General features: G+C 55.8%; 52 protein-coding genes and 1 tRNA gene (2 of these 53 running past the window's edge). 27 read left to right on the top strand and 26 right to left on the bottom strand.

The genetic code is table 11. The annotated features are described in order from the left end of the window. The 3 genes from ahcY to ACJJIF_RS14205 all read left to right on the top strand — a co-directional run. Positions 1-724: the 3' portion of an adenosylhomocysteinase gene (gene ahcY / locus ACJJIF_RS14215; RefSeq protein WP_444928998.1), read on the top strand. It extends 653 nt beyond the left edge of the window; the window shows 724 of its 1,377 coding nt (coding positions 654-1,377); its start codon lies beyond the left edge, outside the window; it ends in the stop codon at positions 722-724. Positions 725-788: 64 nt separating this feature from the next. After that, positions 789-1,619, top strand: coding sequence for a methylenetetrahydrofolate reductase [NAD(P)H] (gene metF, locus ACJJIF_RS14210; protein ID WP_444928997.1), 831 nt, complete (start codon positions 789-791; stop codon positions 1,617-1,619). 151 nt (positions 1,620-1,770) lie between these two features. After that, positions 1,771-2,436 (top strand): RluA family pseudouridine synthase, encoded by a 666-nt coding sequence (locus ACJJIF_RS14205; protein WP_444928996.1) that lies wholly within the window; start codon positions 1,771-1,773, stop codon positions 2,434-2,436. Positions 2,437-2,498: 62 nt separating this feature from the next. Here the strand turns inward: ACJJIF_RS14205 and ACJJIF_RS14200 are convergent, their stop codons facing one another. Beyond that, positions 2,499-4,853 (bottom strand): Tex family protein, encoded by a 2,355-nt coding sequence (locus tag ACJJIF_RS14200; RefSeq protein WP_444928995.1) that lies wholly within the window; start codon positions 4,851-4,853, stop codon positions 2,499-2,501. Positions 4,854-5,147: 294 nt separating this feature from the next. Between ACJJIF_RS14200 and ACJJIF_RS14195 the strand changes: the two genes are divergently transcribed. The 6 genes from ACJJIF_RS14195 to ACJJIF_RS14170 all read left to right on the top strand — a co-directional run bounded on the left by ACJJIF_RS14195 (position 5,148) and on the right by ACJJIF_RS14170 (position 12,147). Then, positions 5,148-6,395, top strand: coding sequence for an efflux RND transporter periplasmic adaptor subunit (locus ACJJIF_RS14195; protein ID WP_444928994.1), 1,248 nt, complete (start codon positions 5,148-5,150; stop codon positions 6,393-6,395). After that, the gene (locus ACJJIF_RS14190) at positions 6,395-9,526 is read left to right on the top strand and encodes an efflux RND transporter permease subunit (protein WP_444928993.1); all 3,132 of its coding nucleotides are present in this window, start codon (positions 6,395-6,397) and stop codon (positions 9,524-9,526) included. Before ACJJIF_RS14195 ends, ACJJIF_RS14190 begins: the two co-directional genes overlap by 1 nt. A gap of 131 nt (positions 9,527-9,657) precedes the next feature. After that, positions 9,658-10,404 (top strand): 16S rRNA (uracil(1498)-N(3))-methyltransferase, encoded by a 747-nt coding sequence (locus ACJJIF_RS14185; protein WP_444928992.1) that lies wholly within the window; start codon positions 9,658-9,660, stop codon positions 10,402-10,404. A gap of 44 nt (positions 10,405-10,448) precedes the next feature. Continuing rightward, a complete protein-coding gene (locus ACJJIF_RS14180; RefSeq protein WP_444928991.1) occupies positions 10,449-10,814 on the top strand; it encodes a hypothetical protein in 366 nt (121 codons plus the stop codon). Positions 10,815-10,828: 14 nt separating this feature from the next. Further along, on the top strand, positions 10,829-11,476 hold the full coding sequence (locus ACJJIF_RS14175; protein ID WP_444928990.1) for an HAD family hydrolase: 648 nt from the start codon (positions 10,829-10,831) through the stop codon (positions 11,474-11,476). A 50-nt stretch (positions 11,477-11,526) separates the two neighbouring features. Then, positions 11,527-12,147, top strand: a complete 621-nt coding sequence (locus ACJJIF_RS14170; RefSeq protein WP_444928989.1) for an OmpA family protein — start codon at positions 11,527-11,529, stop codon at positions 12,145-12,147. A gap of 38 nt (positions 12,148-12,185) precedes the next feature. On the opposite strand, the gene ACJJIF_RS14165 is transcribed toward ACJJIF_RS14170, so the two are convergent. Then, complete coding sequence (locus ACJJIF_RS14165) at positions 12,186-13,889, bottom strand: phytoene desaturase family protein (protein ID WP_444928988.1); 1,704 nt, start codon at positions 13,887-13,889, stop codon at positions 12,186-12,188. A gap of 152 nt (positions 13,890-14,041) precedes the next feature. On the opposite strand from ACJJIF_RS14165, the gene ACJJIF_RS14160 reads away from it, so the two are divergent. Both ACJJIF_RS14160 and map read left to right on the top strand, forming a co-directional pair. Then, complete coding sequence (locus tag ACJJIF_RS14160) at positions 14,042-14,248, top strand: ParD-like family protein (RefSeq protein ID WP_444928987.1); 207 nt, start codon at positions 14,042-14,044, stop codon at positions 14,246-14,248. Continuing rightward, complete coding sequence (map, locus tag ACJJIF_RS14155) at positions 14,241-15,038, top strand: type I methionyl aminopeptidase (RefSeq protein WP_444928986.1); 798 nt, start codon at positions 14,241-14,243, stop codon at positions 15,036-15,038. The genes ACJJIF_RS14160 and map overlap by 8 nt, the downstream gene beginning before the upstream one ends. Here the strand turns inward: map and ACJJIF_RS14150 are convergent. The 4 genes from ACJJIF_RS14150 to ACJJIF_RS14135 form a co-directional block, all read right to left on the bottom strand. Next, positions 14,975-15,661 carry a DUF6058 family natural product biosynthesis protein gene (locus ACJJIF_RS14150; protein WP_444932354.1) on the bottom strand — a complete coding sequence of 229 codons (687 nt, stop codon included), beginning with the start codon at positions 15,659-15,661 and terminating at the stop codon, positions 14,975-14,977. The two genes, map and ACJJIF_RS14150, sit on opposite strands and share 64 nt — an antisense overlap. Before the next feature lie 110 nt (positions 15,662-15,771). Beyond that, positions 15,772-16,569: a prolyl hydroxylase family protein gene (locus ACJJIF_RS14145; protein WP_444928985.1), complete on the bottom strand. Its 798-nt coding sequence runs from the start codon at positions 16,567-16,569 to the stop codon at positions 15,772-15,774. Between the two features lie 34 nt (positions 16,570-16,603). Continuing rightward, the gene (locus ACJJIF_RS14140) at positions 16,604-17,935 is read right to left on the bottom strand and encodes an aldehyde dehydrogenase family protein (protein ID WP_444928984.1); all 1,332 of its coding nucleotides are present in this window, start codon (positions 17,933-17,935) and stop codon (positions 16,604-16,606) included. A gap of 65 nt (positions 17,936-18,000) precedes the next feature. Continuing rightward, positions 18,001-18,915 carry a CmcJ/NvfI family oxidoreductase gene (locus ACJJIF_RS14135; RefSeq protein WP_444928983.1) on the bottom strand — a complete coding sequence of 305 codons (915 nt, stop codon included), beginning with the start codon at positions 18,913-18,915 and terminating at the stop codon, positions 18,001-18,003. Positions 18,916-19,068: 153 nt separating this feature from the next. Between ACJJIF_RS14135 and ACJJIF_RS14130 the strand changes: the two genes are divergently transcribed. From ACJJIF_RS14130 to ACJJIF_RS14120, 3 genes are all read left to right on the top strand, one after another. Next, a complete protein-coding gene (locus tag ACJJIF_RS14130; protein WP_444928982.1) occupies positions 19,069-19,950 on the top strand; it encodes a LysR family transcriptional regulator in 882 nt (293 codons plus the stop codon). A 56-nt stretch (positions 19,951-20,006) separates the two neighbouring features. After that, entirely contained in the window at positions 20,007-20,981 is a 975-nt protein-coding gene (locus ACJJIF_RS14125; protein ID WP_444928981.1) for a YHYH protein, read from the top strand. Positions 20,982-21,182: 201 nt separating this feature from the next. Continuing rightward, positions 21,183-22,520 carry a dicarboxylate/amino acid:cation symporter gene (locus tag ACJJIF_RS14120; RefSeq protein ID WP_444928980.1) on the top strand — a complete coding sequence of 446 codons (1,338 nt, stop codon included), beginning with the start codon at positions 21,183-21,185 and terminating at the stop codon, positions 22,518-22,520. On the opposite strand, the gene ACJJIF_RS14115 is transcribed toward ACJJIF_RS14120, so the two are convergent. The 10 genes from ACJJIF_RS14115 to ACJJIF_RS14070 form a co-directional block, all read right to left on the bottom strand. Continuing rightward, entirely contained in the window at positions 22,517-22,954 is a 438-nt protein-coding gene (locus ACJJIF_RS14115) for a DUF1810 domain-containing protein (protein ID WP_444928979.1), read from the bottom strand. The genes ACJJIF_RS14120 and ACJJIF_RS14115 overlap by 4 nt on opposite strands. A 99-nt stretch (positions 22,955-23,053) precedes the next feature. Then, complete coding sequence (locus ACJJIF_RS14110; RefSeq protein ID WP_444928978.1) at positions 23,054-23,818, bottom strand: hypothetical protein; 765 nt, start codon at positions 23,816-23,818, stop codon at positions 23,054-23,056. 1,260 nt (positions 23,819-25,078) lie between these two features. Further along, positions 25,079-27,430: a BACON domain-containing protein gene (locus ACJJIF_RS14105; protein WP_444928977.1), complete on the bottom strand. Its 2,352-nt coding sequence runs from the start codon at positions 27,428-27,430 to the stop codon at positions 25,079-25,081. Between the two features lie 235 nt (positions 27,431-27,665). Beyond that, positions 27,666-27,971: a DUF6881 domain-containing protein gene (locus ACJJIF_RS14100; RefSeq protein WP_444928976.1), complete on the bottom strand. Its 306-nt coding sequence runs from the start codon at positions 27,969-27,971 to the stop codon at positions 27,666-27,668. A gap of 342 nt (positions 27,972-28,313) precedes the next feature. After that, positions 28,314-28,389, bottom strand: a tRNA-Phe gene (locus ACJJIF_RS14095). A 124-nt stretch (positions 28,390-28,513) separates the two neighbouring features. Continuing rightward, positions 28,514-28,789 carry an oxidative damage protection protein gene (locus ACJJIF_RS14090; protein ID WP_444928975.1) on the bottom strand — a complete coding sequence of 92 codons (276 nt, stop codon included), beginning with the start codon at positions 28,787-28,789 and terminating at the stop codon, positions 28,514-28,516. Between the two features lie 14 nt (positions 28,790-28,803). Next, entirely contained in the window at positions 28,804-29,889 is a 1,086-nt protein-coding gene (mutY, locus tag ACJJIF_RS14085) for an A/G-specific adenine glycosylase (protein ID WP_444928974.1), read from the bottom strand. 79 nt (positions 29,890-29,968) lie between these two features. Then, a complete protein-coding gene (locus ACJJIF_RS14080) occupies positions 29,969-32,119 on the bottom strand; it encodes an AsmA family protein (RefSeq protein WP_444928973.1) in 2,151 nt (716 codons plus the stop codon). A gap of 162 nt (positions 32,120-32,281) precedes the next feature. Then, positions 32,282-34,372 (bottom strand): TonB-dependent receptor, encoded by a 2,091-nt coding sequence (locus ACJJIF_RS14075; protein ID WP_444928972.1) that lies wholly within the window; start codon positions 34,370-34,372, stop codon positions 32,282-32,284. 85 nt (positions 34,373-34,457) lie between these two features. Further along, on the bottom strand, positions 34,458-34,757 hold the full coding sequence (locus ACJJIF_RS14070; protein WP_444928971.1) for a hypothetical protein: 300 nt from the start codon (positions 34,755-34,757) through the stop codon (positions 34,458-34,460). Positions 34,758-34,873: 116 nt separating this feature from the next. Here ACJJIF_RS14070 and hisB point away from each other — a divergent pair, with 116 nt between their 5' ends. Genes hisB through hisF form a run of 4 tightly spaced genes read left to right on the top strand, consistent with a single transcriptional unit; the run spans position 34,874 to position 37,655 of the window. Further along, positions 34,874-35,461, top strand: a complete 588-nt coding sequence (hisB, locus tag ACJJIF_RS14065) for an imidazoleglycerol-phosphate dehydratase HisB (protein WP_444928970.1) — start codon at positions 34,874-34,876, stop codon at positions 35,459-35,461. Beyond that, a complete protein-coding gene (gene hisH / locus ACJJIF_RS14060) occupies positions 35,461-36,114 on the top strand; it encodes an imidazole glycerol phosphate synthase subunit HisH (RefSeq protein WP_444928969.1) in 654 nt (217 codons plus the stop codon). Before hisB ends, hisH begins: the two co-directional genes overlap by 1 nt. Positions 36,115-36,162: 48 nt before the next feature. Further along, a complete protein-coding gene (gene hisA / locus ACJJIF_RS14055; RefSeq protein WP_444928968.1) occupies positions 36,163-36,894 on the top strand; it encodes a 1-(5-phosphoribosyl)-5-[(5-phosphoribosylamino)methylideneamino]imidazole-4-carboxamide isomerase in 732 nt (243 codons plus the stop codon). Then, positions 36,894-37,655, top strand: coding sequence for an imidazole glycerol phosphate synthase subunit HisF (hisF, locus tag ACJJIF_RS14050; RefSeq protein ID WP_444928967.1), 762 nt, complete (start codon positions 36,894-36,896; stop codon positions 37,653-37,655). The genes hisA and hisF overlap by 1 nt, the downstream gene beginning before the upstream one ends. Before the next feature lie 48 nt (positions 37,656-37,703). On the opposite strand, the gene ACJJIF_RS14045 is transcribed toward hisF, so the two are convergent. The 3 genes from ACJJIF_RS14045 to gpmI form a co-directional block, all read right to left on the bottom strand. Continuing rightward, positions 37,704-39,059 (bottom strand): S41 family peptidase, encoded by a 1,356-nt coding sequence (locus tag ACJJIF_RS14045; RefSeq protein WP_444928966.1) that lies wholly within the window; start codon positions 39,057-39,059, stop codon positions 37,704-37,706. A gap of 320 nt (positions 39,060-39,379) precedes the next feature. Beyond that, positions 39,380-40,507, bottom strand: a complete 1,128-nt coding sequence (locus ACJJIF_RS14040) for a murein hydrolase activator EnvC family protein (RefSeq protein WP_444928965.1) — start codon at positions 40,505-40,507, stop codon at positions 39,380-39,382. Continuing rightward, positions 40,507-42,054, bottom strand: a complete 1,548-nt coding sequence (gene gpmI / locus ACJJIF_RS14035; protein ID WP_444928964.1) for a 2,3-bisphosphoglycerate-independent phosphoglycerate mutase — start codon at positions 42,052-42,054, stop codon at positions 40,507-40,509. Before gpmI ends, ACJJIF_RS14040 begins: the two co-directional genes overlap by 1 nt. A 215-nt stretch (positions 42,055-42,269) precedes the next feature. Between gpmI and ACJJIF_RS14030 the strand changes: the two genes are divergently transcribed. From ACJJIF_RS14030 to smrA, 6 genes are all read left to right on the top strand, one after another. Beyond that, on the top strand, positions 42,270-42,686 hold the full coding sequence (locus ACJJIF_RS14030) for a rhodanese-like domain-containing protein (protein ID WP_444928963.1): 417 nt from the start codon (positions 42,270-42,272) through the stop codon (positions 42,684-42,686). Between the two features lie 30 nt (positions 42,687-42,716). Then, a complete protein-coding gene (gene grxC / locus ACJJIF_RS14025) occupies positions 42,717-42,977 on the top strand; it encodes a glutaredoxin 3 (protein WP_444928962.1) in 261 nt (86 codons plus the stop codon). A gap of 159 nt (positions 42,978-43,136) precedes the next feature. Further along, complete coding sequence (gene secB / locus ACJJIF_RS14020) at positions 43,137-43,628, top strand: protein-export chaperone SecB (RefSeq protein WP_444928961.1); 492 nt, start codon at positions 43,137-43,139, stop codon at positions 43,626-43,628. 132 nt (positions 43,629-43,760) lie between these two features. Then, positions 43,761-44,213, top strand: coding sequence for an acyl-CoA thioesterase (locus ACJJIF_RS14015; RefSeq protein WP_444928960.1), 453 nt, complete (start codon positions 43,761-43,763; stop codon positions 44,211-44,213). Beyond that, positions 44,206-45,069, top strand: coding sequence for an SDR family oxidoreductase (locus tag ACJJIF_RS14010; protein WP_444928959.1), 864 nt, complete (start codon positions 44,206-44,208; stop codon positions 45,067-45,069). The genes ACJJIF_RS14015 and ACJJIF_RS14010 overlap by 8 nt, the downstream gene beginning before the upstream one ends. An 18-nt stretch (positions 45,070-45,087) precedes the next feature. Next, positions 45,088-45,675 carry a DNA endonuclease SmrA gene (smrA, locus tag ACJJIF_RS14005; RefSeq protein ID WP_444928958.1) on the top strand — a complete coding sequence of 196 codons (588 nt, stop codon included), beginning with the start codon at positions 45,088-45,090 and terminating at the stop codon, positions 45,673-45,675. A 105-nt stretch (positions 45,676-45,780) separates the two neighbouring features. On the opposite strand, the gene ACJJIF_RS14000 is transcribed toward smrA, so the two are convergent. Together ACJJIF_RS14000 and ACJJIF_RS13995 are read right to left on the bottom strand one after the other, a co-directional pair. Beyond that, the gene (locus tag ACJJIF_RS14000) at positions 45,781-46,323 is read right to left on the bottom strand and encodes an META domain-containing protein (protein WP_444928957.1); all 543 of its coding nucleotides are present in this window, start codon (positions 46,321-46,323) and stop codon (positions 45,781-45,783) included. 64 nt (positions 46,324-46,387) lie between these two features. Next, entirely contained in the window at positions 46,388-46,861 is a 474-nt protein-coding gene (locus ACJJIF_RS13995; RefSeq protein ID WP_444928956.1) for an META domain-containing protein, read from the bottom strand. Positions 46,862-47,037: 176 nt separating this feature from the next. Here ACJJIF_RS13995 and pyk point away from each other — a divergent pair, with 176 nt between their 5' ends. Next, entirely contained in the window at positions 47,038-48,474 is a 1,437-nt protein-coding gene (pyk, locus tag ACJJIF_RS13990) for a pyruvate kinase (RefSeq protein WP_444932353.1), read from the top strand. A 632-nt stretch (positions 48,475-49,106) separates the two neighbouring features. Here pyk and ACJJIF_RS13985 read toward each other — a convergent pair. The 5 genes from ACJJIF_RS13985 to hutC all read right to left on the bottom strand — a co-directional run bounded on the left by ACJJIF_RS13985 (position 49,107) and on the right by hutC (position 54,422). Beyond that, complete coding sequence (locus ACJJIF_RS13985; RefSeq protein ID WP_444928955.1) at positions 49,107-49,595, bottom strand: hypothetical protein; 489 nt, start codon at positions 49,593-49,595, stop codon at positions 49,107-49,109. Positions 49,596-49,680: 85 nt separating this feature from the next. Beyond that, positions 49,681-50,013, bottom strand: a complete 333-nt coding sequence (locus tag ACJJIF_RS13980) for a hypothetical protein (RefSeq protein WP_444928954.1) — start codon at positions 50,011-50,013, stop codon at positions 49,681-49,683. Between the two features lie 242 nt (positions 50,014-50,255). Then, positions 50,256-51,806, bottom strand: a complete 1,551-nt coding sequence (gene hutH / locus ACJJIF_RS13975) for a histidine ammonia-lyase (protein WP_444928953.1) — start codon at positions 51,804-51,806, stop codon at positions 50,256-50,258. A gap of 138 nt (positions 51,807-51,944) precedes the next feature. Continuing rightward, on the bottom strand, positions 51,945-53,621 hold the full coding sequence (gene hutU, locus ACJJIF_RS13970) for a urocanate hydratase (protein WP_444928952.1): 1,677 nt from the start codon (positions 53,619-53,621) through the stop codon (positions 51,945-51,947). 90 nt (positions 53,622-53,711) lie between these two features. Continuing rightward, positions 53,712-54,422 carry a histidine utilization transcriptional repressor HutC gene (gene hutC / locus ACJJIF_RS13965; protein WP_444928951.1) on the bottom strand — a complete coding sequence of 237 codons (711 nt, stop codon included), beginning with the start codon at positions 54,420-54,422 and terminating at the stop codon, positions 53,712-53,714. 187 nt (positions 54,423-54,609) lie between these two features. On the opposite strand from hutC, the gene hutI reads away from it, so the two are divergent. Beyond that, positions 54,610-55,839 carry an imidazolonepropionase gene (gene hutI, locus ACJJIF_RS13960; protein ID WP_444928950.1) on the top strand — a complete coding sequence of 410 codons (1,230 nt, stop codon included), beginning with the start codon at positions 54,610-54,612 and terminating at the stop codon, positions 55,837-55,839. After that, positions 55,823-56,642: the 5' portion of a formimidoylglutamase gene (gene hutG, locus ACJJIF_RS13955; protein WP_444928949.1), read on the top strand. The gene runs 143 nt beyond the window's last position; only the first 820 of its 963 coding nucleotides appear in the window; it begins with the start codon at positions 55,823-55,825; the stop codon falls past the right edge of the window. The genes hutI and hutG overlap by 17 nt, the downstream gene beginning before the upstream one ends.

Below are 56,642 nucleotides of genomic sequence, written 5' to 3'. Positions count from 1 at the left end.
AGCGCTGGTAATTGGTTACGGCGACGTAGGTAAAGGTTCCGCAGCATCCCTGCGCCAAGAGGGCATGATCGTGCGGGTTTCCGAAGTGGACCCGATCTGTGCGATGCAGGCTTGTATGGACGGCTTCGAGCTGGTTTCTCCCTATATCGACGGAATTAACACCGGTACCGCTGAGGGTATTAACAAGCAGCTGCTGGCCAATACTGACCTGATCGTTACTACAACTGGCAACGTGAACGTTTGCGATGCCCATATGCTTTCCGCTCTGAAGAGTGGTGCCGTGGTTTGTAATATTGGCCACTTCGATAACGAAATCGACACCGCCTTTATGCGTGAAAACTGGGAGTGGCAGGAAGTTAAGCCGCAGGTACACAAGGTAGTGCGCAACAGCGAAACCAACGATCACCTGTTGCTGCTGTCTGAAGGCCGCCTGGTAAACCTTGGCAACGCCACCGGCCACCCGAGCCGCATTATGGATGGTTCTTTTGCCAACCAGGTTCTCGCCCAGATCCATTTGTTCAAAGAAAAGTTTGCCGATTTGCCTGCAGATCAAAAGGTTTCAGCGCTGTATGTAAAAGTACTGCCCAAGCACCTGGATGAAGAAGTTGCACGCTATATGGTTGAGGGCTTCAGTGGTGTTATTACCCGCATGACTGAGCAGCAAGCTAACTATATCGGTGTTTCAGTTGAAGGTCCGTTCAAACCTGAAAGTTATAAGTATTAATCACCCCTAACGAAAAGGTGCCGGTATCGCCGGCACCTGAATTGTGCGGGGTTGGAGAAATATAATGAAAGACTCCATTCGCATAAGTTTCGAATTTTTCCCTCCTAAAACGCCTGAAGGCCGCGAGAAACTGTATAAAACTCGCGAAGCGTTGCAGGTATTTAACCCTGAATTCTTCTCCGTTACCTATGGTGCCGGTGGTACCACGCGAGAGACAACGTCGAGTATTGTGAGCAATATGCGGCGCGACGGTATTTCCATTGCTCCCCATTTATCCTTTGGTGGTGACAATGAAGAGACAGTACTGGGTTTGCTCAATCAATATAAAGAGGCGGGAGTTAATCGGATAGTCGCGCTGCGCGGTGATATGCCATCGGGCATGGGAGCCGTAGCGCAATTGGTTTATGCGAATGAGTTAGTGGCCTTTATTCGCCGACACACCGGCGATCAATTCCATATTGAAGTTGCGGCGTATCCAGAGATACACCCGGAATCGACTAGCTACGATGACGATATCCGCTACTTGAAAGGTAAGTTTGAGGCCGGCGCCAATAGTGCATTGACCCAGTACTTTTACAATCCCGATTCCTACTTTTACTTTATTGACCAGTGTGAAAAAGCCGGTATTGATGCCCCCATTTACCCCGGCATTATGCCGATAGTCAACTTTAGCAATCTTGTGCGTTTCTCTCGCAATTGCGGTGCGGAGATTCCAAGGTGGTTGATTAAGCGCATGGAAAGTTATCGCGATCCCGAGGATATTCGGAAGCTTGGCTTGGAGGTTGTGACTGATCTCTGCGAGACTTTATTAGAAGGCGGAGCGCCGGGTTTGCATTTTTATACGATGAATCAGGATGCAACCGTTACTAATATTTTGCAGAGCCTCAAGCTTTAACTGAAAGCTCGAAAGCTATTGCTCTCGAATTTTCTGTTTATGAAGCTTTCAGGCAATATTGCATGCTAATTATTTAGGGTTGCTGTCTGGAGATTTAATATTCCTCCTCAGGTAACCTGAAAAATATTTAAATTCCGATAGGTTTGTATAAGTGCGGAATTATAACCCCCCCCTAGAACCGTTTCTTTCTGTATTGTATGAGGATGAAACACTACTGGTTTTAAACAAACCCAGTGGTCTTCTCAGTGTGCCGGGAAGGAGTGATGCTCATAAAGATAGTTTGGCCAGTCGCGCACAATCGCAATATCCTGATGCATTAACTGTCCACCGATTGGATATGGATACTTCGGGGTTGATTGTAATGGCGCGCAGTGCCGAGGTGCACAAGGCGCTGAGTACTCTCTTCCAAAATCGTGCAGTAGATAAAACCTACTATGCGCGGGTATGGGGTGTGCCAGAAAATAGCAGTGGTGAAGTGAATCTCCCCCTTATTTGTGACTGGCCAAATAGACCCCGGCAAAAAGTAGATTTTGATGTGGGGAAACCGTCACTAACCCGCTGGGAAGTAGTTTCTAGTTCGATAAATAGCAGTCTGCTCAAGCTTGAGCCTATAACTGGGCGTTCACACCAGCTTCGGGTGCATATGCAGGCAATAGGGCACCCCATATTGGGAGACCCCTTTTATGCCCATGCCGATGCACTCCAAGGCGCTTCGAGGTTACTGCTACATGCCAGCGAACTTAAATTTGCACACCCTGTAAGCGGAGAAGCGCTGTCTTTCACTAGCGAATTGCCTGAAGAGTTTTTAATTGATTAAGGCGATAAGACCTATTGTTGGGGCGATTTAAAAAGGGCGGTCAAATGACCGCCCTTTTTCGGCTATTTTTTATTCTTCATCGCCGCCATCAAAATATCCCCCATACTGCCACGGCTATTGTCCTGAGCACCTTTCTGGGAGCGGTTGCCCTGCTGCTTGTTGTAGCGCTGGGCCTGGCGGTTTTCGCGCTGGTCGCCCTTCTTAATACCGCCGCTACCCTGCTCACCGGGCTCGTCGGATAGGCGCATGGACAGGCCGATACGCTTGCGGGCAACGTCCACTTCCATCACTTTAACTTTGACGATATCGCCGGCTTTTACCACTTCGTGGGGGTCTTTAACGAACTTTTCGGAAAGCGCAGAGATATGCACCAGGCCATCCTGGTGCACCCCGATATCCACAAAGGCACCGAAGTTGGTGACGTTGGTGACAGTCCCCTCAAGTACCATTGCCGGGCGCAGGTCTTTAATTTCCTCGACGCCCTCTTCAAATTTTGCCGTGCGGAATTCCGGGCGCGGGTCGCGGCCGGGCTTTTCCAGTTCGGCGATAATATCGGTAACGGTGGGGACACCGAATTTTTCGTCGGTATAGTCCGCCGGGTTCAGTCGGCGCAGGAAGGCGGAGTCGCCGATCAGGCTGTTAATCTCGCGGCCATTTTTCTCGGCGATACGCTTAACCACGATATAGGACTCGGGGTGTACGCCGGATTTATCCAGTGGGTTGTCGCCGTTATTAATGCGCAGGAAGCCGGCGGCCTGTTCGAATGCCTTGGGCCCCAAACGGGGAACTTCCATCAGCTGCTTGCGGTTTTTGAACGCACCGTTCTGGTCGCGATAGCTGACAATATTGCTGGCAATAGAGGCGGTCAGGCCGGAAACCCGGGCCAGCAGTGGTGCTGAGGCGGAGTTCAACTCGGCGCCGACACCGTTTACACAGTCTTCGACCACAGCGTCCAGTGAACGGGCCAGCTGGGTTTGGGAGACGTCGTGCTGGTATTGGCCCACACCGATAGACTTGGGTTCGATCTTCACCAGTTCTGCCAGCGGGTCTTGCAGGCGGCGGGCGATGGAGATGGCCCCGCGGATGGTAACGTCCAGATCCGGGAATTCCCGCGCGGCAAATTCAGAGGCGGAGTACACGGAGGCGCCGGCTTCATTGACTACGACTTTTTGGGCCGTCAGCTTGTATTGCTTAATGGTTTCCCCGACAAACTTATCAGTCTCGCGGCTGGCGGTGCCGTTGCCAATGGCGATCAGGCCCACATTGTGCTTATTGCACAGGGCGGCAATTACTGCGGCGGACTCCTGCTGGCGGTTCTGTGGCGGGTTGGGGAAGATGGCGGTGTGGTCGAGTATCTTGCCGGTGGCGTCCACCACGGCGACTTTGACCCCGGTGCGCAGGCCTGGGTCCAGGCCGATGGTGGCTTTTTGCCCCGCCGGGGCTGCCAGCAACAGATCTTTCAGGTTGCGGGAGAAGACCTTGATTGCCTCCTCTTCCGCCTTCTCGCGCAGCTCGCCCATCAGGTCGGTTTCCAGTGCCGTGAGCAGCTTGATTCGCCAGGTCCAGCGCACCACCTCGCCGAGCCACTTGTCTGCGGGGCGCCCTTCATCGGTGATATCCACATGGCGGGCGATCATGGCTTCGCAGGGGTGGCTGGCGCTGGGAGAGCTGCCCTCTTCCTCGGTGAGGCCCACGTTGAGAGCGAGTACACCCTCGTTGCGGCCGCGGAAAATGGCCAGGGCGCGGTGAGAGGGCACTTTGGACCAGTCTTCGGCGTATTCGAAATAGTCGCGGAACTTGGCTCCCTCTTCCTCTTTTCCTTCGAGCAGTTTGGCTTTTACCTGTCCGTCACGCTTGAGGAATTCACGCAGCTTGCCCAGCAGCTCGGCGTCTTCGGCAAAGCGCTCCATCAGAATAAATTTGGCGCCGTCCAGGGCCGCTTTAATATCTTTGACCTGGAGGGAGGCGTCTTCGTTATCGGTGTTGAGGTATTGCTCTGCTTCAACTGCGGGGTCGATGGAGGGGTTGTCGAACAGCGCATCGGCCAGTGGCAATAGGCCCGCTTCGATGGCGATCTGTCCTTTGGTGCGGCGCTTGGGTTTGTAGGGGAGGTAGAGGTCTTCGAGGCGATTCTTGGTGTCGGCGCTGTTAATTTGCTGTGACAGCTCAGGGGTCAGCTTGCCCTGCTCATCGATACTTTTCAGGATGGCAGCGCGGCGCTCTTCCAGTTCGCGCAGATAGCGCAGTCGATCTTCCAGGGTGCGCAGCTGGGTGTCGTCCAGGGCCCCGGTCACCTCTTTCCGGTAGCGTGCGATAAATGGGACTGTGGCTCCTTCATCGAGCAGGGATACTGCGGCGGTAACCTGTTGTGGCCTGACATTGAGTTCTTCGGCGATGCGAGCGTTGATATCCAGCATTTGATGTTTACATCCGTTTTCCGGGAAATTTCGTACCTTTAGGGGCGATGTTGGACCGGTAAGTAGCCTTTTAGTTTGCGTGGTTTTTGGCGGGCAAACGACAGGGCCCTTACAGGGGTAATTTCGGATCGGCATTATGCGTTACCAGGGGCCAGCGAGGAAGGTTTGCGATAAAGCACAAACTCCTGCGGCGACCTGCATCCGGATCGGCTCTTATCCGCGTCGAACTCCAGTAGAATGCGTGCTAATTAAAATTTGACCAGTATCGGTCACAGAATGGGGTAGAGGGTGCCTGTGAAAGTGTCGAGCAAGAACAAGCTTTTATTTGCCGTTTTGGCTATCGGGGCGGCCGCCATTACTGCGGTGGTGGTGTTGAAGCCGAAGCCAGAAGAAAAGCCACCAGAGGCGGTGATACCGCCGGTGGCGGATGTCCTGTACGCGAAGCCTGGGCGCCAGACCCTGTTGGTACCGAGCCAGGGCACTGTGCATGCTCGCCATGAAATTGAGGTGGTGGCCCGTGTCGGTGGTGTGATTGAAGGTGTAGGTGAGGCCTTTGTGCCCGGCGGTTTCTTTGCCGAGGGGGAATCATTGCTGCAGCTCGAGCAAGCCGACTATATCCATAATGTAACACGTGCCGAATCACAGCTGGCCGATGCCAAGTCCGCCCTGGCTCAAGAGCGGGGCCGTGCCAAGCAGGCCAAGCGCGAGTGGCGCAATCTGGGCAGCGAAGCTGCCAACGCCCTGTTCCTGCGCAAGCCACATCTTGAAGCCGCCGAGGCTGCAGTGGCCGCAGCGCGAGCGGATCGCGATCAGGCCAAACTCGATCTGGCGCGCACCGCAGTGAAAACGCCATTTGCTGGGCGTGTCGTGGAGACCTATGTCGATCTGGGCCAGTACATCACCCCGGGCACGCCTCTGGCAAAAATCCACAGCACCGGCATCGCCGAGGTGCGCCTGCCTCTGACCGACCAACAGCTGGCACTGCTCGATCTGCCCCTGGGTAAATCCTTTACGCGTGGCCCCGAGGTACGCCTACGGGCGATGGTAGCTGGGCTTGAGCGCGAGTGGCGTGCCCAGCTGGTGCGTACCGAGGCCAGCATCGACACCAATAGTCGTTTTATTTATGCCGTGGCTCAGGTACAGAACCCTTATGAAGGCGCTGTTCCCCTGATGAATGGCCTGTTTGTGGAGGCCGATATTGCCGGTCGCACTCTGGACGGCATAGTGGTTTTGCCGCGCCAGGCTCTGCACGAGGGCGACCACCTGCTGGTGTTGGATGAAGAGAGCAAGCTGGTGTTCAAAACTGTAGAGCTGTTGCAGAGCATCGACGATCAGGTGTGGTTGCGCGGTGATATCGCCGTTGGTGATCGCGTTGTGGTTTCCAGCCTGGGTTACTCCCGCGAGGGCATGGCGCTTACCGCTAATCCGCTCAATGAAAAGCCCGCCGGTTTGATCGACAGTGTTAAGAGCCATGCCGAAGCCGATTCAAGCACCTCCGGTGAGACCGCAGCCACGAATAGCGCTGCCCACGGAGGCCACTGATGAACGGCATCATTTCCTGGTTCGCACGCAACAGTAAGGCCGCCAACCTGTTGATGATTATGATTATCATCGGCGGCTTCTTCGGAATCAGTGGGATTGATCGCGAGGTATTTCCTGCGATTCAGCCCGGTATTGTCGAGGTAGAAATCTCCTATCCCGGTGCCGGCCCGGCGGAAGTCGAGCAGCAGGTAACCGTGCGTGTGGAGGAGGCTATCTCTGAGGTGAAGGGCATCAAGGAGGTGAACTCCGCCTCTCGCCGCAGCCACTCCTCTATCGAAGTTCAAGCGGTGGATGGCTACGATGAGCTGCGCTTGCTCAACGATATCAAGGTGCAGGTGGATAGTATTAACACCTTCCCCGAGGGTATCGAGCGCCCGGTGATTCGCCTGCAGGAGTGGGATACCCAGCTGATGATGATCGCCATTGGCGGTCCGGTTTCCGAGCGTCAGCTCAAGGAGACCGCGCTGGACCTGCGCGACAAACTCACACTGATTCCCGGTGTGCGCCGTGTGGATATCTGGGGCGAGCGCCCGGATGAGCTGTCCATTGAGGTTTCCGAGCTGGACCTGCGCCGCTACAACCTGAGCTTCAATGACGTAGCCAACGCGGTGCGCCGCTCCTCCCTCGATCTGCCTGCGGGTATGGTGCGTTCGGATCGCGGTGATATCCAGGTGCAGACCCGTGGTCAGGCCTATACCGCCGAAGACTTCGAGCGTATTCCGGTAGTCAGCCGTGCCGATGGCTCTGTACTGCTGCTGCGCGATGTGGCCACGGTGCGCGATGGCTTCGAGGAGTACAACAACGTTATTCTCTTTAACGGCAATCCGGCTATGAACCTGCGTGTGGTTCAGGGGGAGCCGCTGGATGTGGTGGCCACCGCCGAGCGTATCAAGGCGTTTATGGCGGAGGCGCGCACCCAGTTGCCGCCGGGTATGGAATTCGACGTCTGGTTCGACTTCTCCAAAGCTTTTGAAGGCCGCATGAACCTATTGACCAGCAACGCCTTAAGCGGCTTCGCCATGGTCTTTATCATGTTGATGCTGTTCCTGCGCCCGGCGCTGGCGATGTGGGTAACGGTGGGCATTATTGTGGCCTTCCTCGGTGCTTTCTGGTTGCTGCCGATTACCGGGGTCAGCCTGAATATGCTGTCGCTGTTCGCCTTCCTGCTGATTCTCGGCATTGTGGTGGACGATGCGATTATTGTGGGAGAAGCGGTGCATGCGGCCCACGATCGTGGTGTGACCGGTCTGGCCGCCGCAGAAGAGGGTGTGAAGCAGGTCTCCGCGCCGGTGATCTTCGCCGTGACCTCCACCATGGTGTTCTTTATCCCCATGCTGTTCCTGCCCGGATATACCGCGCAGATGATGTTGGCACTGCCGGTGGTGGTGCTCTTGTGCCTGGTGTTCTCCCTGGTGGAATCTCTGTTGATTCTGCCGGCGCACCTGGTGGGCATGAAGCCGGAGCAACCCGCCAAGTCCACCCTGGGCATCAAGTTGCAGAAGCTGCGTGGCCGCTTCGCCGGGGCCATGAAGACCGCCGGTGACAAGTATTACTTGCCGCTGCTTAAGAAGTCCCTTGGCAACAGCCGCACCACGGTGATGGTCTTCTTCATGGCGCTGGTACTTTCCATCAGTGTCTTTACCAGTGGTTATGTGGGTTCTTCCTTCTCGCCGCAGGTACCGTCGGATCTGTTGGAATTGCGTGCCAGCATGGCCGATGGCGAGCCTTTCCATGAGGCCGAGCGCGTGATGAATCAGGTGCTGGAGGCCGCAGATAAGCTCGCTACCGATGAGGAGATGCTGAAGCTCAACGACGGCGAGCCCTTCGTGATGAACTCCATGGTGTTCAACTGGCGCGGCAACATCTTTGTGATCTTGCAGCTCACCGACGGTGAGATGCGCGATGTGACTTCCAAAACCCTGTCGCTGCGCTGGCGCGAGCTGATCGGTGAAATGCCGGCCAGTGTTGAAGACCTGAATATTGATGCCACCATCAACGATGGCGGCAACGGTATGAGTCTGAACCTGAGTACCGCTTCCGGGGACATGGATGAATTGCGCGCGGCCGCTGATGCGGTTAAGAAGAAGATGAACAGCTACGCGGGTGTTTACGATGTGCGTGACAATCTCACCAGTGCGCGTCGCGATATCGAAATCCAGCTGAGGCCCCACGCCACCACCATGGGTATCAATCTGGCGGATGTGGCCAGGCAGGTGCGCCAGGGTTTCTACGGTGAAGAAGTACAGCGTATTCCCCGCGGTCGTGAGGACGTTAGGGTGATGGTGCGCTACCCGCAGGAAGAGCGCGCCAGCGAAGAGCAGATGGATCGCGTGCGTATTCGTACGGCAGAAGGTGAGGTGCCCTTCTCTGCGGTAGCCGAGGCGGTCTATGTGCCCGGTTACACCACCATCCGCCGCAACAATCGCGAGCGCACCGTGCGAGTGTTTGCCGAGCTAACGCCGAACACCTCCACTGCGCAGGAAATTCTCAAAGATATGCGCGAGACCCTGGTGCCCGAGCTGGAGCGCCAGTTCCCCGGCTTCTCCCTCAGAACCGCTGGAGAAATGCAGGAGGAAGAGGAATTTAATGGCGCTATTCTGGCCTTCTTTGTGCTGTCTTTATTCGCTATTTACGCATTGTTGGCGATTGCCTTCCGCTCCTACTCGCAGCCGCTATTGATCCTCACTGCAGTGCCGTTCGGCTTCTTCGGCGCGGTAGTAGGCCACCTGTTGATGGGCCACGATATCAGCATCATGTCCATGCTCGGCTTCCTCGCCGCAGCGGGGGTGGTTGTGAACGACAACCTGGTATTGATGGATCGCATTAATCAACTGCGCGCCCAGGGCATGGCGGTGATGGATGCGGTGGTGCAGGCGGGTCGGGATCGTTTCCGCCCGATTATCCTGACTTCGATCACTACCTTTATCGGTCTGGTACCGATTATGTTCGAGCGCTCAATCCAGGCCCAGTTCCTGATCCCGATGGTGATCAGCCTGGCCTTCGGCGTCCTGTTTGCAACGGCGGTGACTCTGATCCTGGTGCCGAACCTGTACAAAGTGATTGAGAAATTGCGTCCGCAGCGCAAAGCCGCAGCGGAAGAAGATGCCCCGGTCTCACTGGAGGCGGTGTAGCGCCGAGTACCCGGCGCAGTGGCGGATCGCCTCCGCCATTGCGCCTATGGGGTATAAATGCCTAAACTAACTGCCAGCAAAACGCCGACATTCCTGTCGGCTTTTTTATGGTGTTTACATAGGATTCCCCCATGCGCATTCCGCGTATTTTCTCCAAGCAGCCCCTGGCCTCGCAACAGGATGTGGAGCTGGATGAACTGGCCTCCCGTCACTTGGTTAAAGTGCTCCGCCTGAATGTGGGCCACCCCCTGGTTCTCTTTGATGGCAGTGGCGGTGAGTATGCGGCGGAGTTGATCGAGACCGGCAAGCGGGCCCGGGCGCGCACGGCGGAGTACCGGGCAGAGGATCGCCAGTCGCCGCTGGCGCTGACTCTGGCGATCGGCATCTCCCGTGGCGACCGCTTCGACTGGGTGATACAAAAGGCCACGGAATTGGGGGTGGCGACAATTCAGCCACTGTTTACCGAGCGCTGTGAAGTGAAGTTGTCCGGGGAGCGCTTACAAAAAAAGCTGGGCCACTGGCGCCAGATCGCCATCAGTGCCTGCGAGCAGTGCGAGCGCAACCGGGTGCCGGCGATTGCCGAGCCGTTAAAGCTGACGCAATATTTACAGCATGTATCCAGTGAGGACGCAGCCCAGGTCAAGTTGGTGCTGCACCACCGCACCGAACTGGATCTGCGCCAGTGGCAGGCGGAGCGGGGGACACCGCAATCCGCACTGCTCTTAGTGGGCCCCGAGGGTGGCCTGTCGCAGGGAGAAATCGATGCGGCACTGGCGCAGGATTTTATGCCGTTGCGCCTGGGACCGAGGGTCATGCGCACCGAGACGGCTCCAATTGCCGCACTGTCTGTTTTGCAGTTCCAGTGGGGCGACCTGTAAGCCGCTGAAAGATTGGATTTGAGAACATTTAGGGAGGGAATCTTATGATCAAAGTACTTATCTGGCTGTTGGGCGTTGTCATTGTCGTATGGTCGCTGGCGATTGTAATCAGGCCGCAACTGGCGCGCAGCCTCAGCGAACGGCTTAATGAAACCGGCTATGCCTTCTCCGCCTGGGCGCGCATTTTTGTCGGCTTAATGCTGTTGCTGATCGCCGACACGCGCCACTGGTATATCTTGTTCAATGCCCTCGGCGTGCTGGTGCTGTTGAGTGGTGCCTATATGCTGCAAATCGGTTTTGAGCGGGGCAGAGAGTTGGCGATTAAAATTTCCCATGGCAATGAAAATTTTCTGCGCATTAGTGGCGTGACCGGCGTCATTCTCGGTTTGATGCTGCTCTCTGCGCGCTAACGATATAGGTTCCCATGTCTTCTACCGATTTAATTATTTTTGACTGCGATGGCGTCTTGGTAGACAGCGAGAGTATCGTCTGCCGAATTTTGGCGGAGGAGATGAATCGCCTGGGGATACAGACCACGGCGGAAGAGCTGGATGAACAGTTCAGTGGCCGCCCGGCCCGAGATTGCCTGGTGGATATAGAGAAGCGCTTTGGCGGACCCCTGCCGGATAATTATTTCGGCAATACCGAGCGCCGTATCCGCGAGGCATTCCAACAGGAATTGCAGCCGGTTGCGGGTATTGAGGGGCTGCTTGATCAACTACAGCAGATGGGCCTGCGCAGCTGTGTGGCCTCCTCGGGTTCCCACCAGAAAATGCAGCTGACACTGAATAAAACCGGTTTATACGATTATTTCGACGGGCGGATTTTCAGTGCCGACGATGTATCCCGGGGCAAGCCCTGGCCGGAGCTGTTCCTGCACGCGGCGGACTCTATGGGAGTGGCGCCGGAGCGCTGTCTGGTGGTGGAGGACTCTATTGCCGGTGTCTCTGCGGCGGTCTCGGCGGGTATGCGTGTGGTGGGTTACAGTCCCCACCCGGTGCGCGGCCCCCAACTGGAAAAGCAGGGCGCCCGGGTAGTCACTGATATGATGGCGGTTTTGAACTTTATTTAGCGGCCACAGCGGCTGGGGCTTGCGGTTTTTTAAGCGGAACGGCGCCTGCGTTGTTCTACACTGAATTTGACCTCGAGCAACCGGAAGTCGTATCTATGGCGGGTAAATTCTTGTCTGCCCGTTGCCTGATCTTATTGGCCGCAGCCCTGCCGGGCTGCGATCAGCCCAGCTCCCCCAAGCAATATATGCTCGAACCTATCGAGACTATCCAGTCCGGCGACAGCGAGAAAAGCGCGCGGGAAGCGGCCCCTTTTGCCGATGCACTGGTGAGGTTTTTACGGGGCAATAACCGCGCTATCGGCGATACCTTCCGCCTGCGCCTGGAGTTTGATCCCGGCGGTTTTGCCCCGCGTATCGAAACCCTTGCCGACCTGGAGGCCCTGCTGGTCATAATGCGCGATTTTTCAGAGGTGCGCATCGCGATTGAAGGCCATACCGACAGTGCCGGGGACGCGCAGAAAAACCTCAGGCTGTCACAGCGCAGAGCGGACTGGGTGAAGCACTTTCTGGTCGAGCGGGGTGTCTCTGCCGAGCGAATGGAGGCCCAGGGCTACGGCGATACCGATCCGCTTGCCGATAACGGCACGGACAAAGGCAAGCGGGAGAACCGCCGCCTGATGATTCGCGTATTAAATTTTGACCGTATTCCCAGCAAACTACCGAGGCGCTAACCCCGAATAGCTTGCCGGTGAAGAGCTGGCCCAGGGGCTCAGCTCGACGCATTACCCAGTTCTTCGCTGGCGTTTACCGGCGTCTCTGGGGCTTTGTTGGAAAATATTTTCTTCATCAGCTTGCCGGTTTGGCGCAGGCCGATAATGCTCTGCGCGGTGAGCATACCGGAGATCATAGCGCCGGCCACGCCGCAGCTCATCACATCCTGCCCGGTGAGGTAGAGCCCTTTAATTCGGCTCTTGGGTCTCAGCCAGGACTGCTCAAAGCGATTGGGATCGTGATCCAACCCGTAGATTTCCCCGCGCGGATAAAAACAGAAGTAATCCGTAGACAGAGGGGTGGAGAGTTCGTAGTAATCGATTTCCCCACGCAGTTGTGGCAGATGCCGATACAGATGTTCCAGCAGGCGCTGGCTAAACGCCTCCTTCAGATCCTCGTAGTCCTCCCCCCGTTTGCCCCAGGGCTTGTCGTGCCACTGGGCAAACCAGTCGTAGTTGGCCGGTGCCACGATTTCGATGGTGGCGCGGCCTGGGTAGCGCTGGGTAAAGGTGGGATCTTTGGCGGAGGGGAAAGAGATATACACCAGCGGTATTTCTTTCTCCTGATCGTCGATAAAGGCCTGCATATCCTCTTCGTAGCGATCGCTGGAATAGATCCAGTAATTGGTCTTGGGCAGGTTTAATTCTTCCGCTGTTTTTTCCAGGCCGATATACAGACACAGGTGCGACATGGAGCGGTTGACGGTTTCCAGATCGCGGATATAACCCATGCGCTCGCTGGTACTGCGCGGCAACAGCTTCTCAAAGGTGTTAAATACCCCGGCGCCAGAGACCACCAAGGGCGCTTCGATTTCATGTCCGTCGGACATCCTCACCCCGCGCACCTGATCGCCATTCATCAGGATGGTTTCCACCTTGGCGTAGGTAAAAACCTCGCCGCCGCTGGCCTGAATCTGGGGAATAATCGTTTCGGAGATTTTGCTGGCGCCGCCAACAGGATAGTAACCGCCATAGAGGTAATGTTTGGCGATCAGCGCGTGGATAATAAAGCTGCCCTCAGATGGGGTCATACCGTTATCGCCCCACTGCCCGGTCAGCACAGAGATCAACTTTTCATTGCTGGTGATCTCACCGAGCACTTCGCGGGTGGTTTTATTGAGCCAGGCGGGTTCGCGCAGTTTTCGCCACAGGCGCATAAGGGGCCCGCACCAGCTGGGCAGCATTTTTTCCATCGCCAGCCGTTGCATGGCTTTGGCGACTACATTGAGCCGCTGTAGGTACTCCTCGATATTGGCGCGTTCATCGGGGAAGTGGCTGACCAGCTCATCGATAAACTGCTGGCGACCGGCTTTCAGATCGTATTGTTTATCGCCGATACAGATGCGGTCGTAGGTGCTGTCCATCGGCGCCCAGTGCAGCTGATTATTGCTGATAAAGTCAAAAATCTTGCGGGTCAGGGTGGGGTGTTCGCCCACATCGCCGATATAGTGGACGCCCACATCCCACTCATAGCCGTTGCGGTCGTAGGCGTGGGTGTAGCCCCCGGCGGTGTAGTGCTGCTCAAGGACAAGCGCTTTCTTGCCCATGGCACTGAGCATCGCGGCACAGGTCAGGCCGCCAATACCCGAACCAATGATAATGGCGTCGTAGTTGCCCTCCAGGCGACTCGGACGATAGCGCCGGCCAATGCGCAGCCGGCTGGGTTTTGGGGCACTGCGCTTCTTTTCAGGAGTCTCTGTCATGATGGCCTCGCCACTATTATTTTTATGCCTCAACCATAGCGCCCCCTATCGATATATGCAATAAGTTGCATATTGATATTCTGGTTATATCTTGTGCGTTTTTATATGATTCGTATACACTTTGTATATATTACATATTAAGGTGAAATGTGATGGGTATCGTCAAAATATCTGATGAGCTGCACGATGAGATTCGCAAGGCCAGTACCGCGATGGCCCGCTCCATTAATTCCCAGGCGGAGTACTGGATCAAAATTGGCATGCTGGCGGAGCTGAATCCGCAATTAAGTTACAGCGATCTGTGTAAGAAATTACTGCGTCATCAGGCATTAACGCTGGAAGCGCTGACACGTGAGTGACATAAAAATTAAGACCCCCGCTGAACGGGAGTTAATGCGCCAATCGGGTCAATTATTGAGTCGCGTTTTCGCCATGTTGGACTCCCGGGTTCAGCCGGGCGTCTCGACGATGCAGATCAATGATTGGGTTGAAGCCTTTATTGTAAAGGAATTAAACGCGCGCCCCGCCAGCAAGGGGCAGTACGACTATCCCTACGCCCTGAATACTTCGCTCAATGAGGTCGTGTGTCACGGCATGCCGAGTGATAAGCAGCGGCTGGCTGAGGGTGATATCGTCAATGTGGATATTACTCTGGAAAAATCGGGTTATATTGCCGACTCCAGCAAAATGTATACCCTGGGCAAAATAACGCCAATCGCCAAAAAACTGGTTGCCACCTGCTATGACGCCATGTGGGCGGGCATTCATACGGTAAAGCCGGGGGTTACCTTCGGCGATATCGGCCATGCGATCCAGCGCCATACCGAGCGCCAGGGTTTTAGTGTGGTGCGGGAATACTGTGGCCACGGTATTGGCCGGGAAATGCATGAGGCGCCGCAGGTGCTGCATTTTGGCCGCCCGGGAAGCGGGGAGGTCTTGCGGGAGGGCATGATATTTACGATCGAACCCATGATTAATCAGGGCAGCCGCAAGACCAAGGTTAAGAAAGATGGCTGGACCGTAATCACCCGCGATAAAAAACTGTCGGCGCAATGGGAGCATACCGTGCTGGTGACTAAAGATGGCTATGAAGTGTTGACACTCAGGGATGAAGAAATACCTGCGTGCTCTCTGCAAGCCGGCGATTGAGTCTTCAGATCAAACTCTCGGCGCAAGCGATCAACCAATCGGTGTCTGGAGCTTTTTACTCTTTCATGGGGCGCAAACAGCGCACTGCTTTTATCCAGTAGGTCTACAAAAAGATTGAGCCGCTGTCTCTGCTCGGGGTTTAAATGCTTGTGTTCAAGCAGTGCCTGGATTTCTGTAGTGGCGAGTTCCTTTGCCGCTATATCCTCCGGTAAGCCGCTGCGGGTACAGAGCCCGTAAATACCCTGGGTAAAGTGACCCCACTCGATTTCAATATGCGTAGAAATCTCCGCTGAAAATTTCGGGTTGCCGGAGCGGAAACCCAAGTCGTGCAGCTGGGCTACCCGGGCTTTATATCGGTCGTGAAAATTTTGAAAAATAGCGGCAAAATGCCGCTTTTCCTGAATAACCGCAATCCAGCTGCAATAGCCCTTTGCATAATATTCACAGCTTTGCTCCTGGCGATAGGGGCCAAAGTAGGAGTTGCAGTGCAAGTGGCTTTCGAGCTGATAGGAGGGCTTTGGCATAAGTCCCTCCTCCTGGTAGCTCAGCAGTTGCCGCCGACTAATCTGGGCGGTTTGAATAAGCTGCTCTCTGCTCAGAAAATATTGGTTCAGGTAGTTCATCAATTCCACTAAATTAACTCCAGGGCAAAAAACAAAATTTTAGTGCCGGGAGTATTTAATGCTTCGATCCATATCGAAGTGTATGACCTGTATAGCAACGCCTGGAGAAACTACTCCTGCAGGAAAAGCATATCCGTTCGAATAATATATTTGATTCCAGCGGTAATCGGGGTAGAGCTGTGCACTCTGTGCAGGGGATGCATTCCATGGGGAAAGCACAGCACGGCTCCCGCAGGGGTGCGGACATCGATATCCACTACAGAATCCCGCCTGGGTTGCAGGAGAGGGTCATCTGCATTTAGTCGGAATCGGGTTGCACCACCTTCAAAGTCTTCGCTCAGCAGTACTAAAAATGTCATTTCGCTATAGCGATCGGGATAGCCGTTGCTGATCAACTGGTTGTCGTCAATACGGCTACCGGGCCAGGCGCCATCGGTGTGGAACTGGAAGAAATCCCCCTCGCCATAGCGATAAAAGCGGAAACGCCGATTGATACCGACAGCCTCTCTTCCGCCAAAGTCACCATTTAAGTCCTGCGCCAGGTCTCGGCATCGCTGCCAGATCAGGCCCTCGGTAATCTCGTCTACCACCCAGGTCAGGCTGTCGTTGTGGCGGACCTGCCGGGGCAGGGAGACGGCGGCATCGGGTAAATAACCCAGTGTTTCGCTGATATCAATCAGCCGCCGGCACTCCTCTTGTGAGAAAACATTGAGCAATTGGAAGGCGCCGGGAACCTCGGCGATATCCCGGCGTGACACCGCTTGCGGCGCTTGTTCGGCCAGGGCCGCCGGGTTTTGACTGCGACTAGCCCAGGTGGGCAGAGCCGGGTGTTCTGCACCGGGCTCGCGGGCGATAACAAAGAAGTCATCCGAGGGGGTGACAGTTTCAAGTGTTGCGGTTGTGGACATCTGCGCTACTTCTATAGAAAATTTTTTAAAGGATTTAGCGGTTTAAAACGGTGATTTGGGCAAACTGCCGGTGCCCTTCAGCTCCGCCGTGGAAGCCAAAGCCACTTTGCTTGGCGCCCACCCAGGGGGAGCCACCGGCGCCCTGATTAATGCCGATCATCCCCGCTTGCAGTTGGCTGGCGATTTGCTCGGCCTGTTTGCTTTCACCAAACACAACCGCACCGAGACCGTAAACGGAGTTATTGGCCCGCTCGACCACGTCATCTACCGAGTTAAAGCGGTCGATGGCCACGACAGGTCCAAAGGTCTCGTCATCTTCCAGCAACATACCCGGTCGAATGCCGCTGATAACTGTGGGTGGAATAAACGGCGCCTGCGGATCGCGCTCCCCTAAAAGCAGCTGTGCGCCTTTATCCAGGGCATCGTGGATATGTTCCACCACCTTTTGGTGTTGGCGCTGATTAACCAGGGGGCCTATATCCACCTGGGGCTCGCGCCACCCACCGACGCGATATTGTTTCGCCAGTGCCACCACGGCATGTTCGAATTCGTCGGCAATTTTTTCGTCGACATAAATACGCTCTGTGGAGGTGCACATCTGGCCTGAATTCTCAAAGCTGGAGCCAACCGCAAATTGCACTGCTCGGGGAATATTGGCGCTCTGCAAAACGATCATCGGGTCGTTACCGCCCAATTCCATCACCAGGCGTTTCAGTGCCGGAGCGGCATTGGCCATAATTTTCTGGCCTGTTGCCCGCGATCCGGTAAAGGCGACCATATTGATAGGAGATTTCACCAGGGCCTCACCGGTTGCGCCATCGCCGTGGGCAATTTGTAAAATATCCTGGGGCAGGGTTTGATTGAGTGTCTTCACCAATAAGTCGGCGACCAGCGGCGACTCCTCGGAGGGTTTTAAAATCACGGCGTTGCCGGCGATAAGAGCGGGCACAATCAGGTTGTTGGCCATCGCCAGTGGATAGTTCCAGGGGGAGATAACCGCAACAATACCCAGTGGCCGATATTGAATTTCACTGCCGCCAGTGGATTTTGCCCGCAGGGCCTCGCCGGCATCGCCCGCTAACCAGGCGCCGCCTTGGACTACGCCACCGGCTTCATACTGTGCACGCCGGGCATCTTTGCCCATTTCACGGCTGATAAGTTGAGCCAGCTCTGCCTCTGCCGCATTCAGTTTTGTGTAAGCCTGCTGAAGTAGTTGTACCCGCTCCTGAAGAGATTTACTCGACCACAGTCGCTGCGCTTTGTGGGCTTTCTCCACCATGTTCTGAATGTCTTGGGACTTGCTGACAGGTAGCGATCCGATAGTCTCTCCGGTTAGTGGATCAATCGATCGAAGTATATTTTCCATAATGGGGTCTCATTCACTCCGGCCACTTTATTGAGTGGCCGGATGTTTTCTTAAAAGCGTTGGTGTTATTGCTCAAACAGGACAATGGTGCGAATTTCCAGGCTGGTTCTGCGGGGCGCCCCGGCGCTTCCCGGCAGGTCAAAAGCGCAGTGGGGAACACCGGTGACATCACCCCGGTGCTGGCTGTCGAATACCCGCAGTAAGAGGCCTTCGCCGGGCTGCATATTGCTAAACCAAATCCAGCGGTGAACCGGGTTGAAACTCAATACCGAAATCTGCCCTTTTCGCTCTGGGTAAATTAAGCGCATATTGTGGAAATCATTAGCGGCGACAGTGCGCAGGTCCACCATAGCCAGTGGCGACTCCTGCACCGGGCGCAACAGGGGCAGCCACAGATTAATAAACTGGTAGCGCGGGTAATCTGAAGGCTCGTAACCCCGCAGCTCCAGAGTTTCCTTTAACTGGCGCTCTGCGGACCAGGGCGTGTAATCGTTGTGCACCAGCTTTACCGGGGAGCGGCGGCTGCGACTCAGCTCCGGGGTTGCATCAGTCGATGGTTGGGCGCGCAGTGTGTGATCAAAGGTCAGCACCCTGGCTGCACCCAGGTGAGCGCCTATCCAGGCTTCAATGGCGGGATACCACTGAGTGCGAATCAGCTGATCGCGCTCCGCAGGGCTGGGGCTACTCGCGGAGGGTTTATCCAGGGCGTGTAGCGCATCGTCCAGCTGGTGCAGATTAATACCGAGCAGAGGGCGTACCAGCTCAAAGCCCTGGCTATTGAGGCGAAAGCGCTCCCCGGCGGCTTTTAGCGTGCGACCATCGTGTATATGAACCTGCTGGGAAATAACATTCTCGACCAATTTAGCCGGCCCCGGGCCCTCTGAGCGCTTGTCGTAAACCAGGTCGCTACTGGGGTCAGCGTAGTGAATAATCGCGGTAACTAATTGATCCTGAAAGGCGGACCGGGCTGCGGTGTGCATAGTGAACTCTCCCCCCCCACCGAAGTGGATGCCATATGGGCCAATCTACTCACAATGCTAGGGTTAGCTGGATACAATGAAAACCAAGTAACCGTTGTGAGTGATACAGGTTTGAGCAGAGGTCATCGAGCAAACCCACTGGAGAGGCTGGAGTTGCGTCAACTTCGCTTAATGAGCGCTATTTTGCGCGAACTGAATCTATCCCGGGTGGCTGACCAGCTGGGGGTGAGCCAGCAAACGGTCAGTGAGCAGCTGAAACGCCTGCGGGAAATCTTCGATGACCGGCTGTTTATCCGCACCAGTAACGGGGTTATCCCCACCCCCCTGGCCGAGCGCCTGGCCCCCAGACTGGATGAGATTCTGAACAATGTCGCGGCGCTGCTGCGCGCGGATGAATTTGATCCGGCACAGCACCGGGGCATCTTTACCATCAGCGCGACAGACTTTGAGCAGCGCGTGATACTGCCGCTGCTCCTCAAGCAACTGCGTCAGCGGGCCCCGGGTATAAAAGTGGTGGTGCTCAAGCTGGAGATTGACCGCATGGCCCAGCAGCTGCAAACCGGGGAAGTGGATCTGGTTTTTAGTACGCCGGGATTTGTGCCGGATAACAGCCCCAGCATGTTGCTGTATCGGGAGCACTATGTCTGCGTCTGCTGCCAGCACACCGATATGCTGCACGGCACCAGCCAGCCCCTGGGAATAGAAGCGTTGGCCGCGCTGCCGCAGCTGGTGGTATCACCTTCTAGAGGTGACCTGCGCGGCATGGCGGATAGTTGGTTTGAGCAGTTTGGTTTGGCGCGCAATGTGGTGCTATCGGTCCCCTCTTTTGCCGCCGCCGCCGAGTGTATCGCCTCTACCAATACCGTTGCCTTTTTGCCCTCGCGCCTGCTACCGGACCCCCGGCTAAAAACCCTGCCCATTATCGAGCAGCCCCCCGGCTTCGATGTGATTGCCGCCTGGCATACCCGCAGTAGTCAGGACCCTCTACACAAGTGGATTCGCACTTTATTGGCAGATCAATTTCCCAGCGATTAGGACGAAGGCTAGCGCTGCTAAACTTGAGCAGGTCGGGGTTTTAGCTAGTGATTGCCATGCGTGTCGCATTTTTTCTACTGATATTGTTGAGCTCCACTGTTTGCGCCCATACCGATTTTTATGCGCATATGGATATCCCCGGCTTATTTGCCCGGGATGCACTGGTTGAGGAAATTAAAAAAGTGGATTGCACCCTGTCGGAGGGGCGCAAAACTCAGTGCTGGATGATTGTGGTAAAGGCGGAGCCCAAACATAAAATGGGGCCCTGGTGCCCGCGCAATATTGTCGATCCGATTACGGCCGCTGGCATGATGTTTATTGAGCGGCAGCTAGTGCCGACCGATGGTCCTTTCGTGCAAAATGCCGCGACCTTCTTCTCCGATCCAAAGTGGAGTCTGTACGATCCGAAAACCGGTGCGGTAAAGGTGACCGATTCCAAGGCGGCCTGTGAGATGGCCGCGCGGCCCGATGTGGCGCCGCAGTACAACAATTACTGCGTGGAATGCCAGGCCAGCTATATGGGCCCGGACTTCCACACCCGCTATTTGATCCCGGTGCAGCCGAGCAAGGCCAAAACCAAGCAGAGGCCCGATCCTTTCTCCGGCTATGGCGTGGCCTTCAACGGAGTTAAGTTTGATATCAGCGCACCTGTTGGCGCGATTTTAGCTGCACATACCCTGGCGCCCGTCGATGCCTGCGGCGGCCATGTAAACCCCCATGTGGGCTACCACTACCACGCGGCCCTGGGCTGTAGCCAGGCCTACCCATCGGCGGCGAGCCATGCGGCTATTGTCGGTGTCGCTATCGATGGCTATCTGATCTACGCGCGGGAGAATGCCGACGGCCGCGAGCCCAGCGACCTGGATGAATGCCGCGGCCATGAATTCGCCGATCTGGGCTATCACTATCACGCCAATCTCGCCGCCGAAAACGATATTTTGCACTGCCTAAAAGGCCAGCGGGGCTGCGCCCTGCCGGGCAAACAGAGCCAGTGCGACTTCTCCCGTCGCGGCCCTCCAGGCCGGCGCTAATTTAGCCCCGCCGGCGCTGGTAAAGCGCAGGTGAGGGCGCAGGTCCCCATGCCATTTAACGCTAAAAACAAAAAATAGCGCCGTATCAGCGCGATTAAAGCCCCGGGCTTGATCTGACCGTCAGGTTTTCTTCACCGCCCTGGGACATAATGCCCGCAGTTGATGACCTCTAACGACTTCCTATAACTCGGAATAGCAAGAATGAGTAATGGCACGCATTTCTATTTGATCCGCATGGTTGAATCCCTCGGTGTGCTGGTGCGCAAGCGCCTGTGGATGCAGATAGTGGTCGCCATGATTCTGGGGTTAACCGTCGGTCTGCTGCTATCGCCGGAGGGATTGGCGCTGGTGCGCCAGGATCTCAGTATGGTACTGGCCAGCTGGTTCAAGCTGCCGGGTTCCATCTTTCTCAATATGATCCAGATGGTGGTGATACCGCTGATTATGTCCTCGATTATTCTGGGGCTGAGTGGCAGCGGCAATGTCGGCCAACTCAAGCGGGTCGGCCTGCGTATCGCCCCCTACTTTGTCGGCACTACCACTGTTGCGGTGATTATCGGCATTGTCCTGGCGCAGTTGATCCAGCCCGGCGACTATATCGACGAGTCCCTACTCAGTGCCGCCACCGAGTTGCAGGCTGCAAGTGCTCCCCAGGTGATCGAATCCAAGCCACTGCCCGAGCGCATTGCCGAATTGATCCCCGCCAATCTCAATGAAAGTATCGCTATGCGCAATATGTTGCAGCTGGTGGTCTACGCGATATTTATCGGCGTTGCGGTGATGCTACTGCCGCAAAAGCAGCGGGAAACCGCAGTGTACGCCTTTGCCATTATTCAGGAGGTGGCGCTCAAGGTGGTTGGCTGGGCCATGCTGTTTGCGCCTCTGGCGGTATTTGGCCTTCTGGCCGATATCGCTATTCGCGTCGGCCTCACCGCGATTCTGGGGATGTCGGTGTATGTGGGCACTGTGATTTTGGGGCTGCTGATCCTGCTCAGTTTTTATTTGCTGATTGTCTCCCTGGTGACGCCCGTCGGCCCGGTCAGCTTTTTACAGCGTATTAGCGGGGTACAGCTGCTGGCATTTTCCACCTCCAGCTCTGCCGCTGTGATGCCCCTCTCCATGCGGGTGGCGGAAAGCTCCCTGGGTGTAAAGCCTTCCATCGCCAAGTTTATCGTGCCCCTGGGCGCCACTGTGAATATGGATGGCACAGCGCTCTATCAGGTAATCGCCGCCGTTTTCCTGACCCAGGTATACGGCATTGACCTGACAACCGCACAGCTTGTAGGGCTGACGGTGACCACCGTTGGCGCATCTATAGGCTCTCCCAGTACACCGGGCGTCGGTATCGTTATTCTGGCGACCATTTTGGCGGGTATTGGCGTGCCGCCGGAGGGTATTGCCCTGATTCTGGGGGTGGACCGAATTCTGGATATGTGTCGTACCGCCGTGAACGTGACCGGAGATCTGACCGCCTGTTTGGTGATGGATAAGCTGTTGGGTAGCGATAAACTGGAAGAGGCCGCGACCCAAACGGCTTAGTGCGGGGCTGGGACTTTTAGAATCTCAAAAGTGCGGAGGTCCTTTTGTCCCTCATAATATTTTTCCAACACCTGCGCAAATAACTTGCTGCTGGGATCGGTGATAGAAAACAAAGTCATGGAGGATTTTAGTTTCATATCATCCGGTGAGCCGAATATCTGGTACGCGGAGAGATTATTCAGCTGCAACAATACCTCGCAGCACGCTTTGAGCCTGGGGCCGAGCAGGGGGTGCTCCAGATAGGCGCGGGCTTCATCCAGAGTTTTAATCGCAAAATGCTCGGAGGTTGTACTGTGCCCCAGGCCGGAGATCTGGGGGAATATATACCACATCCAGTGCGAGTGTTTATGTCCGCCGTGCAGTTCGCTTAAGGCGCGCTCATAAGAGCCTTCCTGCGCGGTGACAAAACGCTCCAAGTGAAATGATTGAGCCATTCCCTGCGTCTCCCTACATTTATTTCTTGGCTGGGCCAAGATTAGCAGTCATAAGATTGGATGTGCGAGGATAAACTCGCTGACGGCCGGCCCCAGCAGTTAGTCAATATTTATCATAATTTCAGCCAGTGCAGGCTCTTTGGCACCCATGGGGGAATCTCCCAGTAGGTTTTTCATATCGGCATAGGACAGTTGAATCAGGCGGTGTATGTCGTTGGCGGTATCGGTATTACAGGGGAAGCTGCCACTGACAAAAACGGAAATAGAATGGGTTCGTTGGGCATTGAAAATACGGATTTCCCGCCGGAAAAAATCATTGCCCCGGCAGGATGCGGCTCTGCCAGCAGGAATATTATTGCCCGCTGGAACACTCAAGAGAACCTCTTTGGAGCGCTCCTCGAACGGGCCGCGCCTATAAATCAGCAGCTCCCGCAGCCCCTTGGAAACCGGATGGTTGAATTCCAGGCCACTCAGCGCATCGACAATCTGCACATTTTCGATATCGTAGTAGTTATGTGCCTGTCGATTGAAAGGCCCCTTTAATCCATACAGGAGTTCGCGCAAGCGCTCGGAAACTTCTGATTGGAGCGGCTGCTTCTCAATTTCACCGATAAGCTCAGGGTCCGTTGGTAAGTAGAAATTGCCGAATTCTTTCAAGAGAGCTTTAGATTCGCGACTTGCCTCTTCATCTTGAAATAGCTGGTTGAGCACCCTCCGAATTGAAACTGCTCTGCTGTCCCCGTCAATTTGCAGCTCCAATTCGTTATTTCCCACCTTTACCCGCAGGGAGCCATTGCTTTCATTTTTATAAAGTAAAAGGCAAAAGCTCATAACAACAAGAACAATAATGCTCCCGTAAATCATATGGACATTCTTATTAGGCTTCCCTGCTGGCATATTTACCCCTATACAAAGCAAGAACTTATTTTGTTGTGACTATTCTCCTTGCGTCAACTGAATCGCAGGAAAAATGGCCTTTAATTTTACATTAGGCGGAATACTGATCCAATAATTCAAAACTTTTAAGTTCTATGTTTTCAGTCTCGATGGGTGGCTCCTATTGCAGAGGCGGCGGGTAGGTCTGTATCACCTCAAGGTGCTCCACTTAAGAGATCGCTGAGCAAGGCTGCATATTGCTCTACAAACACCTCCAGGACGTTTCTTTTCGACCTGGATAACTGTGCTCGATTCCTGGTCCTGCCTGTGTCGAAGTTTCACGTATAATATCTGTAGACTTGAAGGTCTATAGATATCTTGTGAAGCCATCTGAGGCTCACTAGCTTCTTAAAACGGTTTGCTACTTTTACTGGGTTGTTAACGTTGATACTGTATTGCTGAATGTCTTTATCTGATTTAAAAATAGGCAATATAGGATTTGTCGTAAAAGACCACAAAAAATACGCTAACTGAATATTTTTACGGGTGGTGATTTTTATCTCTAGCAAGATATATAGTGTAGCATTTTTCTATGTATCCGCTAGGTGATGTATGCACTAGCTGCCACTACCAACACCGTTAAAATCAGACTGCTATCTGAATTCAGCGTTTTAAGTGGTGAAAACTAGAGGCGAAGTAGGGTAAAAAATATATAATCATGGTTGATTTTTGGCGTTGAAATCTTTAGCTCGCGCCATTTATTTTAGGGCGAAGTGTATTTGTGCTTAGATCTATGGGGTGAGTGGGATGAAAGCTGTGTGCGGACGGTTTAAAAAGTTAGTCAAGGACGGCTTTGTTAAAGTGTTATGGTCAAGTCCAAGCGGACACCTCTTTAAGTATCTTTATCAAATTGGATTGGCTGGCATTGTATGTATTCTTTGTGAGTTGTAATAAGCAGTATGGGCCATTACATGTGCTCATGGCCCTTTGTTATAGGGTTTTTCCGTTAACTACCTCCACTTTAGGTCGCTAAGAAAAATTTCCAGCTGGTATGTTATTATAATAAGTTTCCTTTTTTACTTTTCTTTTATTCCTGCATTCAACTCTGAAGTGCATCATCCTTTAGGTTACGGCACCTTAGAATTGAATACAGGTAGGGTAAAGGCTGACCTCCTTTTAGAGTAAGAGGTCAGTAATTGGAAATTATTCAGAGGCTCCTTAAACAACTATCACATGGTTATCCAGCCGTTAATATTGATCAAGGTCATATAGGGTTATCATGCCGCCGAGGCTAATATGAAATAATTGCTTTCCATCGGGTGTTAAAAGCAGCTCGTCATTGAATTCATCGTTTACGGTGTCAATTATAGTCCCTGAAAAATTAATTGAGTCTCCTAGGCCAGATATAGTATATTCGGCAATATCTACTCCATTGCGATCGGCATAAAATCCACTACCGTCTGGTTTAAGTGCAAATGCTCTGTCAAAGCTTTCATTATAATCATTCCACGGTCTTCTCGTATTGTTGTATGGATAGATAAACTCATACTGGATTGGATATGATCCTGCATCACTTCTAGCGTAAATAACAGTCATATCTTTGGATGCTTGAGCTTGTCTATGGGAGCGTGAAGCAACGTTTCCAAGATCAACAGTACTTCTTTCTAATAGTAGGGTTTGTAGCCGGCTGTCAACTCTATAGAAGTCATTAAAATTATCATAAGAGCTGTTGTAATTCATTAAACCAAACCCTGAACCATCAGTTTCTTCAAAAATAAAACGGCTATACCCGTCTAATTCGAATTTATGACCAATAAATTGGCCAGGGTTTAAGTCAATAACTATAAGTTTGGTTTCTAGTGTAGATTCTCGTACTAAAGTTGCTGTTTCATCTGCGCTTAGGCGCAATTCATAGAGTCTACTAGTGGTTTCTTCGTTTACATGTCTAATAGTTGTTAGTTGTCCACTTTCTAAATCATTCATAGGATAACGAAAGAAAGTATAGCCAGCTTCAACAAGAATCAGGTCTTTCCCGTTAAAGCTGGTAGCAATTTGTCTTACATCGCATAGTTCTAAGTCTACACTGTTTGCACTTAGTCCAGTGCTGTCTAGAGTGATTTTTTGTAAAGTACTAGTACAAATATCATTTTCAGTATTTCCAGAAGAAATAATATAGAGGGCATTGTTGGCAGGGCTAAATGTAAAAGCTGAAATATTTATTTTACTATCAAAACTGTACCTAGAATTTATAGGGTTTAGCGCTTCAGTGACATGAAGGCTAGCTTGGTTTCGTTCAAAAATACCAGGATCGAACCATAACTGTGGTACATAGGTGCCTTCCGTTAAGCCAGAGCTGCTAATTAGAAGTTCATTCTCGGATCGGAACTCTTTTACAGGTAACTTTGTATTGCCGAAATTTAATTCGACTAGAGCTTCAGGGAAGCCGCGACCGCGCACCAATATATCCGTATCTGTCCCAGGCAGAGTTGCCCTGGGACCAAAACCACGGATTTGCGGCAGGGTCATATTAATTAAGCCTGTATAACTCTCATAAAATTGAGTGTTTGAAAACTGAAAATGATCAAACATTTCATCGTCAACTTTTAGGTTTAGATAAAATTTTGTATCTCCCATTGGCAGTCGATCGATGGATTCCTTGTCTAAAGTTAGGGTTACTGTCTGATTTCCAGTAGATGTGCCTTCTGTTTGTGAAAGCTTGATCCAGGGGTCGTAAGGAGCTGTCAAAGTCCAGGAAACCGGACGTTGAGTTGAGGTGGAGAGAGTTAAAGTCCGGGTTAAATCCTCTAGATTACTCTTAGAGTCAAAAGTGAAATTTAAGTCTCCATCTAGTGATATTGCGGGATTAACCTTTATTTCTACCTTGGGGCCTTGAAATCTTCGTACAGCGCCAGATGCAGCTGTTGCGGTGATAATAGTCGTCCCATCTATAATTTCAGAGGGATTCCCAGTATAAGGGGTTATTGTCACTAGCCCTTCCGAACTATTAATGTCAGAACTGGCATATTGATATGGTTTTAGATGGTAATTGTTCCAATTTATATAAGCTGACCATTCTGAAAAAGAATCACCAGCCCATTTAACTTTAAATGATTTTGGGCTCGGTGCTTCCGTATCTACCTCATTCATAGAGAAGGTAATTGGAGAATCGTCTACAATTATTGAGGGGCCGCCGGTAATTGTTGTTTGGACTTTGATGGTCTTCTGAGCTTTTGTTCCTTTTGAACAAACATTATCACTACACGCCGATACTGTAACTGTCTCATAATAGGTTTTTGATTCGTCAAAGGAGCTCGGGGCTTTTGGAGTTATTTTTATTTTTGCTTTATTTGAGTTGTTAGTACTAAGTACGGCTGAAGACAGAGCATCTCCAGAGGAGGAAACACTTAAATAAAGGTTTCCGCTATTCGAGGTTACGGTAATCTCTTTAGTCGGCAAATCCGACTCATCCCAACTAGCTTCAAACTCCAAGTTATTTGTTGAAAGAGAGAATCCCCCTGAGTCGCTAGAGCCTCCCCCTCCTGATCCGCCGCAACCCACAAGAAGAAAAAAGCTAAAGGTGCTAAACATCAAGCCTTTCATTTGGTAACTCCATGTTGTAATTCGGTCAAGTATAGCAATACGATGAATTCCAATCAGCTGTTAACTTTCTCTGTAATTTGATGGGGGATAAGGCTAAATATGTAAACCAGAGTTGAATGCAAGAAATCAATCCTCCATTGATAATTTCGAAACCACACAACCCTATAGATATCTCACCGGTAGATTTTGACTTCCCAATAAGTGTATTGGTCGCAAAGTCTTGATCTTTTTTTATTCAAGAAAATCCCTGGGACTTTTCACAGCTCTCTATTGCTTCCTTCCATTTGGCTTCAAATTGCTGGTATGTAATGGCCTTTATATAAAACTCGGATTGCTTGGAAATTTCGGCTAAAGGGGGGACGGTTGTGATTCCGAGTTTTGTTGTTTTTGATGATACATGTTGGGAGGCAAAGCCTAGTGATCCATCTTTGAAAACCTCTACCTTTCGGGTTTCAAAGCGATCGCCGTTGAGTTCACTGTAAAATTCCACCGGGTAGTTTTCTGGGCTGTTATGCCACTTTGAGTAAATATAAGAAGGCATGGGTCACCTCGATTTAGTTCTTTCGCGGCCGGTTAGCCTTTGGGTAATGTCCAAGGGTTTTAAGCTTGCTATCAAGTGGGCATGTTTTTGTTCATAAAGCATATTCAAGCCCTGCCTATTTTGGGCGCTTTTGGGTTTGATGAAATTATGCCAGCGGTCAGTGCCCGGGGGGATTTGCTAAGAAGCGGATTTCACACTTTGAAGAATTGCCAAAGGGTATTGCGCGGCAAGATGATTTTGCGTTGAGGCAACGTCGACACTTTGAGGGATATTGCCGCTGAAATTTTTAGGGCGCTAGAATTAAAAAACCCGCGAAAGCGAGTGCTTGCGCGGGTTTAAAAATGGTGCCCGGAGGCGGAATCGAACCACCGACACGGGGATTTTCAATCCCCTGCTCTACCGACTGAGCTATCCGGGCTTTGCGATCTTGCTGGGCTTCCCCTGCGTCGCGAGGCACGTATTAAAGCTCTTCTCCGGGTCAGAGTCAACCCCTTGATTATAAAAAAGTTTTTTCTTTGCCGGAGACGCTTGGCAGAGCCGTATTACTGCTGTTCCGGCGGTACGTAGCCGTCGGCTGCGTCGTACTCTTCACCGCTTAAGAACTTCATCATCTGCTCGCTCAGGTAGGCGCGGCTGGAGGGCTCCATCATATTCAGGTGTTTTTCGTTGATCAGCATGGTCTGGTGGGACATCCACTCCCGCCAGGCCTTCTTGGAAACATGTTCGAAGATGTCCACGCCCTTGGGGCCGGGGAAGGGCGGTGCATCCAGACCTTCCAATTCCTCTTGGTACTTGCGGCAGAATACGGTTCTGGACATGACTCCTCCTGATTTTAGTCGGCAGTGATCGGGGCGAGCAGGGGGGCCTGCAACGCCAGTAGTTGTTTTGCCAGCTTGACGATAGGGGCGGGTAGCCCCAGCTCCTGGGCCGCGCGAGGGCGGTTTAAACGCCGCAGTTTATACCAGCCAGCGCCGCTCTCCGCCACCTGTGCGGGGACTTTGTCCAACTGTATCCACAGCGGGGAAATCTCCAGGTGAAAATGGGTAAAGGTGTGGCGCAGGGTCGGCAGGGCCTGGGTGTCAGCAGCGCGCCAGCGCCGCGCTTTCAGCCAGGTGGCGGCGTTGTCGCTTTTCGGTGGGCACCAGAGTCCGCCCCAGATGCCACTGGGGGGGCGCTGCTCCAGGTAGATCTCACCTCTGTGTTCGAGCAGGAGCAGGGTGGCAGTGCGCAGCGGCTTTTCCTTGCGCGGTTTCTTGCCGGGGTAGTCCTGGGGATTGCCCTGGGCGTGGGCCGCGCAGGATTTTCTCAGCGGGCACTCCCCGCAGCGGGGCTTGGAGCGGGTACATAGGGTGGCACCCAGATCCATCATCACCTGGGTGTAGTCGTTTACGCGCTTGTTCGGGGTGTAGGTCTCCGCCAGCTCCCACAGCTGATTGGCGACTGCTGTCTGTCCGGGCCAGCCCTCCACGGCGTGAAAGCGGGCCAGTACCCGTTTGACGTTGCCATCGAGGATCGGTGCGCGGAGCCCCATACTGATACTGGCGATAGCGCCGGCGGTGGAGCGGCCGATACCGCTCAACTCGATCAGTGCCTCCAGGTCGCGGGGAAACTCCCCGCCGTGCTCTGCCACTACCGTCTGTGCGCACTTGTGCAGGTTGCGGGCGCGGGCGTAGTAGCCGAGGCCGCTCCAGTGGGCCAGCACCCGGTCCTGGGGGGCGCGGGCGAGGCTTTCCAGGGTGGGAAAGCTCTGCATAAAGCGCTCAAAGTAGGGGATCACGGTGGCGACCTGGGTCTGTTGCAGCATAATTTCGGACACCCACACCCGGTAGGGGTTGATGTCCTGCTGCCAGGGCAGGTCTTTGCGCCCGTGTTGGTCGAACCATTTCAGGGCGGCATTTTGGAACTGCTTTGGGGTCATGGGGGTACTGCGGGCTGGAGTCTGTGATGGATACCTGCAACCGCGTACCGGGTGGTCCCGGTACACGCTGCGCTGGGCCTTAGCGGCCGAACAGATTTTTCAATTTTTCTTTCAGTTCGTCGACCTTTTCTTCCACTTTATCGCCATATTTTTTTTCGGCTTTGTACTTCAGCTCCTCCCGCACCAAGTCGTCGAGGCGACGGCTGTCGGGTTTGCAGGTGCTGATGTCCACATCGTCGAAGTCGCCCTTGCAGCGCAGGGGCAGCGGGCGGTTGCGCCAGCGCGGGTTGCGCACGGTACAGCCGTCGGCGGAGGTGCTCTCACCCACCAGGGCCAGGCCGAGTTTGAAGTCGAAGTCCTGTTTCTTCAGGTCCACCTCCCCGTCGCCGGTCAGGGCAATATTTTCGATGCCGGCGAGAATCTCGCTCACGTCCACCTGATCGCCTTTCACTGCGATAATGGCGCGCAGGTCCTGAAGGCCGGTGCTGTCGGGCCAGTCCCGGGTGGGCATCTCGGTATTTTCGGCGTAGCTGAACAGCTGGCACATGTTTTTCTCCAAGTTGAATGGAGAGATGGACATCGCCGCGCTGGAAACCTCGACGGCGGCGCGCAGGTTCTTCTCCAGGGCCGCCGCAGTTTTGCCCTTGGTGGTGGCACTCCAGTTGACGCTGGCTTTACCGGCCAGCTGCACGTCTTCACTGGGGAAGAGCGCGGCCTGTATCTTGCCGATATCCACGCCGGTAAGGCCGCCGCGTATTTGCGCTTCGGCGGCTTGGGCGCGGGCGTTGAGCTGGCCGCTGCTATTGAGCTGGCCGCCATAGATATCCGCGCTCAATTTTTGCAGGCGGTAGAGGCCGTTATCCACAGTGAGTTGGATTTCCGGGCTGTCCATTTGCAGGTCGGCGGCTTGCAGTTGGTCCAGCGCCAGGCTGATATTGGCATTGAAGCCGCGCAGGTCGCTCAGTGGCAGGGGTACTTGCTCAGTGGCTTGTGTATTCGCGGGCTTGGATTGCTCTTGGGGCGCCGGCTGATTCTGCGCCGCTTGCGCTGCGGGGTTTCCGTCAGCGGCAGTGGGAGTTTCAGCCGTTTCCTCGGTACCTGTGGGAGGCACCTGCGCCGGTGTGGCTGTGCCTTCTTCCGGCGTTGGGGGCAGGTAGTTATCCAGGTTCAAGGCGCCGCCGCGCAGACTCAGGTCCAGTCCGGGCATTTCCGCGTTGCGCAGCTGGGCGTTGCCGCTAAAGGTGACGTCGTCCAGTTGCAGTTGCAGTGGTGTCAGATCGAGTTTTTGCTCGCTGCCCTCCACACTGGCCTCGATACTCAACTTTTGCAGCGCCGCCTTATCGCGGGTATCGATTTCGCTGCCGGTCAGTTCAAACCAGGGGCGCAGCGGGTTGGCATCGGCGTTGATATTCAGCTGTATGCGCCAGGGCTGGGTGCTGTTGTCCCGGCGCAGTGAGCCGCGGATATGCAGGCTGGCCTTGGCGCTGTTCACTGAGGTGAGATCCACTTGCAGCGGCTGTAGGAGTAGCCCGTTGAGCCCCTCGTCCACAGCCAGGGTGCTGTCGATTTTCAGTTGCAGTGGGTGTTTGAGATCGCTGCCAGTTAAGTCTGCGGCGGCGGTGAGCTTGCCCGGTTCACCGCCCGGCACCAGATTGATAGCGCTGACCTGTAGGTCTTGGACTCTGTACTCTTTATGGGTTTGGGCATTGCTGTAGAGCACCAGTCCCTTTTCGATACGCAGTTTTTGCAGGCTCAGGTCCACCTGTTGCTGTGCCGGTGCCTCCTGCTCCTTGGGGAGGGCGAGCTTGGGGGGCTGTTTGCTCTGCGCTTCCAGGGCCTCGCTGATCAGCTCCCAGTTGCCGCGTCCCTCCCGATCGACGCTGAGCTCGATTTGCGGGGCGACCAGAACGATTTCCTCGGCTTCCACTTTGCGCTGTAGCAGGGGTTTGAGAGCCACGCCGATGGCGATTTTGTCCGCTTTGACCAGGGTCTGTTTGGGTAGCTGTAGCGGCGCCAATTGCACATCCTCTAATTGCAGACCGATCTTGGGCCACAGTTGCCAGCCGATATCGCCTTGCAGTTGCAGGGAGATGCCCTGCTCGGCGGCGAGCTTTTCCAGCTGCGGTTTGTATTGGTTGATGTCGAGCCCGGCGAGCAGCCAGGCGACGGCGCCGGCAAGTAGCAGGAAGACGATCAAAAGAGCGATAAAAGTGCGCTTGATCCAGGCCATGGAGTGCATTGTCCCTATTTATTAGTCGTGTGGTGTCACGGGTATGACGCCGCTGCGCGGCTCGGTGTTCCCGCGCAATTCTACAGAGAGGTTATGCCGGAATTGTAGGAAATGCAGCCCCGCGCGGCTGGAAATGCGCTGCGGGGCTGTTTAAAGGAGGGATTAGAAAATAAAGCGCACACCGGCTTCGATGCTGCGGCCGGCTTCAGGGGCGTAGTCGCGCAGCAGTGAGGTGGAGTTGCGAATCTCTTCGTCGAGCAGATTGCGGGCGCTGGCGAAGATCACCGCGTCGCTGCTGCCGATATTGAAGTTGTAGTGGGCACTCAGATCCATACGGGTATAGCCGTCGGTCTCCTCTTCGTAGGCGCCGGCGCGATCCTGGTCCGCCGCTTCAGTCGTGCGCCACTCCCAGCCCCACTGCTCGTACTCGCCTCCCAGGGCGAGACCCAGGCGCAGGGGCGGCATACGCGGTACGTCGGAACTCTCAGCGGCGATATCCTCGTCGAAGCTCGCGCGCACAACATCGCCAAACAGGGTCAGGTAGAGGTTGCTGCGCAGGGGGAGTTTCACCGAGGCTTCGGCACCGTAGAAGGTGGCATCGCGATTGGCGTAGGCGTAGATGGGCAGCTCTTCCTCTTCGTCCTCAAGACCGGTGTTCTGCGAATAGATGTAGTCGCCGATGCGGTTGTAGAAGACGCTGGCTTCAATCTGCGCCGCGTGCCAGCCGCTGGCCGCTTCGTTGTGGTGGTGATAGCCCAGCTCCAGGTTGAAGGAGCGCTCTTTGTCCAGTTCGCTGTTACCGATCAGGTAGCGGGACTCGGCCAGGTGCTCGCCGTCGGCAAACAGCTCTTCGGCCACCGGGGCGCGCTCGGAGTGGGTGGCGCCGACGCTGATATGCTGGTGCTCTTGCAGGAAGTACTGCAGGGTGGCGCTGGTGCTGAACAGGTCAAAGTCGCGATCTTCAGCCGTGTCCGGGTCGATATCGACACGCTCAATACGCGCGCCCAAATCCAGGTGCCAGTTGCCCCACTCGCGCTCTTTCATGGTGAAGAGGCCGGCGCTGCGGGTGCGGGAGGGCTGGATAAACGCCTCGTCGCCCACTGCGGCAAAGTCTTTATCGGACAACTGCAAACCGTAGGCGCCGCGCCACTCGCTGCCGCTGTCATGGGTAATTTCCAGGCGGCCCTCCCAGGCTTCATTGGTAAAGCGGGTGCCGGGCTCGCCCTCTTCCAACTCGACGTGCTCGTAGTCGTTGTAGCCGATACGCAGGCGCATCTTGTCCCAGTAATTGCTGTCGAAGCGATGCTCGCCTTTGAAGTCGTAGCGGGTTTGCGCCATATCGATGCGCACGGCTTCGACTTCGCTCTCCTCCTCGTGATCTTCCTCCTCCTCTTCCTCTTCGTGGTGGTGCTCGTGAGTGCCGAGGGGGATACCGTAGTTGTTCTCCAGCTTGTTCACCGACAGGCCGAAATAACCGCTGTCAGTAATCCAGGAAACACCACCGCTGTAGCTGTGGGCGCGGGCGCTGGTGTTGCCGACGTAACCGTCGGTATTGAATTCCTCGTGTTTTTCCTCGTCCTCGTCGTGCTCTTCGTGTTCCTCATGCTCGACGATGGCGAGGCCGGGGATTTCGGTATCGTCGTTTTCGCGGTAGACGCCGTCGAAATACCAGGCCAGTTGGCCGGTACCGCCGCTAAAACGGAATACTGAGGCATCCTGGTTGTTGGCGCTGTCGTGACGCAGTTCTAGCGCGCCTTCAACTTCCTCAGGCACTTCGGTGGGAATACGACCGTCGATAATATTTACCACTCCGCCGATAGCGCCGCTGCCGTAGCGCAGTGCCGCCGGTCCGCGCAGTATCTCGATGCGCTCCGCCAGCAGGGGTTCGATACTGGCGGCGTGATCGGCGCTAGTGCTGGAGGCGTCAGACACATCCAGGTTGTCGTTGAGGATTTTTACCCGGTTGGCGCTCTGGCCGCGAATCACCGGCAGGCCCACACCGCTGCCGAAGGAGGCGTTGGCTACTCCCGGTTGGTTCTTCAGGGTTTCGCCCAGGGTGGCGGAGGCGGCTTTGCGCAGGGTCTCGCCGGAGAGCACCGATACCGGGGCGGCCACCGCGTCGGCGGGCTTATCCAGGGGCGAGACGGTAACGTTAACTTCTTCGAGTTTGTTGCTGTTGTTGTCTTCTGCGGCGCAAATAGCGGGCACGGCCAGGCTGGCGATGGCCAGGGCCAAAGTGTTGAACTTAGACATTGGTGTTTTTATTCCTGTCACAGGCGGACATTGCCATACGCGCACAAGCGCGGGCAGTCGCTAAAAAATTATCGGTTTTTAGGGGTTAGCTGAGTGACAGGGAGAGGGGAGGGGCGCGCGCACTCTGGCGCTCTGGCTGGCAATCGCGGGCGCTTGGCGCAGAGGGCTGTTCGTAGTGACTTTGGGGCTCAGCCTGTACGAGCAGTGGCTCGCTGCCGAGTGCTGCGGGTGAATGCATACAGCACAGGTCACACATCTCTACCTGGCTGTTGCCCAGGTGGAAGTGCTCCGCCCACAGCGGCTGAGCTGCTACTACGGCGAGTAACAGAAACAGGCTGGCCCAGTAATGGGATTTTCGGCGCGTTAGAGTAACCATGCGCTGCATAATAGGGCGAAACCATCACGAATCAAGTTTCATTTGACACTAGAGAACCACAGGGGATGTCATTCATCCTATAATTTGCGCCCTCTGTCTTATCGTGCAAATAAGGATCGCTTTCGATGCGTACAGCTAGCGTCACCCGTGACACCCTGGAAACCAAGATTCAAGTCAGCGTTAACCTGGACGGCCAAGGCCATGGCAAGTTCGCGACTGGAGTGCCTTTCCTGGAGCATATGCTCGATCAAATTGCCCGCCACGGCATGATCGACATGGACATTAGCTGCGACGGCGATATCCATATCGACGACCACCATACGGTGGAGGACATCGGCATTACCCTGGGCAAGGCCATTACCGAGGCCCTGGGGGACAAGAAGGGCATGACCCGTTACGGCCACAGCTATGTCCCCTTGGACGAGGCGCTCTCGCGAGTGGTAATCGACTTCTCCGGGCGCCCCGGCCTGGTGATGGAGGTGCCTTTCACGCAAAAGCGGATCGGCAACTTTGATACCGAACTGTTTTTTGAATTCTTCCAGGGCTTCGTCAATCACGCCCTGGTCACTGTGCATATTGATTGCCTGCGCGGCCACAACGCCCACCACCAGGTGGAGACCGTATTTAAGGCCTTTGGCCGCGCCCTGCGTATGGCGCTGACCCCGGACCCGCGCATGGCCGGCACCATGCCCTCCACCAAAGGAGTGCTGTGATGGGGAAGATCGCAGTACTCGACTACGGTATGGGCAACCTGCACTCGGTGGCCAGCGCCCTGCACAAGGTGGCGCCTGAGGTTGACGTGGTGCTGGCGCAGACACCGGCACAGGCTGAGGGCGCAGAGCGCCTGGTGGTGCCCGGTGTGGGTGCCATTCGCGATTGTATGGCGGGGTTTGTGGAAGCGGGCTTCACCCCGCTGCTGCGTGATGCTATCAGCCTGGGCACCCCGGTGCTGGGTATCTGTGTGGGTATGCAGATTATGATGCAGCGCAGCGAGGAAAATAACGGTATCGATTGCCTGGGGATTTTCCCGCAGCCGGTGAAGTTCTTCGGCGACAATATTCCCCCGGCGCAGGGCGCCGAGCGCCTCAAAGTGCCGCATATGGGTTGGAATGGCGTGCAGCAGCGGCAGTCGCATCCCCTGTGGGCCGATATTGCCGATGACAGCCGTTTTTACTTTGTCCACAGTTACTATGTGCCGGCTGCTGAAAATCTGGATATTGCCGGGCAAACCGAATACGGCATTCCCCTGGCCGCCGCCGTTGCCAGGGAGAATATCTTCGCCACCCAGTTCCACCCGGAGAAGAGTGCCGAGGCCGGCTTGCAGCTGCTCAAGAATTTTGTCTACTGGAACGGTCGGGCCGAATAGCCTCAGCTCACCGATCACACTGAAATTACTGCCGATATAAGAAAAGACATGATTGTAATTCCCGCGATTGATTTAAAAGACGGCCAATGCGTGCGCCTGCGCCAGGGCGAAATGGACGACGCTACGGTATTTTCCGATGATCCCCTGGCCACTGCGCAGCACTGGGTGAACGAGGGCGCCAAACGCCTGCACCTGGTGGACCTGAACGGCGCCTTTGCCGGCAACCCGGTTAACGGCGAGGCAGTAACGGCTATAGCTAAACAATTTCCCGATTTACCGGTGCAAATTGGCGGAGGTATTCGCGACTTGCACACCATCGAGCGCTATCTGGATGCCGGTGTGCAGTGGGGGATTATCGGCACTGCGGCGGTCAAAAACCCCAAGCTGGTGGAAGAGGCGTGTCGCGAGTTCGAGGGCCACATTATTGTCGGGCTCGATGCCAAAGACGGTTTGGTGGCGACCGAGGGCTGGGCTGAGGTTTCCGAGCTGAAGGCGACCGAGCTGGCCAAGCGCTTTGCCGATTGTGGCGTCAGCTCTATTGTTTATACGGATATTGCCCGCGACGGCATGATGCAGGGCGTCAATATCGAGGCGACCCTGGAAATGGCCCGCGCAGTGCAGGTGCCCATCATTGCCTCCGGCGGAGTCAGCAGTATCGAGGATATCCAACAGCTGCTGGATGCCGGTGAAATCTACGGCGCCATCACCGGGCGGGCGATTTACGAAGACAAGCTGAACCTGCGCCAAGCGCAGCAGCTCTGCGACCAACGGAACAAGTAATGGCTCTGGCGAAACGTATTATTCCCTGTCTGGATGTGGACAACGGTCGCGTGGTGAAGGGCGTGAATTTTGTCGATATCCGCGATGCCGGTGACCCGGTGGAAATTGCCCGCCGCTACAACGAAGCGGGCGCCGACGAAATCACCTTCCTCGATATTACCGCCACCCACGAGCAGCGCGATACCATCCTGCACACCGTGGAGAAAATGGCCCACGAGGTGTTTATCCCCCTCACCGTCGGCGGTGGCGTGCGCACCCTGCAAGATATCCGCAATCTGCTCAATGCCGGTGCGGACAAGACCGCGATCAACTCCGCAGCGGTGAAAAATCCCGAGTTCGTGCGCGAGGCCGCCGAGCGCTTTGGCAGCCAGTGCATTGTAGTGGCCATTGATGCCAAACAGGTGGCTGAGGGCCGCTGGGAGATCTTTACCCATGGCGGGCGCCAGCCCACCGGCATTGATGCGCTGGCCTGGGCGCGGCAGATGGCCGAATACGGTGCCGGTGAAATCCTGCTGACCAGTATGGATCGCGACGGTACCAAGAACGGGTTTGACCTGGCCCTGACCCGGGCGGTTAGCGAGGCGGTTCAAGTACCGGTCATTGCTTCCGGCGGGGTGGGCGAGTTGCAGCACCTGGCCGATGGGGTCTTGCACGGCGGCGCCGATGCGGTATTGGCGGCGAGTATCTTCCACTTCGGCGAATACACCATTGCCGAGGCGAAGACGTTTATGCACAGCGCCGGGATAGAAATGCGCCTGTAGTCAGCGCAGAGATCGCGCGCGGCGGACCCTGTGGCCGCCGTATCGCGCTTACTGCTGTCCGTCTGCGCGGGCAAGGCGCTCGCGCAAGCCCCTGTCCCGCTCGGCGTAGAGATTGAGGCCCTTGAGCACATTGAGGGCCTCGAAGATTTGATTGTCCCGATCCATCCAGTCTTCGCGCTCCTCCTGTTCCCGCACGCGGTCTTCAGAGGTGCGCTCGGCACCGCCGTTGCCGTTGTCCAGGTGTCCGGCCAAATCGGCTTCGGTGGGCTGCGTAGAGTCGTCCACACGGGTGACTTTAACCCGTTCTACCACGATATCCGGCGTGATGCCCTGGGCTTGGATCGAGCGCCCATTGGGGGTGAAGTAGAGTGCGGTGGTCAGTTTGATGGCGCGCTCACTGGTGATCGGGATTACCGTTTGCACCGAGCCCTTGCCAAAGCTGTCGGTACCCATCACCACCGCGCGGCGGTGATCCTGTAGCGCGCCGGCGACAATTTCCGCCGCCGAGGCGGAGCCCGCGTTGATCAGGACTACCAGTGGCGCGCCCTCGGTCAAGTCGCCCGGTTCGGCCGAATAGCTCAGGTTAGCGGAGTCGCTGCGGCCCTCGGTATAGACCACCAGTCCCTCTTCCAGAAAGGCGTCGGCGACTTCCACCGAAGATTGCAGTACGCCACCGGGATTGTTGCGCAGGTCGATCACCAGCCCTTTCAGTGCGCCTTTCTTCTGCAACTTGATCAGTTCATCGGCCACATCGGCGCCTGTGTCCATTTGGAACTGGCTAATGCGCAGGTAGCCATAGCCCTCATCGAGCACCTTGCTGCGCACACTGCGCATGCGCACAGTATCCCGCTTGAGGGTGACATCGAAGGGCTTTTGGCCTTTGCGGGCGATGGTCAGGGTGACACTGCTGCCCTTGGGCCCGCGCATCCACTCCACCGCCTCATCCAGGCTCACGCCTTTCATGGACTTGCCCGACAGGCGCAGTATGACATCGCCGGCCTTGAGGCCCGCGCGGGAGGCGGGGGTATCGTCCATGGGGCTGACCACGGTGATATGGTCGTTTTCGATGCCCACTTCGAGCCCGAGGCCGGCAAATTCACCGGTAGTGTTGGCTTGCAGGTCGTCAAAGGAGCGGCGGTCCAGATAGGAAGAGTGGGGGTCGAGGCCCTGTAGCATCCCCTTGATGGCGTACTCCAGCAGAGTGCGGTCGTCCACCTCTTCGATATAGCCCTGGCGGATCTGCTCGAATACTTTGGCAAAGCTGCGCAGGTCCTCCAGCGGCAGGCGCGCGTCGCTGTCTGCGCTCACCTGGAGGGGGCTGTCGCCGGCGGTTAGACCCATTAAAGGCAGGGCTGTCAGAGCGGCTGCGCCAATCAAAGTGGTCAGCGCTTTGGGGATAAACATATTGTTATGACCTCTGCCTTATTTCTTCGCTACTTAGCGGAAGTGTAGACCGCAGAGATTGGCAGGGATTCTAAGCGAGCGCTAAATTCTACCGTGCCGCTGTCTTAGTTGCCCTGCGTCCAAGGGGGTTGCACTTGGGTGAAATCCCACTTTTATTCTCTTCCGGTGACGAAACTAAAGCCGTTCACACAGAATTTGGGTGATAGAGCTTTCCCATTTAATTAGCACAGCGGTGGGTGTGCAGAGGTGGGGGGCAGGGCATTAGGCGGGTGCCTAATCGCCATAGCGTCGCAATAAGGGTAGTGGGCGCCAGCTTCCGATCAGGAGCGGCACCAAACGGTGGGGTCCTGCGCCTTGCCCCGGTGGCGAATTTCGAAATAGACGCCGCTCTGGCTGAGACCGCCGCTATTGCCGACCCGCGCGATGGTGTCACCACTTTCCACCCACTCGCCAATACTGCGGGTGAGGGACTGGTTGTGGGCGTAGAGGCTCATATAATCCCCGCCGTGGTCCAGGATAACCAGCATGCCGTGGCCGCGCAGGTAATCGGAAAATACCACACGGCCGCGATGAATGGCGCGCACCGGCTCCCCCGCATTGGCGCGCAGCGTCACGCCCTTCCAGGTGATGCCATTGGCGCGGCGCTGGCCGTAGGCATTGGTGCGGCGGCCTTCGACCGGCCACTGCATCTTGCCCCGTTGGCGCGCAAAGGGCTTCTGCTCACTGGGGCTTACCAGGGAGGCGATGGCGCGGCCCACTTCGTCGATCAACTTTTGCAGGCGCGTGCGATCGCCCTGTAGCTGTTTGAGTTCACCGCTGCCGTCGGACAGGCGCGCGGCCAGTTTCTCCAGTGTGCCCTGGCGGTTTTGCTGGGCCAGGCGCAGCTTGCTCTGGCGCTGTTGCAGCTGCTCCCGCTCCGTCTCCAGGGTTGCGCGCTCGCGCTCAATAGCGCTGGATACCGTCTCCAGTGAGGTGAGGGTTTCCCGGTAGGTGTCTATGATGCGGCTGCGTTCTTGAAGGAAGTAATCGTGGTAGCGGAGATGGCGGGCGACGTTCTGGGGATCTTGCTGGTTGAGGAGCAGTTTGATCTGCTCCTGTCGGCCTAGTCGGTATGCGGCGGCGATCTCCTGCTCGACCCGCCGCTGCATACTTCGTCGCGACTCCTCGAGCTGCTGCTGCTCCCGCTGGAGCTGGCGCAGCTTGTCCGAGCGGCTGCGCATATCCTCTTTGATCTGGTCTATGCGCCGGTGCAGCTCGGAAATATCTTTCTCGTTATCTTCCAGATCCTTGAGCAGCTGGTCGCGCTGGCTGCGCACCTGGTTGAGTTCCTGTTGCAGGGACTCGATGCGCTGTTTGATTTGTGCCAGGCGCGCCTGCTCATCTCCCTCCGCCTGGCTCCAGGCGGGCAGGGAAAGCAGGGCGATCAGGAAGAGAACGAGAGTTTTCATCAGTCTATTTTTACCAAGCTTTGACCGGTCATTTCCGCCGGCTGTGGCAGACCCATCAACGCTAACATGGTTGGCGCCACATCCGCCAGACTACCTCCGTCACACATTTGCACATTGCGCTCGCCGATATAGACGAAAGGCACCGGCAGGGTGGAGTGCTGGGTGCTGACCTGGCCGGAGTTGGCGTCGAACATCTCTTCCACATTGCCGTGATCGGCAGTGATCAGCACTTCACCACCGGCGGCCAGGGCGGCGTTGGTGACTCGCTCGACACACTGATCGAGCGCTTCAACCGCTTTGACCGCCGCTTCAAACACTCCGGTGTGCCCCACCATATCGCCGTTGGCATAGTTACAGATAATGGCGTCGTACTCGCCACTCTCGATGGCGGCGACCAACTTATCGGTGACCTCTGGTGCATTCATTTCCGGTTGCAGGTCGTAGGTGGCCACATCCGGGGACTTAATCAGCTCGCGGGTTTCATGAGTGTAGGGCGCTTCGCGGCCGCCGCTGAAGAAGAAGGTAACGTGGGCGTACTTTTCCGTCTCGGCGATGCGCAGCTGGGTTTTGCCCTGCGCCGACAGGTATTCGCCGAGGGAGTTGACCAGGTTTTCCGGCGGGAAGGCGCAGTTGGCGTGGATATCGCCGGCGTATTCGGTGGTCATGACAAAGTCCGCCAGCTGCGGTTTGGCCTGGCGCTCGAAGCCACTGAAGTCCTGTTCGGTAAAGGCGCGGGTCAGCTGGCGCGCGCGATCCGGGCGGAAGTTCATAAAGATCAGCGCATCGCCATCCCGGATCGGGGCGGGCTCGCCAATCACTGTGGGAGCGACAAACTCATCGTTTTCACCGCGCTCATAGGCTGAGGCCAGGCCTGCCAGGGCATCGCTGGCACTGTGCTCGGCGGTGCCCAGCGTCAGCATGTCGTAGACGGATGCGGTGCGTTCCCAGCGCTGGTCGCGGTCCATGGCGAAGTAGCGCCCGGCCAGGGTGGCCATATGGGCGTTGCCGACGGCGTCGCACACCTGGGTCAGGCGGCTCAGAGAGGGTTCGGCACTGCGCGGCGGGGTGTCGCGGCCATCGAGGAAGGCGTGGATATAAATGGCGCGGGCACCGCGCTGGGCCGCCAGGGTCACCATGGCGACGATATGGTCCTCGTGGCTGTGTACACCACCTTCGGACAGCAGACCCATAATATGGACGGCGCCGTTGTGGGCGATGGCCTTGTCCACCGCAGCGGTGTAGGTCGGGTTGCGGAAGAAGTCGCCGTCCTGAATGGCTTTGTTGATGCGGGTGAAATTCTGGTAGACCACGCGCCCGGCACCCAGGGTCATATGGCCGACTTCAGAGTTGCCCATCTGGCCCTCGGGCAGGCCTACGGCCATACCGGAGGTCTGGATCAGGGTCTTGGGGCGGCTGGCCCAGATATTGTCCCACACCGGCGATTTGGCGGCGTGGATCGCGTTGTGCTCGGGTTTATCGCTGTGGCCGAAGCCGTCCAGAATCAGCAGGACCAGGGGGCGTTTTTGCGGGGCTTGCGTAGCGGCCATAGCGACGGTATTCCTCTTTCGGGGGTTAGATTGCGGACGCGGATTTTAACCTGTGGGGCTGGTATTTCACTATGTTATTTGCCTTGGGCCGGATTACAAAGTGCCTGGGGTGAGGGGATTCGGTTGGTTAGAATTTCGCCATGATCGTGTATACTCCCGCCGGCATTGGGCGCTGTAGCGCCCTATTGATAACCACTTGAGGATTTGGGGGTGAAGTGGATTTCTTCGACTTTTTAGCGCAGCAGTGGCTGTTGGTCGGCCTGCTGGTGGCATTGCTTTACGCTTTTGTTTTGACCGAGCGATTCAAGTCCGGTGTGCCGGCGTCGACGCACGAAGTGACCAGGCTGATCAACAGCGATGGGGCCAAGGTGCTGGATGTTCGCGATCGCAGCGAGTTCACTGCCGGGCATATCGTCGACGCACTGCATATTCTCCACAGCGATGTGCTTGAGCGCATCGCCGAATTGGAACCGTTCAAGGGCAAGACCATTATTGTCGCCGACAAAATGGGGCAGCATGCCGGTGCGGTGGGACGCCTGCTGAAGCAGAAAGGTTTCCAAGTGCGCCGCCTACAGGGTGGTATGAGCGAGTGGGCTAACCAGAACCTCCCTGTCGTTAAGGGTAAAGGTTAACCTGAAGTATCAGTTTGACGGAGTTTTGTCATGCGGGATCTTGTCATTTATACCACTCGTTTTTGTCCCTACTGTATTCGCGCCAAACAGCTGCTCGACAGCAAGAGTGTCGCCTACCGCGAAATTTCCGTGGATAACAATCCCGGTCTGCGTGCGGAGATGGCCGCGAAAGCGGGTCGCCGTTCGGTGCCGCAAATCTGGATCGGCGACAAGCATGTCGGTGGTTGCGACGACCTGATGGCGTTGGAGCGCGCCGGTCAGTTGGATAAACTGCTAAAAGCTGCGGGTTAATACAAAATTGACGCGACTGCCAACGCGCGGTCGGCAATTTTTGCTATTTATCCGCTCTGGGCCTTGAAACGTTTTATCGAGGCCCCAACTTTTGAGTTATTAGCGGAGCCTTTCTTACGGAAGGCATCAATAAACTTTTTCTAATAAACAGGCTGTAACATGGCTGAAGAATTAAATGGCGCAGCGGCAAACGCAGAGGCTCCACAAGTACAATTTGCGATGCAACGCATCTACCTGAAAGACCTCTCCTTCGAAACCCCGATGGGTACCGAGGTCTTCAAAAAGCAGTGGAAGCCCCAGGTTAACCAGGAGCTGAACACCAAGACTGCGAAGATCGATGAAGATTTGTATGAAGTAGCCCTGACCCTGACTATCACCGTAAAGCTGGAAGAAGACACCGCTTTCCTGGTGGAAGTAAAACAAGCTGGCCTGTTCGGCATTAAAGGTCTGGAAGGTCAACAGCTGGCCCAGGCCCTGAACACCGCCTGCCCGCAGATCCTGTTCCCCTACGCGCGCGAAGTGATCGACAACGCGGTAGTGAAAGGTTCTTTCCCGGCACTGATGTTGCCGCCGGTGAACTTCGATGCCCTGTTTGCTGCTGCCCTCGACAAGGCACAGAAAGAAGCAGAGGGTGCTCAAGCGAACGCTTAATTCGCTTTAGCCCGGCTGGCACGATAAAAAGGTCCCTTAGCGGGGCCTTTTTTTATATCTGTAATCTCCCCGGGGATAGCTTCCGATTTACTGACTACCCCTTCGCAACCGCGCACAAATCTGGAGCCGCTTATGCAGTGGGATCTGCCAAATCCATTTATCAGCAAAGTGACGGTTGGCGCCGAACATGTGGATGGCCTGAGCCATGCCAACAATGCGCAATATGTGCGCTGGTGTGAGGCCAGCGCCTGGGCGCACAGCGCCGTCCTGGGTCTGGATGTCACGAATTATCAGCAGCTTGACCGGGGAATGGCAATTCGCCATGGCGAGTATGACTATATACTGGCGGCCAGAGAGGGGGAGGAATTGCTGTTTGGCACCTGGCTCACTGAGGTGGACGGGCGTCTGAATATGACTCGCCGCTTTCAGGTGTTTCGCGCCGCCGATAGGGCATTGGTATTGCGGGCCGAATGGCGGATGGTGTGCATAGAGCTTTCCAGCGGCAAGCCAAAACGTATGCCGGCGATCTTCAAGGAAATTTACAGTCCGGCAGTGACTGCCCCGGAGGCTGAAAAAAATGCGTGAAGAGTTTGTATCCCTGACGGACAATACAGGGGCCTTAAAGGACAAGACCCTCTTTATCACCGGCGCCAGTCGCGGTATCGGCAGGGCGATTGCCCTTAAGTGCGCAGCGGATGGTGCCAATATCGTGATTGCGGCTAAATCGGCAGAGCCCCACCCCAAGTTGCCGGGAACCATCTTCTCGGTGGCGGAGGAAGTGGAGCAGGCCGGCGGCAGAGCCCTGGCCCTACAGGTGGATGTGCGCGATGAGCAGCGGGTGGAGCGGGCCATGTCGGAGGCCGCCGATAAATTTGGCGGCATCGATGCGGTGATTAACAATGCGGGTGCGATCAACCTGAGCAATGTGGAATCGACACCACCGAAACGCTACGACCTGATGCAGAGTATCAATAGTCGCGCGGTCTATCTCACTGCGCACTTGGCGATGCCCTATCTGAAAAAGTCTGACAACGCCCATATCCTCAGCCTGTGTCCGCCGCTGAATATCCAGCCCAAATGGCTGGGACCCTTCGCCCCCTACGCCCTGTCAAAGTTTGGTATGACCATCCTCAGCCTGGGATTGGCGGAAGAGCTGCGCGAGGCGGGCATCAGTGTGAATACCCTGTGGCCGCGCACACTGGTGGCCACAGCGGCGATTGAGTTTGCGGTGGGCAGCCGCGAGATGTTTGCACAGAGTCGCAAGCCCGCCATTATGGCCGACGCGGCCTACGAGGTACTGACGACCAGAGAGGCCGCCCTGAGTGGCTGCCAGCTGATCGATGAAGTGCTGTTGGCTGAGCGCGGTGTAAAGGATTTCACCGGCTACGCCCACAATCCGGCCAACGCTGACAATTTAACCAAGGATTTATTTCTCGACTGACGCTGGCAGGGGGTATTTGTGAGCAGCGACAGCAAATTATTTAAAGACGCTCTCGGTGAAATGGGAGACGTCAAACCGCTGGTGCAGGAGCGCCGCGTCACCTTGCACAGGGAGTCGAAGCAGTCCGAATCGATGTTGCGGGAGCGCCGCGCTGCGGCCACGCGCCTGACGGAGCGGGAGCTGAACCCCCTGTCGGGGGAGTATATCGACCTGATGGACCCCTGGGACCCCTTGGAGTTTAAGCGCGATGGTGTGCAAAACGGGGTCTATCGCAATTTGCGCCTGGGTAAGTACAGTGTGGATGCGCGTTTGGATCTACACCGCCACTCCGTGGAGATGGCGCGCAGCGCGGTGATGGAGTTTATCCGCGACTGTGTCGAAGCGGATGTGCGCTGCGCCCTGATTACTCACGGCAAGGGGGAGGGGCGCAAGCAGCCGGCGCTGTTGAAGAGCTGTATCAATCACTGGTTGCCGCAGCTGCATCAAGTGCTGGCGTTCCATACGGCCCAGCCCCAGCACGGTGGGCTGGGGGCAACTTATTTACTGCTGCGAAAGAGTGAGCGCAAGCGCCAGGAGAATTTGGAAATACACCAACGGCGCCGCTGAGCCATTAAATGGATGGCTGTAACTTTTCTGTCACCAACTCCCATTAAGATGCGCGGCCAAAGCTTTCTTATTTAAGGCTTTTACAGCTCATCTTGTTGATTCTTGTCAATTGTGATGTTGGCGACCCAATGGGTCGCCTTTTTTATGGGGCTGTGCCTGTCGGTAGCTGCGGTCTACCTGTTCAAACTCTATGCGGGCGCTGCCATCGGCACTGCTGATCATCATCTTGTTGCCCAGGATCACAATCGAATCCGACTTCCTCAGCGCGTTAAGGTAATCGATCTCCAGTTCATCGCTGGGTTGTGCACCGCCCATACGCGCAATTGCGGGAATTCGCTCCCAGGTAAAGGCCCCGCCGCTAGAGAGGGAGAAACGCCCCAGGTAGGGATTGGTGCCGCCGTTGCCCCTGACGTAACCAAAGCGATCGCATTTGAAGAAGGGTCTATCCCGCCAAAACCGGCTCCAGCTCAGGGCTGAATCGTAGCTGCGCCCGGAGTAGTACAAGCTCGATAATACCCACTCGTGTTCACAGGCAGATGCTGCCGATCGCTGTGGCTGGGGAGCGGGCGGAGTGAAGGCACTACAGCCGGCGAGTAGCAGCTCGCACAGGGCTATGCTCAGGAGTAAGTAAAAAGCACGACGGGGCATGATGTCGTTCTCATTGTTTTTGCGACATTTAATCTAAAAATCTACAGGGCTTCTGTGGCGGCGTTCAAGGTCCGGCCTTTATGTATTCTATATAGGTATCACCGGAGGGGTCACGCAGTATTAAGCGGCCTCCCCGGGATTTAGTAAAGCTTTGTCGAGTAGCGGCGAGGGCGCGCAGGTAGGCGTGCTCCTGTCGCAGCAGTGGCTCGGGCCCGCTCATTTTGGTGGAGACAAAGCTGGAGGTATCCCACAGTAACAGCCCGTTGTCGGTGACCTGTACTTCTCCCCGGTAGGTGTTTATGCCACTTTTGCCCATGACGTTACCCTGGAGATTGCACACAAAGGTAAAGTTCGCAGGCTTTTTGATATCGACCACGGTTCCGCTGACGCGCAGGCGTACCAGCCGCCATTTTTTGCCACAGACCGCGCTCATACTGCCAGAGGACTGCACAACCTGTGCTTCCTCAATGCGATTTGTCAGGCATCCGCCGATGACTAATAGGGCTCCCAGCAACCATATTTGCACCAACCTACTCATCAATAAATAACTCCCAAACCCTACCTCTTCACCCGTTCACACAAAATTTGCCGCTTTGGGGCTTTCACAAAAGCTTAGTTGTTGGCTGCTGTGATGAGACGACAGCAGTGACAAGCTATGCTTGCACGGAGGTCGCTAAAGCGTATTTGCCCATCGATAAAAGGACGTTTGTCGATATGATCAGGCGCACCAAGATCGTTGCCACCCTAGGCCCCGCTACCGACAAAGAGGAAACACTTCGGCGATTAATTCGTGCCGGTGTCGATGTGGTTCGACTGAATTTTTCTCATGGAAAAATGGATGATCACCGGCGCAGGGCACAATATGTTCGCGAGGAAGCGAAACGCCAAGGGAGACATATTGCCCTATTGGGGGATTTGCAGGGCCCCAAAATTCGTGTCGGGAAATTCACGGATGGACGTATTTATCTGCGCAAGGGGGCAGAATTTATTCTGGACCCAAATTGGGACAAGGAGGCGGGGAGTTCTGAGGGGGTTTGGATTGATTATGAAGCACTGGCCGAGGATTGTAGCGAGGGTGACAGCCTGCTACTGGATGATGGCCGGCTGAGTTTGCGCATCATAAAAATTATGGGTTTGTCCTTAATAACGGAGATTGAATCCGGTGGCTGGCTATTCGATCGAAAGGGGATAAATAAACAGGGCGGTGGCCTCACCGCGCCGGCGCTGACCGATAAAGACCGCCACGATATTAAGGTCGCGGCAGAGTTGCAGGTGGATTATCTCGCAGTTTCTTTCCCGCGCGATGCCCGCGACATCCACACGGCGAGAAAATTATTAAGAGCGGCGGGGGGCAGCGCGCATATTATTGCGAAAATAGAGCGGGCTGAGGCCGTGGCTAATGATGCGCGTTTGGAAAAGCTTATCTTGGCCAGCGATGCCATTATGGTTGCGCGCGGAGATCTGGCTGTGGAAATTGGCGATGCGGAGTTAGTGGGGGTGCAAAAACATCTAATCCGTTATGCCCGCTATCTCAATCGGGTGGTGATTACGGCAACACAAATGATGGAGTCTATGATTGCTAATCCGGTGCCCACGCGCGCAGAGGTTTGCGATGTGGCCAATGCGGTGCTGGATGGCACCGACGCGGTGATGTTGTCGGCGGAGACCGCAGCGGGAGAATATCCGATTGAAACTGTCGAGCATATGGCCGATGTTATCGTCGGGGCAGAAAAACACCGAAAAATTTATTCGATGCCGGAGGGGCTTCGCGGAGATTACCCTGCCGGCGATGCCTGTATCGCCATGGCGGCCATGACGATAGCCAATCACTGTCGGGAAATAAAAGCGATTATTTGCCAGACGGAAACCGGCAATACTGCACTATTAATGTCGCGGGTCTGCGCATTGATTCCTATCTATGCTTTTTGTCGTCATCAGAAATGCTGTAATCGAGTGGCACTTTACAGCGGGGTCGATCCGGTATTAATGGATGTTTCGGAAATGGATGGCCCCCTGCGCGATCAAAAGGCCATTTCCTGTTTGCTGCAACAGGAGCGGCTGATATCCGGGGATTTTGTTTTGATATCCCGGGGCTATCAACAGGATATTGGCGGCCACACCGATACCCTGCGTATTGTCCGCGTGCCGTGATCTGTGCGGTTAAATAGTGCAATTGCACTGTGCAATAATTTACCCCGCGCGGACGCATCTCACCAGTATCTTGGTTTCCAGTTCCTGCTCCATGCAGTGAAATTTTTCTCCGTCTAGAGTTAAGGATTTTGGGCCTCCCTGGGGCGCGGTTGTCGAGCAAGCGGCAACGCCCGTCGCCAGGGCTGCGGCAAGCAGAATAAGTCGCATTTTCTGCATCGCAGTTACCTCTGGAAATGCGAAAGACAGTATTTATATACGTATATATTCTCTTAGATTAGAGGGTATGTGTGCCAACGTGAAGATTTTTACGCCAATTTGTCCAATAGGGCGACATGGAGGGGTAATACTCAATTTGGTACTGAGGTGGTTGTAGGGGGGTTAAAATTTTATTTGTGTAATTTTATTTTCTTAGCTGGTATACGTCACTTTTGCCATTATCTATAACTTTGCTAATAAGTTTTTATCTCTCGGTGGTTCGATCCTTCTCGCTGAGATTAATTTTATTATGCCTTTTTGCCGCTCAATAAAAGTAACTTGGAGAAATCTGTTCTGTGCATTAGCGGGTATTTTAGTTGGCCTAAAACTCCCTACCAAAACTGAGTCCCGGTAGGGGGTTTTAGAGTGGTTAGCGGTTAGCGTCTACCGTGGTGTCCTCCACCACCGCGATGCCCTCCGCCATGAAATCCACCGCGATGTCCGCCACCATGAAATCCGCCGCGAACACGGTAGTGACCACTGTGGCCCCGATAGCCTCTATACCCTCGGTAGCGGGCGTGGGGTGCACGGGGGGAATAGAAGCGGTTGTGGTAGGGCATACCGCGATAGTAGTAGCGGGCCCGGTAGCGGGGGTGGCCGCGGAATGATGCGTGGCCAACTCTATAGTAATAGGGATTTACCGGGGTGAACCCCACTGTCTGGTAAACCGGTGTCCTATAAGAGGTGAGGTAGACATTGCTCGAGGCGTAGTAATTGGGTGTGGCATAGGGGTAACTGTAGGAGGAGGTGTAAGCGACCTGTGGTCCTCCGTAGCTGGTGTAGTAACCATCGGTGACACAGGCACCCAGAGTCAGGGCTGTGCACACCGTGGTGGTGAGAATCACCATTCTTACAGCTCTATTCATAGTGCTTTCTCCGGTAAGTGGTATTTCCCCCCGGAGAGGCCAAGCCCCTTAGGTGCGCCAAACAGGCGAGCACGGAATTTCAGATTTAGTGGTGCCCTGCGTGCGGCGGCAGATCGACAACCTGGTATTGGGTATTTACAACGGCGGGTGGTCTCAGGCGATAAAAATTCCCATTCCAATAAAAATTACAGTGCCGCATGTTGTGGCAGATGCCATCTGGGTGGCAGTGGGCATGGCGGCCGCGCAGGTTGTAATACGTCTTGTTGTAATAAGGACTGTATCCGTAATAACTGGCTGAGCAATCGTAGCCTCCGCAGGCGGTAGCGGGCGTTCCGTTGCAGGCCGACAGGGCCAGTCCTGTGGCAATGGCGAGCACACAGCCTGTGCCTCGCAGCAGCCTGATGGGCAGCGGTTTCATCTAAGACCTCCACACCTTTTTTGCCGCGTAAATTTTCACGACACAAAATAAATGCTCTGATAAAGCCGAGCACCGAGGCGGGTCTGTACGGGGGAACTCTCTGGTTTCGCTTTGCGAGACCCACTTGTTCGGAGTCAGAAAGGTAAGGTCGGTGGGCGGGGGAAACCACTAAAAATTCACGCACCGCGAGAAAAATACTTCTCTCACAGTGCGTGAATCACGTCCTGGAGGGGGGCCTTGGACTAGTGGCTGCTGGGCAGGAGATCGGGATCTACAGAGGCCAGATAGGCGCCGCTGCTCAGCAATTGCTTTGCCTCTTCAATATCTGGGGCGAAGTAGCGGTCTTTGTCATAGAAGGAGACCCGCTCGCGCAGTTTTGCCTTGGCCGCTTCGAGTTTTTGCGTGGACTTTAACGGCGCGCGGAAGTCCAGGCCCTGGCAGGCTGCCAGCAGTTCTACGGCCAGGATGCCACAGGTATTGTCGGCCATATCCCGCAGGCGGCGACCGGCAAAGGTGGCCATGGATACATGGTCTTCCTGATTGGCGGAGGTGGGCAGGGAGTCCACGCAGGCGGGGTGCGCGATGGATTTATTTTCACTGGCCAGCGCCGCCGAGGTGACCTGGGCGATCATAAAGCCGGAGTTTACCCCGCCATTTTCCACCAGGAAAGGCGGCAGGCCGGACAGGTTGCTGTCGATTAACAGGGCCATACGGCGCTCGGACAGAGAGCCGATTTCTGCCAGAGCCAGTGCCAAGTTGTCGGCGACCATAGCAACAGGCTCCGCGTGGAAGTTACCTCCGGAAATAATGTCGGAGTTATCCGGATTTTCCTCGTCGGTAAATACCAGCGGGTTATCGGAAACCCCGTTTGCCTCGGCCAACAATACTTCGGCGGCGAAGCGCATCTGCTGGAGGCAGGCGCCCATCACCTGGGGCTGACAGCGCAGGGAGTAGGGGTCCTGCACCTTTTCACAGAATTGATGGGAATCACCGATCTGGCTGGTTTCACCGAGCAGGTCCCGATAAATTGCCGCCACGTCGCGCTGTGCCTGCTGGCCGCGAGCGTTGTGAATACGCTCGTCGAACGGGCGGCGCGAGCCCTTGGCGGCTTCCAGAGTCATGGCACCGGTCACCAGGGCACCGGCGAACAGGTCTTCACTGGCGAACAGGCCGAGCAGGGCAAAGGCGGTGGATGCCTGGGTGCCATTCAGCAGGGCGAGGCCCTCTTTGGGGGCCAGGGTAATGGGCTCAAGGCCCGCCGCTTTGAGGCCTTCGTGGGCGCTCTTGCGCTCGCCTTGGATCAATACTTCCCCTTCACCGAGAAGCACCACGCTCATATGAGCCAGCGGCGCCAAATCGCCAGAGGCGCCTACGGAGCCTTTCTCGGGGATAGCGGGGTAGACACCGGCATTGACCAGTTGCATTAACGCTTCGATAACCTGCGGGCGCACGCCGGAAAAGCCGCGCGCGAGGGAGTTGATTTTCAACACCATCAGCAGGCGCACAGTGGCTTCACTCATAAAGTTGCCGGTGCCGGCGGCGTGGCTCAGTACGATAGCGCGCTGTAGGTTTTCCAGGTCGTGTTTTTCAATGCGGGTGTTGGCCAACAAACCAAAACCGGTATTGATGCCGTAAACCGTGCGGCCTTCGGTAATCACTTGGGCGACGGTGTGGGCAGAGGCTTCGATAGCGGGATAGGCGCTTTTCGCCAGGGACAGTTGCACCGGCTCGCGGGCTACGCGGCGCAGTTGCGCAAGGCTTAACTGGCCGGGATCGATTTCCAATTGATACATAAATTCATTCACCAAAAAATATTTGCTGCTTAGCAGGCTGTTGAAAAACAGCCTGTTAGACGCCAGTGGTACAGCCCGATAAAAATGCTTCGGGCTGCAAAAGATTTCCGCCGGCGGTATTTTTATTGCGGTAAAAAATCAGTCGTTCAGCATGGGCAGGTCCAGGCCCTGCTCTTTTGCGCATTTTTTTGCGATCTCGTAACCGGCATCGGCGTGGCGCATGACACCGGTGGCGGGATCATTCCAGAGAACCCGTTCGATACGCTTGCGCGCGGCTTCGGTGCCGTCACACACAATGACCACACCGGAGTGCTGGGAGAAGCCCATGCCCACGCCACCGCCGTGATGCAGGGATACCCAAGTAGCGCCGGAGGCGGTATTCAGCAGGGCATTCATCAGCGGCCAGTCGGAGACGGCGTCGGAGCCATCCATCATGGCCTCGGTTTCGCGATTGGGGCTGGCGACTGAGCCGCTGTCGAGATGGTCGCGGCCGATGACTACCGGCGCTTCCAATTCACCGTTTGCCACCATCTCGTTAAACGCCAGCGCCAGGCGCGCGCGATCTTTCAGACCCACCCAGCAGATACGTGCGGGCAGTCCCTGGAAGTGAATTCGCTCGCGGGCCATATCGAGCCAGTTGTGCAGCTGCGGGTTGTCGGGAATCAGTTCTTTAACCTTGGCATCGGTCTTGTAGATATCTTCCGGGTTGCCGGACAGCGCCGCCCAGCGGAAAGGACCGACGCCTTCGCAGAACAGCGGGCGAATATAGGCGGGTACAAAGCCGGGGAAATCGAAGGCATTTTCCACGCCCTCTTCCAGGGCCATTTGGCGAATATTGTTGCCGTAGTCGAGGGTCGCGGCGCCGCGCTTTTGCAACTCCAGCATGGCTTCAACCTGAACCGCCATAGACTGCTTGGCAGCCTTCACTACAGCGGCCTCGTCTTTCTTACGCATCTCTGCGGCGTATTCCATGCTCCAGCCCTGGGGCAGGTAGCCATTTAAAGGATCGTGTGCGGAAGTCTGGTCGGTAACCGAATCCGGCAGAATATTGCGTTTTACAATTTCCGGGAAAATATCTGCGGCATTGCCCAGCAGGCCAACGGAAATGGCTTCGCCTTTTTCCATCGCGGCTTCAATCATTTGCAGCGCTTCGTCGAGGCTGGTGGCTTTTTTGTCGACATAGCCGGTGCGCAGACGGAAATCGATACGGGTTTCGTCGCACTCTACGGCGATCATGCTGAAACCGGCCATCGTCGCCGCCAGTGGCTGAGCGCCACCCATGCCGCCGAGGCCGCCGGTAAGAATCCATTTGCCTTTCGCTTCGCCCTTAAAATGTTTGCGTGCGACGGCGGCAAAGGTTTCATAGGTGCCCTGGACGATGCCCTGGGAGCCGATATAAATCCAGGAGCCGGCAGTCATCTGGCCGTACATGGCCAGGCCTTTTTTATCCAGCTCGTTGAAGTGTTCCCAGTTGGCCCAGTGGGGCACCAGGTTGGAGTTGGCAATTAATACCCGGGGCGCGTCGGCGTGGGTTTTAAAGACACCGACGGGTTTGCCGGACTGCACCAGCAGGGTTTCGTCGTCTTCCAGGCGCTTCAGTACTTCGACTATTTTGTCGTAGCACTCCCAGTCCCGCGCGGCGCGGCCGATACCGCCGTAAACCACCAGGTCTTCCGGGCGCTCGGCTACTTCGGCGTCCAGGTTGTTCATCAACATGCGCAGGGGAGCTTCGGTGAGCCAGCTTTTGGCATTGAGCTCACTGCCGCGAGGCGCGCGGATTTTGCGGCTGGGATCGTGGCGTTTGTCGGTAGACATGGCTTCCTCGTCAATTTTTCTCGTAAAAAAATTCACACGTCCCCGCAGTGGGTAGTTCGCTTTCCCGGGACGCGCGGGATAAATCAATAATTAGAATCTCAGTTGTGCGCCGAGGCGGTAGCGATTGCCCGGGTGAACCAGGCGCGCGAAGCTCACCGTGCCGGCACTGCATTTAGTGCGCCGCCAAACCTGGAGGCAGGCATCCCCGGGGGCAATTTCCAGCGCGTGGGCGATAGCGGCCTCCGCAGCGATGGCCTCGACAGTGGTATCGGCCTCGGTCAGTGGTGCGACTTTGGAAAGATAGGCGTTGGGGGTGGTGTGGGCGAAATCCTGATCCAGGTAATCCGGCGCCAGGGCCGGATTGGTAAAGCGCTCTTCCCACTGCACCGGCAAGCCGTTGTCGCAGTGCACAATAATGGAGTGAAACACTCTGGCCTGCTCCGGCACTTCCAGTGCCAGGGCGACATCGGCACTGGCCACACAGGGCTGCGCCAACAGGATGCGGTTACTGTAGCTGTGGCCCCGGGCCGAGATTTCGTCGGCGATATTGCGCACCTCCAGCAGCGAGCTGGCGGGCACCGGCTCGGCGACAAAAGTGCCCAGGCCCTGGGAGCGCATCAGTACCCGTTCATCGGTCAGTTCGGTCAGTGCCCGCCTCGCGGTCATCCGGCTCACATTGAATTGCTGCGCCAGTTGGTTCTCCGAGGGCACCTGGGAGTGTACGGGCCACTCGCCGGACTCTATTTGCTGGCGAATATGGCGCTTGATGGCCGCGTATCGGGGTTCACTTGCAGTATTCATAGACTCAGGTACAGTACTTCTATTGCTTGTATATTGTTGTATATACAAGATTGATTAAGGCTACTATGGTTTCCCAGCTGCGGGCTGTCAAGTCGAAGGGGGGAGCTGTATCTTGCTCGATATGGGTTTCTCGTTTATCGGGCTGAGCATCTATGGTTAAAAGGAAAAGCGCGTCGCTAAAAAGCTTATGTCAGAACGCTGTGATTTGCTGATTACCAATCTCAATGCCGCCACAATGGACCCCTCCATTGCCGGTGGTTACGGTGTTATCGAGGATGCTGCAATTGCGGTAACCAAGGGCCGGATTGTTTGGATTGGGCCCCGCCGGGAGCTGCCCGAGTGCACACCGGACCTTATTGTCGATGGCGAGGGCCAGTGGGCGACCCCGGGCCTGATTGATTGCCACACCCACCTGGTCTATGGCGGCCACCGCGCGGGGGAATTTGCCCGGCGCTTGGGCGGTGAGAGCTACGAGGAGGTCGCCCGCTCCGGGGGCGGTATTATCTCTACGGTGCGGGCGACACGGAGTGCCAGTGCCGAGACCCTGTACAAACTGGCCGAGCCCCGTCTGCACGCCCTGATGGCCGAGGGGGTAACAACCGTGGAAATTAAATCCGGCTACGGCCTGGATCTGGACACGGAGCTGAAGCAGCTGCGCACAGCGCGGCGCCTGGCGCAACACAATCCGGTGGAGATAGTGACAACCTGCCTGGCGGCACACGCCCTGCCGCCGGAATACGACGGTCGCGCCGATGCATATATCGACCTTATCTGCGAGCAGATACTGCCCGCTGTAGCCCGCGAGCAGCTCGCCGATGCAGTGGATATGTTCTGCGAGACGATCGGCTTTACCGTCGACCAGTGCCAGCGGGTTATCGATGCGGCGAAAAAACTCGATCTGCCGGTAAAAGTGCACGCCGAGCAGCTGGCGCGTACCGGCGCCACTGCTATGGCGGCCAAGTCCGGGGCCCTGTCGGTAGATCATATTGAATATATCAGCGAGGCCGATGTGCGGGCTATGGCGGAAAGCGGTACTGTGGCAGTACTCCTACCGGGCGCCTTCTATACCCTGCATGAAACCCAGGTGCCGCCCATCGACAAGCTGCGCGAGGCTGGGGTGTGTATGGCTTTGGCCACCGATCTCAACCCGGGGAGCTGCCCAATCGCCTCCCTGCGCTTGATGATGAATATGGGCTGTCAGCTGTTTGGCTTGACGCCGGCAGAGGCTCTGGCCGGTGTTACCCGGGCGGCGGCCCGGGCCCTGGGCTTGTGCTGTTCTCGCGGTGTACTGCGCGAGGGGTTGCGAGCCGATATTGTCCTGTGGCCGATGGATACCCCGGATCAGCTCGCCTATGAAGTGGGCGCCCTCAAGCCGGCAAAAGTTTTTCTCGGAGGTCGCGATGTTACAGCTTGCTGATATGCAATTATGGAGCGGTCGCACCGACTCTGAGGATGGGCGCGCGGGTGAGCGCTGGCACCAGCGGATTTCTCCCCTACAGCTGGATGATACCCCGGGCCTGACCATTCTCGGTTTTGCCTCTGATGAGGGGGTGCGCCGCAATAAAGGTCGAGTCGGTGCGGCGAAAGGTCCGCGAATCCTGCGTCTGGCCATGGCCAACCTGCCGGCCACTTTCGATGCCCCCCTATACGATGCGGGCAATGTCAGGGTTGAGCGAGAGGACTTGGAGTCTGCCCAGTCGCTGTTGGGCGCCCGTATTAATGAGTTGCTCAGTGCCGGCCACTTCCCGCTGGTATTGGGGGGCGGCCATGAAATTGCTTTTGGCAGCTACCAGGGGATCGCCCGCTGGATGCGCGAACACCACCGCGACAGCAGTCTGGGCATTATCAACTTCGACGCGCATTTGGATTTGCGCACCCCCGCTCCGAAGGGGTCATCGGGAACGCCATTTTTCCAAATCGCCGAGCAGTGCAGGATAAATGGTCGCGAATTCAATTATCTCTGTGTGGGCGCAGCGGATAATGCCAACACCCCTGCGCTCTACCAGCGCGCGGATGAGCTGGGTGTTCAGGTAATTCGCGACCGCGAAATCAGCAGCTGGAACCTGCATGGGGTGCAGACGCAAATTCGCGACTTTATCGATAAAGTGGATTTTGTCTATCTCACGGTATGTCTGGATGTATTGCCGGCGGCGGTGATGCCCGCTGTGAGTGCGCCCTCCGGCAGAGGGGTCTCTATGGAGTTTCTGGAAGTTCTGCTGG

The sequence above is a fragment of the Microbulbifer regidiadema (SeqCode) genome (assembly GCF_052467605.1).
This window is presented reverse-complemented; position numbering and strand designations above follow the sequence as displayed.

What these genes read in the sequence shown, in the direction of transcription:
- metF (WP_444928997.1), top strand. Translation starts at nt 789, where the DNA reads ATGAAAGACTCCATTCGCATAAGTTTCGAATTTTTCCCTCCTAAAACG.
- ACJJIF_RS14200 (WP_444928995.1), bottom strand. Translation starts at nt 4,853, where the DNA reads ATGCTGGATATCAACGCTCGCATCGCCGAAGAACTCAATGTCAGGCCA.
- ACJJIF_RS14190 (WP_444928993.1), top strand. Translation starts at nt 6,395, where the DNA reads ATGAACGGCATCATTTCCTGGTTCGCACGCAACAGTAAGGCCGCCAAC.
- ACJJIF_RS14185 (WP_444928992.1), top strand. Translation starts at nt 9,658, where the DNA reads ATGCGCATTCCGCGTATTTTCTCCAAGCAGCCCCTGGCCTCGCAACAG.
- ACJJIF_RS14180 (WP_444928991.1), top strand. Translation starts at nt 10,449, where the DNA reads ATGATCAAAGTACTTATCTGGCTGTTGGGCGTTGTCATTGTCGTATGG.
- ACJJIF_RS14175 (WP_444928990.1), top strand. Translation starts at nt 10,829, where the DNA reads ATGTCTTCTACCGATTTAATTATTTTTGACTGCGATGGCGTCTTGGTA.
- ACJJIF_RS14165 (WP_444928988.1), bottom strand. Translation starts at nt 13,889, where the DNA reads ATGACAGAGACTCCTGAAAAGAAGCGCAGTGCCCCAAAACCCAGCCGG.
- ACJJIF_RS14160 (WP_444928987.1), top strand. Translation starts at nt 14,042, where the DNA reads ATGGGTATCGTCAAAATATCTGATGAGCTGCACGATGAGATTCGCAAG.
- ACJJIF_RS14150 (WP_444932354.1), bottom strand. Translation starts at nt 15,661, where the DNA reads ATGAACTACCTGAACCAATATTTTCTGAGCAGAGAGCAGCTTATTCAA.
- ACJJIF_RS14145 (WP_444928985.1), bottom strand. Translation starts at nt 16,569, where the DNA reads ATGTCCACAACCGCAACACTTGAAACTGTCACCCCCTCGGATGACTTC.
- ACJJIF_RS14140 (WP_444928984.1), bottom strand. Translation starts at nt 17,935, where the DNA reads ATGGAAAATATACTTCGATCGATTGATCCACTAACCGGAGAGACTATC.
- ACJJIF_RS14135 (WP_444928983.1), bottom strand. Translation starts at nt 18,915, where the DNA reads ATGCACACCGCAGCCCGGTCCGCCTTTCAGGATCAATTAGTTACCGCG.
- ACJJIF_RS14125 (WP_444928981.1), top strand. Translation starts at nt 20,007, where the DNA reads ATGCGTGTCGCATTTTTTCTACTGATATTGTTGAGCTCCACTGTTTGC.
- ACJJIF_RS14120 (WP_444928980.1), top strand. Translation starts at nt 21,183, where the DNA reads ATGAGTAATGGCACGCATTTCTATTTGATCCGCATGGTTGAATCCCTC.
- ACJJIF_RS14115 (WP_444928979.1), bottom strand. Translation starts at nt 22,954, where the DNA reads ATGGCTCAATCATTTCACTTGGAGCGTTTTGTCACCGCGCAGGAAGGC.
- ACJJIF_RS14110 (WP_444928978.1), bottom strand. Translation starts at nt 23,818, where the DNA reads ATGATTTACGGGAGCATTATTGTTCTTGTTGTTATGAGCTTTTGCCTT.
- ACJJIF_RS14105 (WP_444928977.1), bottom strand. Translation starts at nt 27,430, where the DNA reads ATGAAAGGCTTGATGTTTAGCACCTTTAGCTTTTTTCTTCTTGTGGGT.
- ACJJIF_RS14100 (WP_444928976.1), bottom strand. Translation starts at nt 27,971, where the DNA reads ATGCCTTCTTATATTTACTCAAAGTGGCATAACAGCCCAGAAAACTAC.
- ACJJIF_RS14090 (WP_444928975.1), bottom strand. Translation starts at nt 28,789, where the DNA reads ATGTCCAGAACCGTATTCTGCCGCAAGTACCAAGAGGAATTGGAAGGT.
- mutY (WP_444928974.1), bottom strand. Translation starts at nt 29,889, where the DNA reads ATGACCCCAAAGCAGTTCCAAAATGCCGCCCTGAAATGGTTCGACCAA.
- ACJJIF_RS14080 (WP_444928973.1), bottom strand. Translation starts at nt 32,119, where the DNA reads ATGGCCTGGATCAAGCGCACTTTTATCGCTCTTTTGATCGTCTTCCTG.
- ACJJIF_RS14075 (WP_444928972.1), bottom strand. Translation starts at nt 34,372, where the DNA reads ATGTCTAAGTTCAACACTTTGGCCCTGGCCATCGCCAGCCTGGCCGTG.
- ACJJIF_RS14070 (WP_444928971.1), bottom strand. Translation starts at nt 34,757, where the DNA reads ATGCAGCGCATGGTTACTCTAACGCGCCGAAAATCCCATTACTGGGCC.
- hisB (WP_444928970.1), top strand. Translation starts at nt 34,874, where the DNA reads ATGCGTACAGCTAGCGTCACCCGTGACACCCTGGAAACCAAGATTCAA.
- hisH (WP_444928969.1), top strand. Translation starts at nt 35,461, where the DNA reads ATGGGGAAGATCGCAGTACTCGACTACGGTATGGGCAACCTGCACTCG.
- hisA (WP_444928968.1), top strand. Translation starts at nt 36,163, where the DNA reads ATGATTGTAATTCCCGCGATTGATTTAAAAGACGGCCAATGCGTGCGC.
- hisF (WP_444928967.1), top strand. Translation starts at nt 36,894, where the DNA reads ATGGCTCTGGCGAAACGTATTATTCCCTGTCTGGATGTGGACAACGGT.
- ACJJIF_RS14045 (WP_444928966.1), bottom strand. Translation starts at nt 39,059, where the DNA reads ATGTTTATCCCCAAAGCGCTGACCACTTTGATTGGCGCAGCCGCTCTG.
- ACJJIF_RS14040 (WP_444928965.1), bottom strand. Translation starts at nt 40,507, where the DNA reads ATGAAAACTCTCGTTCTCTTCCTGATCGCCCTGCTTTCCCTGCCCGCC.
- gpmI (WP_444928964.1), bottom strand. Translation starts at nt 42,054, where the DNA reads ATGGCCGCTACGCAAGCCCCGCAAAAACGCCCCCTGGTCCTGCTGATT.
- grxC (WP_444928962.1), top strand. Translation starts at nt 42,717, where the DNA reads ATGCGGGATCTTGTCATTTATACCACTCGTTTTTGTCCCTACTGTATT.
- secB (WP_444928961.1), top strand. Translation starts at nt 43,137, where the DNA reads ATGGCTGAAGAATTAAATGGCGCAGCGGCAAACGCAGAGGCTCCACAA.
- ACJJIF_RS14015 (WP_444928960.1), top strand. Translation starts at nt 43,761, where the DNA reads ATGCAGTGGGATCTGCCAAATCCATTTATCAGCAAAGTGACGGTTGGC.
- ACJJIF_RS14010 (WP_444928959.1), top strand. Translation starts at nt 44,206, where the DNA reads ATGCGTGAAGAGTTTGTATCCCTGACGGACAATACAGGGGCCTTAAAG.
- ACJJIF_RS14000 (WP_444928957.1), bottom strand. Translation starts at nt 46,323, where the DNA reads ATGCCCCGTCGTGCTTTTTACTTACTCCTGAGCATAGCCCTGTGCGAG.
- ACJJIF_RS13995 (WP_444928956.1), bottom strand. Translation starts at nt 46,861, where the DNA reads ATGAGTAGGTTGGTGCAAATATGGTTGCTGGGAGCCCTATTAGTCATC.
- pyk (WP_444932353.1), top strand. Translation starts at nt 47,038, where the DNA reads ATGATCAGGCGCACCAAGATCGTTGCCACCCTAGGCCCCGCTACCGAC.
- ACJJIF_RS13985 (WP_444928955.1), bottom strand. Translation starts at nt 49,595, where the DNA reads ATGAATAGAGCTGTAAGAATGGTGATTCTCACCACCACGGTGTGCACA.
- ACJJIF_RS13980 (WP_444928954.1), bottom strand. Translation starts at nt 50,013, where the DNA reads ATGAAACCGCTGCCCATCAGGCTGCTGCGAGGCACAGGCTGTGTGCTC.
- hutH (WP_444928953.1), bottom strand. Translation starts at nt 51,806, where the DNA reads ATGTATCAATTGGAAATCGATCCCGGCCAGTTAAGCCTTGCGCAACTG.
- hutU (WP_444928952.1), bottom strand. Translation starts at nt 53,621, where the DNA reads ATGTCTACCGACAAACGCCACGATCCCAGCCGCAAAATCCGCGCGCCT.
- hutC (WP_444928951.1), bottom strand. Translation starts at nt 54,422, where the DNA reads ATGAATACTGCAAGTGAACCCCGATACGCGGCCATCAAGCGCCATATT.
- hutI (WP_444928950.1), top strand. Translation starts at nt 54,610, where the DNA reads ATGTCAGAACGCTGTGATTTGCTGATTACCAATCTCAATGCCGCCACA.